Genomic DNA, 46988 nt, shown 5'->3' with positions numbered 1-46988 from the left:
CCAGATAAAACCAAAACCTAAAACAACCCTCTCTCAAAGGCCGTCAGAACGCCGCCAACATATCCCTTCCATTCCATATTCTGTTGTCAAAGAACCGGTCCGAAGCGGTAGTGCCGTTCGGTGAGGCGGGTTTTACGGAGATCGGGGGGGGGATGTCAACGCGCCGTAAAATCGCCAGCAAACACCCTGTTTTTCCCGGAAAACCGGCCCATCCAACCGGGAGCCCACACCCCTCTGTGGATAAGGAGTGGATAAGAAAATGAACTTTTTTCTGCTTTTCCATGTCAGGGCGGCGAAAAGGGCCGCAGATGGGGCAGCGCACCGCAATGCGCCGCCCCGGCAACCGTTCAGCCTTCGGCGATCGACCGGCCGTTGATGGTCAGACCCTTGTCGTCGGCCGACACCTTGATGCGCTCGCCGTCATGGATGGTGCCATCCAGCAGCAACCCGGCCAGGGGGTTCTGCAGCGTGCGCTGGATCACCCGCTTCAGCGGACGCGCACCGTAAACCGGATCATACCCTTCCTCGGCCAGCCAGAGATGCCCCGGCTCGTCCAGGTCCAGTTCGATATGCCGGTCGTCCAGCAGCTTGCGCAGGCGCCCGATCTGGATATCGACGATCCGCGTCATGTCCGCCCGCTGGAGGCGGGAGAACAGGATGATCTCGTCCAGGCGGTTGAGGAATTCCGGCCGGAAGTGATTGCGCACCACCTTCATGACCTCGGCCTGCACCATATCGGTGGATTCATTGTCCGGCAGATGCGCCAGAACGTCGGACCCCAGATTGCTGGTCAGGACGATGATGGTGTTGCGGAAATCGACCGTCCGCCCCTGCCCGTCCGTCAGGCGTCCGTCATCGAGCACCTGGAGCAGGACGTTGAAGACATCCTCGTGCGCCTTCTCCACCTCGTCGAACAGGATCACCTGATAGGGCCGGCGCCGCACAGCCTCGGTCAACACGCCGCCTTCCTCGTAACCGACATAGCCCGGAGGCGCGCCGATCAGGCGGGAGACCGCGTGCTTCTCCATGAACTCGCTCATGTCGACGCGCAGCAGAGCCTTCTCGTCGTCGAACAGGAAACGGGCCAACGCCTTGCACAGCTCGGTCTTGCCCACGCCCGTCGGGCCGAGGAAGAGGAACGAGCCGATCGGCCGATTGGGGTCCTGCAAGCCCGCACGGGCACGCCGCACCGCGTTGGCCACGGCCTTCAGCGCCGGTTCCTGACCCACCACGCTGCGCCGCAGTTCGTCCTCCATCCGCAGCAGCTTGGCCCGCTCGCCTTCCAGCATGCGGTCCACCGGCACGCCGGTCCAACGCGACACGACGGAGGCGATGCCCTGCTCGGTCACGGCCTCGCTGACCAGCCCGGCACCGGCGGCGGCACTCTCGTTGGCCTCCTGCGCACTGGCGATCTTCCCCTCCAGATTGGGGATGACGCCGTACATCAGCTCCGACGCCCGGCCCAGATCGCCGCGCCGCTGGGCGACCTCGACATCCGAACGCGCCTGATCGAGCTGTTCCTTCAGCTTCTGGATCGCGTTCACCCGATCCTTTTCGGCATGCCAGGCCGCCGACATGGCGTTCGATTTTTCCTCGATTTCCGCCAGTTCGGCTTCCAGCTTCACCAGACGCTCGCGGCTGGCGGAATCGTCTTCCTTGCGAATGGCCTCGCGCTCGATCTTGAGCTGGATCAGCCGGCGGTCGAGTTCGTCCAGTTCCTCCGGCTTGCTGTCGATCTGCATCCGCAGGCGACTGGCCGCCTCGTCCACCAGGTCGATCGCCTTGTCGGGCAGGAACCGGTCGGTGATGTAGCGGTTGGAGAGCGTCGCCGCAGCCACCAGCGCGTTGTCGGTGATCCGCACGCCGTGGTGAAGCTCATACTTCTCCTTGATGCCGCGCAGGATCGAGATCGTGTCGGGCACCGACGGCTCGCCGACATAGACCGGCTGGAAACGCCGGGCCAGCGCCGCGTCCTTCTCTATATACTTGCGATACTCATCCAGCGTGGTCGCGCCGATGCAATGCAGCGTGCCGCGTGCCAACTCCGGCTTGATCAGGTTGGAGGCATCCATCGCGCCATCGCTACGACCCGCACCGACCAGCGTATGCATCTCGTCGATGAACAGGATCACCTGCCCCTCGGCGCTCTCGACCTCCTTGAGCACCGCCTTCAGCCGTTCCTCGAACTCACCGCGGAATTTGGCACCCGCCACCAGCGCGCCGAGATCGAGCGAGAGCAGCCGCTTGTTCTTCAGCGCCTCCGGCACGTCGCCATTGACGATGCGCAGGGCCAGCCCTTCCACGATCGCCGTCTTGCCCACACCGGGCTCGCCGATCAGGACCGGATTGTTCTTGCTGCGCCGGGCCAGCACCTGGATTGCACGCCGAATTTCCTCGTCGCGCCCGATCACCGGGTCCAGCTTGCCCTGCTGGGCAATTTCGGTCACGTCGCGGGCGTATTTCTTCAGCGCGTCGAAGCTGGCTTCGGCGTTCTCGCTGGTCACGGTGCGCCCCTTGCGGATGGTGGCAACCGCCTTGTCCAGCGCCTGCGGCGTCGCACCGCCATCACGCAACGCGCGACCGGCGGGTGTTTCCGACGCGGCGATGGCCACCAGAAGGCGATCCTGCGCCACGAATTCATCACCAGCCTTCTGCGCCGCGCTCTGCGCCGCATCCAGCAGACGAACCAGATCCGGCGTAGCCTGAGGCTGACCGGCCCCGCCACCCTGCACACGGGGCAGTTTGGCCAGCGCGGCCTCGACCGCCGCCTGGATGGCAGGCGCCTGCCCGCCGGCAGCACGGATCAGCGCGGAGGCCGCCCCTTCGGGGTCGTCCAGCAGCGCCTTCAGCAGATGTTCGGGCGTGAGTTGCTGATTATACTCACGCACCGCAATGGTTTGCGCAGCCTGGAGGAACCCGCGCGACCGTTCCGTAAATTTCTCGATATTCATAATCCCATGTCCCTTTCACTCAGGCGACCTGAAGCTGGGGGGCGCCATCCCTGCAGGAGGCAACGGCGCACCACACCAAGGCCGAGATGGGGATAATGGGACGTTGTTACAAGGGCATGGTGACGCGATGGCACATGACTGCCACGCCCTTCACGCGGCCGTTTTCATGACACCGGTCATTGAAAACGGGGCGATACCTCCTTAACCGCCGCAACCGCGCAGGCCTCGTCCAGATCGCCGCCGGGCGCCCCGGAAACACCCAGTCCCCCCAGCACCGAACGATCCGCCCGGCGCAGCAGCACCCCGCCGGGCACAAACAGAACCTGCGGAATCGTGTTCAGCGCCCCGTTGGGCGGGCCTGTGACCTTGGCCGCGATCAGGGCGCTGGTCGTGTCCTTGTCGAAGGTCATGCCGTAGGCATAGGCCGTGTAGGCCTTGCGGTAGGATACCGACAGCGATTGCAGCGGCACCGTGTCGCCCTTGATGATCACCTGCTCATGGCCGGACGGATCGACCACGGCGGCGGTGACGGACCAGCCCCGCGCCGCGCAGATCCGCACCGCCGCCGCCGCGAGTTGGTCGGCAATCTCCCACGACAGTTTCTGGGTGGTGATGACAGCCGGGCCCACCGCCTGGGCCGGTGCCACGTTCATCAGGCCCGCGACCGTGCCGGCCGCGAGCATGCAGGCCGCAATGCGGCGATGGAATGCCATGGCGCCTCAGCCCTTGCTGATCGAAGGGCCGAGCAACAGCAGGTCCGCCGCCGACAGGCGATCCGATGCCGTGCGCGCCTGATGCCAATAAGGATAAAGCAGCGGCGGAGCACTGGCCGCATCCAGACGCGCCATCTCCTCGAGCGAGAGGGCCAGTTCGGTCGCCTTCAGATTGTCGGCAAGCTGGGCATCGGTCCGCGCCCCGATGACGACCGAAGTGATCGCCGGACGATGCGCGACCCAGGCCAGCGCGACCTGGGCGGCAGACACGCCCCGTTCCGCGCCGATCGCCACCAGAACCTCGACGACATCGTACAGCTTTTCGACATCGTAAACCGGCGGTTCGCCCCACTGGGCCAACTGGCGCGTGCCCTCGGGCTCGGGCTTGCCGCGCCGATGCTTGCCCGACAGCAGGCCACCCGCCAGCGGGCTCCACACCTGCACGCCGATGCCCTGATCCAGCGCCACCGGCAGCAATTCGTATTCCGCCTCGCGCGCCTGGAGCGAATAATAGATCTGCTGCGCCACCGGGGCGATCAGGCGATGACGCTCCGCCGTGCTCAACGCCTTCATCAGGTGCCAGCCCGAGAAATTGGACACCCCGGCATAGCGGATCTTGCCCGAGCGGGTCAGCGTGTCCAGCGCCTCCAGCGTTTCGTCCAGCGGGGTCTGGCCGTCCCATTCATGCAGGTAATACAGGTCGATATGGTCGCGACCCAGCCGGCGCAGGCTGGCCTCGGCCGCCGCGACGATGTGATAGCGCGACAGGCCGGCATCGTTCGCCCCCTCGCCCATGCGGAAGCGCGTCTTGGTGCTGACCAGGATGTCCGAAGACCGCCCTTTCAGGGCCGCTCCAAGAATCTCCTCCGACACGCCGGCGGAATAGATATCGGCGGTATCGAAGATATTGATCCCGGCCTCGATGCACATGTCGATCTGCCGCTGCGCGCCCGCGAGGTCGGTATTGCCGGTCTTGGCGAATGCGCCCTTGCCCCCGAACGTCATGGTCCCGAGCGTGAAAGCCGAGAGACGCAGGCCGGACCGGCCGAGCTGACGATACTGCATGGATTGCCTCCTGTAACGGATCGGTCAGCGGGACTATGGGCGCGCCGGGCCGGGAATGATAACCGTCAAAATCGGAAAACAGTTTCCGGAAAAGGCGAACGATGCGCGACATCGACGAAATGCGGGTGATGGTCGAAATCGTCCGCCATGGCGGCCTGTCGGCGGCGGCGCGCCATCTGGGCCTGGCCCCCTCGGTGGTCAGCGACCGGCTGGCGCGGCTGGAACACCGGCTGGGCACGCGCCTGCTGGTACGCACCACACGACGCCAGACCCTGACCGAGGCCGGGCGCGTCTATCTGGACGAAGCGACCGCGATCCTGACCGCCACGGAGAGGATGGAAGCACGGGTGCGCGAAACGGTCAGCGCCCCCGGCGGCATGCTGCGCGTCACCGCCCCCACCCCGTTCGGACGCTTGCGGCTGGCGCCGTTCATCGCCGGTTTCGTCCGCCGCCATCCGGGCATCCGCGTGCATCTGACATTGGAGGACCGGATGGCCGACATCGTCGGCGAAGGGTTCGACATCGCCATTCGCGGCGCGCCGGTGGTGGATACCACCCTGACCGGCCGGCGCCTGATGGAAAGCCGCCGCGTGCTGGTGGCCAGCCCGGACTATCTGGCCCGCCGGGGTACCCCGAGGTCGCCCGCCGATCTCGCCCACCATGACTGCCTGGTGGCCAACATGACCGGCCAGTGCCGGGCCACATGGCGCTTCGGCCGTGGGGATGCCGCGCGCCCCTGGCGGATCGACGGGCTGCTGGCCTCCAGCAATTCGGAACTGCCGGTGCAATGGGCGCTGGCCGGCATGGGCATGACCCAGAAATCCCTGTGGGAGGTCGAAGAGGCCGTTCGGACAGGACGGCTGGTCACGGTGATGGAAGGCTGGGAACCGGACCCGGTGACCTTCTATGCCATCCACCCCGTCAGCACCGCCCACTCGCAGAAGATCGCGCTGTTTATCGGCGACCTGCTGCAACCGGGCGGTATCACGTCCGATCAGGCGGACTCGTAGGTCACATCCAGCGTACCGGCCCCGACGCACCTTGCATGCAGCACATCCCCCGGCTGCACCGGGCCGACACCCGCCGGCGTACCGGTCATGATCAGGTCCCCCGGCGCCAGCGCGACGAAGGCACTGAGCTGCGAGATGATATCGGCGACCGGCCAGATCATGTCCGACACATCGCCCTGCTGGCGAATTTCGCCGTTCACCGACAGCGCGATCGGCCCGCGCTCCGGATGGCCGATGGTGGTCACGGGCGCCACCGGCCCGATCGGACAGGACTGGTCGAACCCCTTGGCCAGTGCCCAGGGCCGGCCGGCCTTCTTGGCCGCCGCCTGAAGATCGCGGCGCGTCATGTCCAGGCCCAGCGCATAGCCATAGACATGCGACAATGCCTGATCCGCCGGGATATCCCGCCCGCCGGTGCCGATCGCCACCACCAGTTCGACTTCATAATGCAGATTGGCGGTCTTGACCGGAAACGGCAGCGCCCCGCCGCCGGGAACGACGGCATCGCCCGGCTTGGCGAAGAAGAACGGCGGCGCACGATCCGGATCGCCCCCCATCTCGCGCGCATGCTCGGCATAATTCTGCCCGACGCACCAGATCCGGCGCACCGGGAAACGGGCCTCGGTCCCCGTGACCGCCAGACTGGGCTGCGGCGGCTGCGGGATGACGTACTCGGTCATGGTCGGTGTCCTTGCTGCTGAACCTGCCCGACCTTATGCCCACTCTCCCGCCGCACGAAAGCCGAACAGCCTGCGCATCCGCACCAGCGGCACCATAATGCCGTTCACATTCGCTTCGACCGTCTCGACGGGCTCATACCCGCTGGCGGCATAAAGCGGCTGACCGCTCAACGTCGCCATCAGCTCCACCGCGGAAAACCCCTCGGCGCGGGCAGCCTGTTCGCATCCGGCGAGAATCACCCGACCGATTCCCTGCCGTGCATAACGCGGGTGGGTATACATCGCCCGGATCTTCGCGGGATCACGCGCGGGGTCGAGAAGCCTGGGGTCACGCAGGCTGGTGCTGTGATCGCCGCCATACAGCGTCGCGCGCCGGCTCCAGCCGCCGCATCCCACGATTTCGCCGTCCCGTTCAGCCACCAGATAAGTGCCGTCCGCGACAAGCTGGGTATCCAGCCCCATGATCGCGCGGCTGGCCGCAACCTGTTCGGGCGAGAGAAACGCCGCCTGCAAGGTCCCGATCGCCAGCGCAATCAATGTTTCCAAAGCCGGAAGATCGGCCTCGCTCGCCCATCGCGTGCTGACAGTCTGCATTAGGCGGTTCCTTTCACACAGTCCCACGCGACGATCGACACCGGAAAATAAAACCGGAGCCCCGTCGCACCATGCCATGCCCCCACACCGAGGCGATCCCGCCCGCCTGCGATATCCGCCTCGAACAAGGCCGCCAGAGCCGGCATATCCCGTGACTCTGCCAGCGTATCGAGCTGCGCTTCCAGACGGTATCCATCGACCGTCATCTCCTCCAGCCCCGCCGCGCGCCCGATCCGTCGCAATTCATCCAGCGTCAGGGCACTGGTATGAGACGGGTCCCGCAGCCGCTCCATCTCGTCATAGGCATGCTGCGTCTCGGGTGACGGGGTCGCATCGATGACGATGATCCGTCCACCGGGACGGCACACGCGCGCCATCTCCGCCAGCACCCCAGCCGGGTCCGGCATATGATGGAAACTGTAGCGTGTCGTCACCCGGTCGAAACTGGCATCGGGAAACGGCAACGCGGTCGCATCGCCGATCCGCCACGCCACATTCGCCAGCCCGTACGCGGTTTGCCGCACCTGCGCCTGTGCGATCATGGCAGGCGTGATATCGATGCCGGTAACATGGCGCACCTGCCCCGCCATCGCGCATGCCAGAATGCCGGGGCCACAGGCGACATCGAGAACCGAGAGGTCCGGCTTCAGGGCACACGCGGCAAGGGTGCGCGCCATGGCATCGGCCTCGGCATGGATGGGCAATTCGGCAAACGGCTTCGCCCACCGGGTAAACTGGCTGACGATGCGCTGGTTATGCGTGATATCGGTCATCTCATCCTCATCGGTCGCCCAAGGAGATAGCCAGGAGACTGCCTGACCGGCTAACGCTCTTCGGTCATAAATGAACGAATGCCGGCCATGCGCATCCTCGACGACGAAGAAACCCACGCCATTCTCCGCAGCCATGGCCTCGACCGGCCGACCGGCATCGGGTTCGCCTTTCGCTATGCCGCCCGCAATGTCCTCTATGACTGGCACGCGCACCCGTACCATCAACTGATCTACGCGGCGGCCGGCCCCGCGCAGATCGAAACCGAACAGGGGCGCCATATTCTTCCGCAGGGACGCGCGGCATGGATACCGGCCGGCACGCGCCACCGCTCCCTGGTCAGCGACAATCACGGCGCTTCGCTGTATTTCTCGCCAGATTCCGTCACCGACACATCGTCCCATGTGCGCATCCTGGTCGCGAACCCGCTGATGCGCGAAATGATCCTGTATGCGACGCGCTGGGAACGCGGTGCCAGCGAGACCGATCCCCTCGCCGACAGCTTCCTGCACGTGCTCGCCCGGTTATGCGGCGAGTGGCTGGAGCAGGAACTGAAGCTGTTTCTGCCCAGCACTACCCATCCCTCCCTCCGTCGCGCCATGGATTACGCACTGGCCGATCTTGCCGGCGCGACCCAGTCGGGTGCCATCGACCATGCCGCCTTGTCCGAACGCAGTTTCCGCCGCCTGTTCATGCGCGAAACCGGCCTGACATGGCAGACGTGGCTGGGACAGGCGCGGATTCAGATGGCGATGGGGCTGCTGATCCAGGGCCGACGCGTCACCGACGTCGCGGCCGATGTCGGCTATGCTTCGCTCAGCGCCTTCGCGAAAGCCTTTGCCCAGACCGCCGGGGAAGGACCTGCGCGGTTCCGGAAACGGCATCTGGCGGCTCAGTCTCGGTAGATGCCAGGGCTTCTGTTCTTTTTTGAAAAAAAGAACCAAAAAACTTTGATTCGTTCAGGCGTCTTGCGCTGGGGCACACGATAGCCTCGAACAGACAGAAGTCTTTTTGCTTCTTTTTCTTCAGAAAAAGAAGACACACGGCCGGGCGGGCACAATCGCCCGCCCGGCCGGTCGCGTAATCAGTTGCGGGTCTTGTCGACCAGCGCGTTCTTGCCGATCCACGGCATCATCGCGCGCAGCTTCTCGCCGACCTGCTCGATCTGGTGGGCGTTGTTGCGGGCGCGGATGGCCTTGAAGCCGACATTGCCCGACTGGTTTTCCAGGATGAAGTTGCGCACGAACGTGCCGTCCTGGATGTCGGTCAGGACGCGCTTCATCTCGGCCTTGGTCTCGGACGTCACGATGCGCGGGCCGGTGACGTATTCGCCGTATTCCGCCGTGTTCGAGATCGAGTAGTTCATGTTCGCGATGCCGCCTTCATAGATCAGGTCGACGATCAGCTTGGTCTCGTGCAGGCACTCGAAATACGCCATCTCGGGGGCGTAGCCGGCTTCCACCAGCGTCTCGAACCCGGCGCGGATCAGCTCGACCAGGCCACCGCACAGCACGGCCTGCTCGCCGAACAGGTCGGTCTCGACCTCTTCCTTGAAGGTCGTCTCGATGATGCCCGCACGGCCGCCACCATTGGCCGAGGCATAGGACAGCGCGATTTCCAGCGCATTGCCCGACGCATTCTGCGCCACCGCGACCAGCGAGGGCACGCCGCCACCACGCTGATATTCCGAACGCACCGTGTGGCCGGGGCCCTTGGGCGCGATCAGGAACACGTCCAGGTCCGGGCGCGCCTCGATGATGCGGAAATGGATCGACAGGCCATGCGCGAAGGCCAGCGCCGCACCCTGCTTCAGGTTGGCTTCCAGATGCTCCTTGTACAGCGCACCCTGGCCCTCGTCGGGCGTCAGCACCATCACCACGTCGGCCCAGGCGGCGGCGGCGGAGGGGTCCATGACCTTGAAGCCCGCACCCTCGGCCTTGGCCACGGCGGACGAGCCCGGACGCAGGCCGATCACCATCTCGGTGACGCCACTGTCCTTCAGATTGTTGGCGTGGGCGTGGCCCTGGCTGCCATAGCCGATGATCGCGACCTTCTTGGACTTGATCAGGTTCACGTCGGCGTCGCGATCATAATACACGCGCATGATAAGACCTCCTGTTGAAACGAAAGAGAGAATGACCTGCGGTCAGATCGTCCGGGGGCCCCGGATGATCGCGGCCACGCCCGTGCGGGAGACTTCGGCCAGGCCGAGCGGACGCATCAGGTCGATGAACGAATCGAGCTTCTCGGTCGCACCGGTCAGCTCGAAGACGAAGGATGTGGCGGTGGTATCCACCGCGCGGGCGCGGAAGGCCTCGGCAATGCGCAGGGCCTCGGTCCGGGCCTCGCCGCTGGAGACGACCTTCACCAGCGCCATTTCACGCGCGACATGCGGCCCCACCTGCGTCAGGTTGGCCACGCGATAGACCGGCACCAGCCGGCCCACCTGGGCCTTGATCTGCTCGATCACCTGCGGCGTGCCCGACGTCACGATATTGATGCGCGACTGGTGGCGCGACTGCTCGACCGGTGCCACGGTCAGGCTTTCGATATTGTAGCCGCGCCCAGAAAACAGCCCGATCACGCGCGCCAGCACGCCGCTTTCGTTTTCCACCAGAATGGAGATGACCGCGGAGACAATCGTCTCGTCCTGCATGGTCATGATGAGAATTCCCGAACAGAATCCGGCACGGGGCGAACCCCGCTGCCGGTATATATAAAAGGAAGCGGCCGCATGGGCCGGGGGCGAGGATGCGTCGGATCAGACCAGCATGCGGCCCTCGGCGCTGACCTTGACTTCACCTTCCTGCTCCGGGCCCAGAAGCATCTGATTATGGGCCGCGCCGGACGGGATCATGGGGTAGCAGTTCTCGTCCTGTGCCACGCAGATATCGGCCACTACCGCACCGGGCTCGGCCAGCATGGCGCGGATCACGTCGTCCAGTTCGCCCACGCAGGTCGCGCGCATGCCCTTGGCATGGAAGCTCTCGGCCAGGCGGATGAAATCCGGCAGGGCAGCGCTGTAGCTTTCGGAATAGCGCGAGCCATGCAGCAGTTCCTGCCACTGGCGGACCATGCCCATATACTGGTTGTTCAGGATGAAAATCTTCACCGGCAGGCGATACTGCGCGATGGTGCCCAGTTCCTGGATGTTCATCAGGGTCGAGGCCTCGCCCGCGATGTCGATCACCAGCGCGTCGGGATGCGCGATCTGCGCGCCCACGGCCGCCGGCAGGCCGTAGCCCATGGTACCCAGCCCGCCCGAGGTCAGCCAGCGGTTGGGCCGGTCGAACTGGAAATGCTGCGCGGCCCACATCTGATGCTGGCCCACCTCGGTCGAGACGAACGTGTCGCGCCCTGTTTCCATCGCCAGTTCGTACAGCCGGCGGACGGCGTGCTGCGGCCGGATGATCGCCGACGGCGTCATGTCCTGGTCGAAATGCAGGCTGCGGATACCGCGCCATGCCTCGATCTGCTGCCACCACTGCGCCAGCGCCGCCGGATCGGATGCGCCGTCCTGCCGGTCCCATTCCTCCAGCATCATCTCGATCACACGGCCGGCGTCACCGACGATCGGCACATCGACCTGCACGATCTTGTTGATCTGCGAGGGCTCGATATCGGCATGGATCTTGAACGATCCCGGCGAGAACGCATCCAGCCGGCCGGTCACCCGGTCGTCGAAGCGCGCCCCCAGCGCGACCAGCACGTCGCAGCCATGGGTGGCCAGATTGGCCTCGTACGTCCCATGCATGCCCAGCATGCCCAGGAACTGCCGGTCGGTCGTCGGATAACAACCCAGCCCCATCAGGGTCGAGGTGCAGGGGAAGCCTGTCTTGCGCAGCAGCCGGCCCAGCGCCTCGCAGGCCTGCGGGCCGGCATTGATGACGCCTCCACCGGTATAGAACAGCGGCCGGCGCGCGCGCTTCATCGCCGCGACGGCACGCACCACCGCCTCGCGCTCCGGCTCGCTCTGCGGGCGATAGGACGGATGCGGCGCGCGCGATGCCGGGACATAGGGCGCCGGCCCCACCGAAATATTCTTGGGCAGGTCCACCACTACCGGGCCGGGGCGACCGCTGCGGGCGATGTGAAAGGCCTCGTGCGCCACGCGGGCCAGGTCGGCGGGGTTCTTCACCAGGTAATTATGCTTGGTGGCCTGACGGGTGATGCCCGTGGTGTCGGCCTCCTGGAACGCATCGGTACCGATCAGCGGCACGCCCACCTGCCCGGTGAAGCACACCACCGGAATGGAATCCATCAGCGCATCGACCAGCCCGGTCACGGCATTGGTCGCACCGGGGCCGCTGGTCACCAGCACCACGCCGACCTTGCCGGTCGAGCGCGCATAAGCCTCGGCCGCGTGCACCGCCGCCTGCTCGTGCCGCACCAGAATGTGGCGCACCGCATTCTGCCTGAACAGCGCGTCGTAAATGGGCAGCACCGCGCCGCCCGGATAGCCGAAAATGACATCGACCCCCTGATCGACGAGAACGCGAAGCAGGACCTCGGCACCGGAGAGGACGACATCCGCTCCATGGGCATGCGTGTTCGGCTTCAGGTCGTTCAGGTTGGGTGTCGCGTTCATGTCCCTGCTCCTCCATCCGGCGTGTTTGATGCGGGACCACAGGCCCCTCCGGACGGAATGTCGGCTGGGTTTAGGGAAACTGACGGCCGACGTCAATCCGATTTAGAATAAAAGAAATGACGTTGCGGCAATTCCTTTCCATTTGTTGCGCATCATTGCCGATCCGCGTGTCGATCACCCATGTATCCGCCGCCTCGGCGAGGCTATGATGCGCAAACCAGGTCGTCTGCCGCCGCGTATAACGCCCGGTCGCCAGCACCGCCCGGCTCGCGGCCTCCTCCAGCGACAGATCCCCGCGCAGATGGGCGGCCAGTTCCGGCACGCCATGCGCCCGCATCGCCGGCAGGGCCGGGGACAGATCCTGCGTCAGCAATGCCCGCACCTCCTCCAGCGCCCCTGCCTCCAGCATCGCATCAAAGCGCCGCGCGATGGCGGCACGCAGGGTATCGCGCGGCGGCTCCAGCCGCACGGCCACCCGGTGGCAGGCCAGCGGCGGCAGCGTCGCGGTGCGGCGCCAATGGATCATGCCATGCCCGGTGCCGGACCACACCTCCCACGCACGGGCCACGCGCTGGCTGTCGGAGGGGCGCAGGGCGGCCGCGCTTTCGGGATCGACCGCCGACAGCCGGGCATGCAGCGCCGCCGGCCCCTCTTCCTCCACCAGCCGCCGAGCCTCGGCCCGCGCTTCCGTCCCGGCATCGGGGATATCGGTCAGCCCGTCGGTCAGCGCGCGCATATACATGCCGGTGCCCCCGCACAGCACCGGCAGCCGCCCGTCTTCCCACGCCGCCTCGATCGCGGCCATCGCGCTGGCGCGCCACCACGCGACGCTACCGGTCTCATCGGCGGGCAGCACGCCGTAGAGCCGGTGCGGCACGGCCGCCTCCTCCTCCGGCGACGGCCGGGCGGTCAGAACCCGCAGGTCACGATAGACCTGCATCGAATCCGCATTGATGATCACGCCGTCCATCGCCCGCGCCACCGCCAACGCCAGCGCCGATTTGCCCGAGCAGGTCGGCCCCGCGATCACCACCACCGGCCGCCCGGACAGATCCACCGCTTGCGTCATGCCGCCTTCCCTGTCACACGCCTGTTCGTCATGTCGCTGTCCCATACAATCACGCTCGTCGCCCGCCGCGACGCCACGACCCTGACCGACGCCGATGCCCGCGCCGCGCGGGACATGGTGAAGGGCGGCGTCCCCGTCATCCTCTCGCCCGGCGAGGCCGTGGACATCCCCAGCCCGGCGCCCCATTCGGGCATGCCGACGCTGGATACGATGCGCGCCGTCTTCGGCCCACGCCAGATCGACGTCCTTCTGACCCGTTCGCGCGGACGACGCAAAGGGCTTCTCGTCGCGGACATGGACAGCACCATCGTCACCAACGAAACGCTGGACGACCTCGCCGCCCATGCCGGCATCGGCGAGCGCATCGCCGAGATCACCCGCCGCTCGATGAACGGCGAGATCGACTTCGCCGCCGCCCTGCGCGAGCGCGTCGCCCTGCTGGCCGGCCTGCCCGCCACCCTGCTGGAAAAGGCATGGAAGGACGTGAAGCTGAACGAAGGCGCGCGCGAACTGGTGGCGACGATGCGCGCCCATAACGCCCGCACCGCGCTGGTATCCGGCGGCTTCACCTTCTTCACCGGCCGCGTGGCGGCGTTGTGCGGCTTTGCCGAGCATCACGCCAACAGCCTGCAGATCAGCGGCGGCGCCCTGACCGGCACGGTCGGCGAGCCGATCCTGGGCCCCGACGCCAAGCTGGCCCACCTGCGCCGCCTCGCCGAAGAGGGCCGCCTGAAACCCGCCGCCACCATGGCCGTGGGGGATGGCGCGAACGACCTGGCCATGCTGAAGGAAGCCGGGGTGGGCATCGCCTTCCACGCCAAGCCGATCGTCCGCGCAGCCATCGGCAACCGCGTGGACCATGCCAGCCTGCGGGCGCTGCTGTTCGCGCAGGGCTATCCGGCGACGGCGTTCACAGGTACGGAGTAAGAACCTTCTTTTTCTGAAGAAAAAGAAGCAAAAAGACTTTTATCCGCTCAGGGTCATCGTGCGTCCCCAGCACAAAACGCCTGAACGAATCAAAGTTTTTTGGTTCTTTTTTTCAAAAAAGAATAGAACCTACTGCCGCCCCTTCGCCAACCGCGCCGAGGCATCCTGTGCCTCGATGAACACATGCGTCACTTCCGGCACGGCAGCCCGGATCTGTTCCTCGATCCGCGAAACCGTCTGCTCCACCTGCCCGGCGCTCAACCCGTTATCGAAATCCAGGCTCAACGCCACCAGCACGTCCGACGGGCCGAAATGCATCGAGCGCATTTCGTTCAGCCCCAGCACGCCGGGTTCACGCAGGGCCAATACCCGAACCTTGGCCTGGGATTCCACCGCCATGCCCTCGCCGGTCAGCAGGGACTGGGTCTCCCGCGCAAGAAAGGCGGCGGTCACGGTCAGGATCACGCCGATCAGGATCGAAGCCACACCATCGAGCATCGGCAGATCCAGCGTTTCCGCCAGGATATTGCCCAGCAGCGCCACACCAAGACCACACAGCGCCGCCGTATCCTCGAACAGCACGGTAAAGACGGTCGGGTCCTTGCTATGGCGCACGGCCTCCAGCCAGCCCCGCCGGCCCTTGCCGTTGCGGCGGAACGCCCGCAGCGCCGTCAGCCACACCGAGCCTTCGAACAGGATAGCCAGCGCCAGCACGATGTAATTGACGACGACATGATCCACCGGCTGAGGATGGCGGATACGGCTCACCCCCTCGATCACCGACACACCGGCCCCCAGGCCGAAGATCAGCAGCGCCACCACGAAGGTCCAGAAATACAGTTCCAGCCCGTAGCCGAACGGATGCAGGGCGGTGGCCGGCCGCGCGGCGCGGCGCAGCCCCACCAGCAGCAGCATCTGGTTGCCGGTATCGATCAGCGAATGAATCGCCTCGCTCAGCATCGCGGCACTGCCGGTCATGAAAGCGGCAACGAATTTGACGACCGCGACCAGCAGGTTTCCCCCCAGGGCCGCGTAGATGACGAAACGGGACGACGAGGGGGCCATTGATCACTCCGGGCAACGGCCTCCTATAGACCGGATTCCGCCCGCGTCGAAGAGACCGCACCGAAAACCAGCCCCCCGAAAGCGGGCGGCAGTTGCGGGCCGATCGGCCCGCACCTTATAAAGAGCCGCTGACGATCCCCCTCGCGGATCGAACCATGGATCGGCCAGCCGGCCGCATCCACCTTCGCACGGAGTGTCAGGTGCGCACCACTGTCGTCCAGATGGCCCCCGGCGCGTCCCTGCCGGACAATATCGCCCAGGCACGCGACCTGATCGCGACCGCCGTCGCCGCCGACCGGCCCGACCTGGTGGTGCTGCCGGAAATCTGGAGCTGCCTGGGCGGCACGGCAGAGGTGAAGTTCGCCAACGCGGAGGAACTGCCCAACCCCGGCGCCACGGCAGGCGCCGGCCCCCTCTACCGTTTCCTGTCCGAAACCGCGCGCACGCATGGCATCACGCTGCATGGCGGGTCGATCGGCCAACGCCATGGCGACAGGCTGCTGAACACCAGCCTGGTCTTCGGCCCCGATGGGGCGGAGAGGGCACGCTACAGCAAGATCCACCTGTTCGACATCACCACCCCCGGCGGCGAAGGCTACCGCGAGAGCGATACCTACGCGCCGGGCAGCGAAATCGTGACCCTCCCGGTCGGCGCGTTCACCGCCGGCCTGGCCATCTGCTACGACCTGCGCTTCGCCGAACTGTTCCTGGCCCTGCGCCGGCGTGGCGCGAACGTGATCGTACTGCCCGCAGCCTTCACCGCCGAAACCGGCGAGGCCCATTGGGCCACGCTCCTGCGCGCCCGCGCGATCGAAACCCAATGCTGGGTCGTGGCCTGCGGCACCACCGGCACCCATATCGATGCGGGCGGCCATGCCCGGCGCACCTATGGCCACTCCATGATCATCGACCCATGGGGCACGATCGTCGCCCAGGCATCGAACGGCACCGGCTGGGCCACGGCGGCCCTGACCCTCGATCAGGTCGAACATGTCCGCACCGGCATGCCCGTACTCGCCCATCGTCGCCTGAATACGTGACGGCGCCACACCCGGCCATGACCGCACGATGACCGAAGTCCATCCCCCCGTCTGGCCCCACAGTGGCGCCCCGCATCGCCTGAGCTTCATCTCGGCACCCAACGAGCAGGCGCGCCGGACGCACGACGAACTGGTCGCGCGCTACGGCCAGTACGCCCCGCATGACGCCGATGCCGTCATCTGCCTCGGCGGCGACGGCTTCATGCTGGAAACCCTGCACAGCATGCTTGGCGAACCGATCCCGGTCTACGGAATCAATTGCGGATCGGTCGGGTTCCTGATGAACCCGTCCCTGCCCGACGACCTGCCGGCGCATCTGGCCCAAACACAGGCGGCGACGCTGCACCCACTGCGCATGTGCTCGATCGACCGGGCCGGCGTTGAGACAAAAGCCCTGGCCCTGAACGACGTGTTCCTGTTCCGCCAGACACGACAGGCCGCGAAGATCGAGATCGCGGTCGATGGCCGGGTCCGCATGCCCGAACTGATCTGCGACGGCGTGCTGGTCTCCACGCCCGCAGGGTCCACCGCGTATAATCTGTCCGCCCACGGCCCGATCGTCCCGCTCTCGGCCAACCTCCTGCCCCTGACCCCGATCAGCGCCTTCCGCCCCCGGCGCTGGCGCGGCGCGCTACTGCCCTCCACCGCACGGGTAACGCTGACGATCCTGGAAAGCGAGAAACGCCCCGTCGCGGCCGTCGCCGACTTCACGGAAGTCCGCGACGTGGTGCGGGTCGAAATCGAGGAAGACCGCACGCTGCACGCCACCCTGCTGTTCGATGCAGGCCAGAGCCTGTCCGAACGGATTCTGGCAGAACAGTTCACGGTCTGATCCGAAGACCGAGGCGAGACCGCCCATTGGAACGCGCACACAGGCATACCCAATTCGCAATCCTGCCATAAACCAGACGCAGATAAGTTTTGTTTCATTAAATGTAGTTGAGATTAATTATCATATGCATGATAGTGCGCCCCCTGAAACGGAGAGCGCAATTGACTGCCGAACCTCGTCATTCCAGACCCATTTCCCTCGCTGTCGGATTGCTGCTGGCAACCACCCCGGCCCTGGCGGCAGAGAGCAGCCAGCCCGTACCGACCAGACAGACGCAAGACGGAAAAACGCAGTCATCTGGAACGAAAACAGCCAGTACGAAATCCAGCCCGACAGAGGCCGAACATATCGTCGTCCGCGCGCGCCGCGCCGCGACCGTGGCCGCCTCGGCCACCAAGAGCGACACCCCGCTGATCGATACCGCCCAATCCGTCACCGTCGTCTCGCGCGGCGAAATGGACGTACGCGGCGTGCTGAACCTCAACCAGGCCGTACGGTACGCGGCAGGCATCACCCCGGACCTGCGCGGCGGCGTGGGCACGCGCTACGATCAGTTCCTGCTGCGCGGGTTCATGGTCCCGACCTTCCTCGACGGGCTGAAACTGCAGGACAGCCCGACGGGTTACGCCGTCGCGCAGACCGACACCTCACGCCTCGACCGTCTTGAAATTCTCAAGGGCCCGTCCTCGGCTCTGTATGGTCAGTCCAGCCCGGGCGGACTGGTCGCGCTCTCCAGCAAGCTGCCCACCAACCTTCGTTCCTATGGCAGCGTGGCCGCGACAGGCGGCAGCTTCGACCTCTATCGCGTGGATGCCGATGTCGGCGGCTACGCGACGGATGACGGCTTTGTCCGCTACCGGCTCTACGGCACTGTCAACGGCCAGCACACACAACTCAGCAGGACGGGAAGCCGGCGTTTCTCGATCAGCCCGTCCTTCACCTTCGGCGGCGACGGGCCGACGACGCTGACATTGCTCGGCAATTATCAATACGATCCCGAGAACGGCACCTATGGCGGCGTCCCGCTGGTCGGCTCGCTCAAACGCGCATCGTTCGGCTATCTGCCGCGCGATTTCTATGACGGCGACACGTCGTACGAGAAATTCAACCGCCGCCAGGGTGCGATCACCTATATCTTCAACCACCAGTTCAACAAGGACTGGAGCTTCACGTCCCGCGGCCGCTACGACGATATCATGACCGAATATCGCAGCGTGTACGACATGGGATATTACGCCAACGAAGCCACAGGTCTCCTGAGCCGCTCCGCAATCGCCACGAAAGAGCACGCGCACAACCTGGCCTTCGACAGCCAGTTCAAGGGCCATGTCCGGACCGGCCCCCTGCAGCATACGATGATGTTCGGTTTCGACTACATGCAGCAGAGCGCCACGGAAGTCGGACAATATGGCTCTGCCCCCGACCTCAACGTCTTCCATCCCGACTACCGCATGGCCATTCCCACACCCGGCCCGTGGGTGAACTACCTGACGGATTCACACCAGATCGGTGCCTACGGTCAGGACGAAATCCACTGGGACCGCCTGATCCTGACCGGCAGCGTGCGCCACGACTGGTACCGTTCGCAGCAGACGGACAGGCAGTGGGGCAGCGGCACGACGCGGCAGAGCCCCGGCCAGATCACCTGGCGTGCCTCCGGCCTGTACCATTTCGATTTCGGCCTGGCGCCCTACATCAGCTATTCGACATCCTTCCAGCCGCAATCGGGGCTGGTGTCCGCCGATGGCGGGCAGACACTCCGTCAGGCCAGTCCGTCGGTCGGCAAACAGCTTGAAGGCGGCCTGAAATATCAGCTTCCCGGAACCTCGCTCCTGCTGACCGCCGCCGGTTTCCATATCGAACAGACGAACGTCCTCGTTTCCGTCGCCAACGCCGGCTATTCGGTCCAGAGCGGCCTGGTGCATTCCGACGGCTTCGAGTTCGAAGCCCACGCGGAAGCCTTCAAGAACCTGATGATCGACGCGGCCGTCAGCGTCCAGAAGGTCCATGACGACTCGACCGGCAAGCCGCTGATGCAGTCGGGCAAGGGCAATGCCTCGCTGTTCGCCTTCTACACGATGCCGTCTGGTCCCGTGAAAGGCCTCGGTTTCGGCGGCGGACTGCGCTATACGGCGAAATCCTATGGCGGCGAAGCCAATTACGGCAGCGTCTGGGTGCCGCAATATGCCGTTTTCGACGGATCGCTGCGCTACGATCTGTCGAATGCCTCGCGTTCGCTTCGTGGATGGACAGTGTCGGCCAGTGTCCGCAACCTCTTCGACAAGAAATTTGTCGCCAACTGTATGGCCTATGCATCCTATGGGCAGGAATTCTGCTACTACGGCGAACGCCGCAATGCCCAGGCCACCATTGGCTACACCTGGTAATTCCCGCCAGGCCGCCATGCGCATGAGCATGATCCTGCGCGTGGCGGTGGCCATCGTCGGCGGCTACGCCGTCGCGGCCCTGGCAGGGATCACCCTTTCCTGGTGCCTGCCATGGTCGCGCGCCGAAAACGTGACGGCCGGCATGCTGGCGGGGCTTCTGCTCTGGCCCGCCATGGTCATGATGGGCTTCGCGCTGCGCACGCTCCTGCATGTCTGCGCGGCCATCACCGGCATTGCCGCGTTGCTGGCCGCCCTGGCGCTGCTGGGCGGGTGGCGGCCATGAAGCCCACTTTCCGCGCCGCGATGACCTGGCTGCACGACTGGACCGGCATTCTCACCGGCTGGGTGCTGCTGGCGATCGTGCTGTCCGGCACGCTCAGCGTCTTCCGTCCCGAAATCACCGCCTGGATGCACCCCGAACTGGCCGGGCGCACCGCCGATCCGGTACAGGCCAGCGTCGCCGCCATTGACTGGCTGCACACCCATGCACCCCAATCGCCCGCCTGGTACCTGACGGCGGCGGGCCCGCGCGCGCCCTTCACCTGGGCGGTGTGGCAGCAGCAGGACGGACAGTTCGTCCAGCGCGCGCTGGACCCGTCATCAGGCGCTCCGGACACGATCCGCGACACATTGGGGGGCGAGTTTTTCTACCGCTTCCACTTCGAACTCCAGATTCCCTATCCGTTCGGCCGGCCGCTCGCCGCCATCGCCGCCCTGGCGCTGGTCCTGGCCCTGGTCACCGGTATCGTCGCCCACCGGCGCTTCTTCACCGATTTCTTCACGTTCCGCCCCCGCAAGGGGCAGAGAAGCTGGCTGGATGCCCATAACCTGCTGGGCGTGACGGTATTGCCGTTTCACCTGATCATCGCGTTTTCAGGCGCCGTCACCCTGGCCACCCTGCTGCTGCCCTGGGGCATCATCGCCGCCTATCCCGGCGCGCCGGCACAGTTCGAGGACGATCTCTCCCCGGCGATGTCCGCACGACCGGCCGCCGGCACCCCCGGCACGCTGGCGCCGATCGAGCCGATCCTGCGCGATGCAGCCCGGCATTTCGGCGCCGACGGAATCGCCCAGATCTATGTCTACAATCCCGCCGACGCCGCCGCGACCATCATCGCCATCGGCGGCAACGGCACGCATGTCGGCTTCAATACCCATGTGCTGCGCTTCGATGGCACGACCGGGCGCCTGCTGGCCGATTATCGCGAGCACAGGCCGCTGATCTCGGCTTCCGCCGCGCTCTACGGGCTGCATGTCGCCCGGTTCGCGCCGCTGCCCACGCGGTGGCTCTATTTCATCTGCGGCCTGCTGCTGGCGGCCGTCATCGCCAGCGGCCTGCGACTGCGCACGCTGCGCCGCCGCCGGCAGGGCAAATCCACCGAAGTCGTCGAGCGGCTGAACGCAGGCATGATCGCCGGCACCCCCATCGCCTTCGCAGGCTATTTCCTGGCCAACCGCCTGCTGCCCACCACCCTGCCCGACCGTGCCGGGCACGAGGTCCAGGCCGTCTTCATCGTCTGGGGCCTGATGCTGCTGCTGGCCATTGCCCTCCCGTCCGCGCGAAGCTGGCGCGTACTCTCCTGCATGGCCACCCTGGCACTCGCGAGCGTCGCCGCCTTCAGCGCCCCATGGCTGACCGGCGTGGCCCAGGGCACGGCCGCCGTCGCCATCCTGCTGGCGGCAGGCTTCGCCTACGCCGCCAGTCGCCGGCAAGCCCCCGCCAATCGGGCGCCCTGACATGCCCGTCCTTCCGATCCTGTGCGAACTGGCCGGGGCGCTGCTGCTGGCGGCCGGCAATGAACGGGGCAGCCGCGCATTGCTGCGGCGCCCTGTCCCCCTTGCCCCGCGCCGCCTGGCGCGGCTCACCGGCTTCGCCCTGCTGGCCATAGCCCTGTGGGGACTGATACGCGACGAAAGCAACCTGCTGTTCGCCCTGACCACATGGACCCTGTCCTGCGGATCGGCCCTCCTTGCCGCCGCCCTGGCCTGCACGCTGCGGGACAATCCCCCCGCCCGCACACATACGCACGGACGGACGCGCGCCCGTCAGAACGCGACCGACACCGTGCCGTAGAAGGTCCGTGGCGTGGTCGGATAAGCCGTATAGCTGGTCGCATCGCCCGGCGAGAGGCTCGACCAGGTGCGGGCATCGGTCAGGTTGTAGATATTGAACTGAAATGTCAGCGCATTGACGCGCGGGATATTGTGAAACGTGTATTTCGTATTGAACCCCATGGTGAACCGGGCAGGCGCATAAAGCTGGTTGGTATAGGTGCCATAGCGGATATCCATCCACTCGCCGTTCAGTTCGGCCTGGAACCCACCATATCTGTAGCGCAGCACGAACTTGTCCGACCATTCGGGAATCCCCGCGACCCTATCTCCCCGGATCCGATAAAGAGTCGTACCGCTTATAAAATTATCATTGTAAACACTTCGGATATACGAAACCGCATCATAGAGCCAGAAATGCTCACCAAGACGCACGGTCAACGCCACATCCACCCCGTCGGTCGTGACGCCGCCCAGATTGGCAACCGTGCTGCCCACCCCCGAGATCCCGGCATATGGCGGGGTAATCTTGCCGATCCGATTGGCGAAATCGACGTGATAATACGCGACCTGCCCTGAAATCGCCTTCAGGATTCCGGCATCGAGCGGCCGTGCCGTACGCAGACCCATTTCATAGGTCCACGACGTTTCCGGATGACCATGCCTGCGGAACGCCTCGAAATCCTGCTGGGACCCCACGCCCCATGGCGAAGCCCCACCATATCCGTCTTCGGCATAGGAATCCATGTTCCTCTGGATATTGAAGAATATTTCCTCATATCTGGTAAAATCCCACACCGCGCCGACCGCCGGCAGAAACGGCTTGAACGAGGACAGCGTACCACCGGCAACGGTATTCGTCTCCGAATCCAGCACCCCGGCCCCCGCAGTCGCGGAAGATTGCGCCTGCGGCAGCGACGCAACGGGCAGCGTGCCGTTCGTATTCACATGCTCCAGTTTCATGCCGGCCATAAGCCGCAGATTCGGCAGAACATGATACGTATCCTGCATGTGGTAGACGAACGTATCGGTATAGAAGACGTTGACGAACTGCGTGATCAGCGGATGTTTCGGCATGTCATAAGGCGAGAGCGTATCGGTCGCACCGAGCGGATACCAGAACCGCCCCTGCGCATTGTCATTGCGTTCGTACCAGATGCCGGCCTCGACATCGTGCCGGCCCGCCCGGTAATGGACGGTGCTGGTGATCCCACCGCGATTGTCGTTGTACTCGGTCGTGCGCACGGCAAAGCCGGTGCCGCCCGTCCTGTTCCAGACCACCGGATCAATGCCGTTCTTCGCGTAAGTAAACTGACCGTTCCTGATATATTGCGAAGCCGTCGGGTCCAGATACGCCCCCAGGATGGTCAGGATGGCAGCACTGCGGATAGACGTGGCGACAAGACCGGCACCCCGGTCGTGATGATAGTAAAGCGTATTGTCCCAACTGACCTGATCCGAAAATTTATGTGAAATATTCACATAAGCCAGATAATCCGTACGCTGCGCAGCCGAGAAGTAATATTGATTGTTCGGCGCCGAAGGGCTGGCTGCCGTTGACGACCGGGCAGGATAGTTCGCCATCGCGGCACCCAGATCCGGATAGAACGCGCCGCGCGTGTAGGATTTCGCCGGATTGTCCAGCCAGTCGTTCGTGTTGATACTGAGCCCCTGGGTATTCGGCTCCACCTTGTCCTGCCAGTCGAAATAGGCCGTCACCCTGGTCTTCTCGCCCTCATGGACGAATTTTCCGTTGACCTGGTATCCGCCCTGCCGGTTGGCCGACCCCAGGTTCCACGGCTGCGCATCCTGCCGCGCAAAGGCGAAATAGGCAGCATTGCCATTGCCGAAGCGGCCGGTATCCACCCGCGCGAAGGTGCGGAAGGTGGCAAAACTGCCGAATGTCTGCGTGAGGGTCGCACCGGCCCGCCTGGCGGGGGCGGATGTCTTGAAGGCGATAGTCCCGCCCAGATTGCTGGTGGACGCCGTGCCGAGCGCGCCTGCGCCGGACGACAGCGACACGCTGGCGATATCCTCGCTGATCGCCGCGCGCTGCGACGACAGGCCGTTGTAATTGCCATAGGCCCCCGCACCAAGCGGCACGCCATCAAGCGTATAGCCCAGTTGGGTCGTGGAAAACCCATGAACATACATGCTCGCATTCTGCTCGTTATTCCCCCACGGATCGACATCGGTGAAGATCACGCCGGGCAGGATGCTCAGGGCCTGCATGGGGTTCTGTCCCGGCATCAGGTCCTGGATCTGTTCGCCGCCGACACGCATCACCGCGCGCGTCATCCGCTGCCCGGTCGCCACGATATCTTCCCGCACCACCCTGGCGTGGCGCGCGGCCTCCGAGGGCGCGCGCGTGGCCTCGCCCCTTTCGATCATCAGGCCGCCGGCAGGCGTCGCACGAAGGGTCAGACCGCTACCGGCCAGCAGCCGGCGTGCTGCGTCCTGCACCGTGTATTCCCCCTTCAGCGAGGGTGCCTGACGCTGGCCGACCACATCGGGCGCGAACATGACGTTCTGCCCGGCCTCTCGGCCAAGTTCCGTCAAGGCCTGGGCCAGGGGCTGACGCGCCATATCCACACGCAGAAGGCCCGACGGCGCGGCCACCGCATCAGGCCCGCCCGCCAGAAGCGCAGACATCGTGACGAAAAGAAGAAAGAGGCGCGCGCGGATGACGCCGTCTGCCATTGTTCCGGTATGCCCCTCGTCGCCCGGCCACCAGCGCGGCCCCGCAGCACAGACAACCCCGATGCCGAAAACTTTCAATGCCGCGAAAGGCTCTTCATAAAATCTTAACGAAACATCACCCCGACCCGCTCACACCGGAACCAGCCGGTAGCCGGACGGATCGGCAATGACACCCAGCGGCAGCAGGCGTGACAGGATTTCAAGAAAATCCTGTTCCTTCCCGAAATTATAGATGCCGCTCAACCGCATGCCGGCCAGACGGGGCGTGGAGAGGACGATCTTGCGCGTCGTATATCGGTTGACCTCGGCCACGATGTCGGCAAGCCGCCCGTTGCGAAACACCAGGTTGCCCCGCCGCCAGGCCAGAAGGTCGTCCAGATCCGGCCGATCGTGCTCCACCCGTCCGCCGGCGAAAACCCGCAGGCGCTCGCCCTGCCCCAGCCATGTCACCCGCCCGGTCTGCGGCGCCTGCACCATGACCCTGCCGCTGACGGTGGTCACACCGGTCGACGCCACGTCTTTCCGCACATCGGCTTCGGCGTGGGAAAAGAACCGCAGCACCAGCGGCCCGGCGCGGAAGGCGAACGGATAGGCGGCCCGCCAGTCCATGAAAACCTGCCCCCCTTCCAGAAGGCCCAGCCGCCGTTCGGGAAACAGCGTGACGCGACTGTCGGTATCCAGCCGGCACGCCGCCCCCCGTCGATCGCGAAACTGCGCGTCTCGCCCACCCGCGTCCGCAGGATGCGCCGCGCGTTCGCCGCGGGCGCCAGCGGCACGACCAGTCCCGCCACGCCGCACACCGCGACCGCCATCGCATGGCGCCGCGACAGGGCCGGCATGGGCAGGCGCCGCGCCGCCACCGCGGGCGGAACCGGCAAGGTGACGCCCGCTCCCATATCCCACAGATCGGTCAGACATTCGAACGCCTGCGCATGGGCCGCATCGGCATGGAGCCAGTGCAGGAAACGCGCGCGATCGTCATCGGTGCAATCATCGGCATGGAGACGGGCAATCCAGAGCGCAGCATCGTCCCGAATGCGCCCGGCTTCAGAGCCGTCTTTCAATGCTCCATCCATGATTGCAGAAAAATCAAAGCCTTGGCCATTTCCTTCTCGACCGTGCTTTCGGAAACGCCCAGCACGGCCGCAATGCGCCTGTATGGCATCTTTTCCACGCGATTCAGCACGAAAACCTGCCGCATCCGTTCGGGCAACTGCGCACACCCTTCCTGGAAGCGGGCCATGCGCTCCCGCGCCGCGACAATCTGGTCCTGCAAGGGCGTGACATCGCCGGCCTGCCCGTCCAGGGCGGTCCAGTCCATCGACTCCACCGGCGCCCCCTGTTCCCGCCGCCGTTCGTTATGCGACAGGTTGACGGCACTGCGCACGATATACGCCTCGGGATGCTGAACGCTGCCTTCGGGCCGCTCGATATAATTCAGCAACGCGGTCTGGAGATGATCGTCCGCATCGTCGCGTCGCGTGGCCGCCCGCACCCGCCGGGAAAGGCTCTGCCATGTTTCCTGACACAAGGACCAGTATTCCGCCATCGGAGCCGCAATTCTCACCCTGGAAAATTCGGGCATAAGTAATCACGGGGCAGGATTCGCAATGTGAAGTTTTGATGAAACACCTCCCGCACCACCGCGCGCGGCGCTCATGCCATCCGGACGAGAGAACGCATCTCGATGGGCGTCGCACCGCAGGCCGCCATGAATTCCACGTCGTGCGACGAGAACAGGACCATCTTCTCCTCTCCCGCGCAGCGCAGCAGATGCGCCAGATAATCGCGCGCCTCCGGGTCCAGCCCGTTCGACGGTTCGTCCAGCAGCAGTACGGGCGGATTGCCGATCCAGGCGGCGCACAGCAGCATCTTCCTGCGCGTCCCCAGCGACATGGCATCGAAGCGCGTCCGCAGATGCCGTTCCAGACCGAACCCGTCGAGCATGGCACGGAGCCCGGTCTCCCCCTCCACCCGCCGGGCGGCGGCAACGAAACGCAGAAGGTCCTCCCCCGTCATAAACGGATAGACCGGGCTTTCATCCGGCACATACCCCAGCCGCCGTCTGGCCTCCTCCGGCGCCTGCGTCAGGTCGATCCCGTCGATCACGATGCGCCCCGCCTCAAGGCGCTGCACACCGGCCAGCAGGCGCAGCAGCGTCGATTTGCCGATCCCGTTCTCCCCCCGCAGGGCATGCACCCCCGGCCCGAGATCCAGCGCGATCCCGTCGAAGACCGTCCGCCCGCGCACGGAGGCCCGAAGCCCCGAGCAGGCCAGATGCCCCCCGCCCGTCATCGTGACACCGCCGCCATCGCGGCGCCCGACCAGCCGGCAGCCAGCAACAGGCTGAGGACCAGCCGATGGCGCCCGCCATGCAGCACCGGCCAACGCAGCAGCACCAGTAGTGCCTGCCCCGCCGCCACCAGCCCGGCCAGAACCGCCAGCAAACCCCCTCCCTGCTGCCCCCGCGGCCGAAGCAGGACCGCCAGCGGTACCAGGTTGACCAGCATCAGGAACCCGGTATCGCGCAGCGGCCAGTAACGCCGGGGCAGAGGCAAGCTTGCCAGATACCCCGCCGCTGCCCGATGCGCCTCGGACAGGGTGCGGTAGAGGCCCGCCAGCAACAGGCCGATCACCGCCACGGCCACGATCAGGGTCGGCACGGCGCGGCTGTCGAAGTCGAACAGCGCAACCAGTCGCGCCACGCCAAAGGCCAGCGCAACCGCCGCACCGATCCGAAAGACGGACAGGACCGGCCGATCCGCCAGAATCCCCCACTGCACCCGCAATGCCGGCGCCATGATTCCGGGACGATCGAGCGCCACCACCCGCCCGGCCCGCCGGCGTCGCCGGCGTCCACCAGCCTCCGCCAGACGCTCGCCGAAGCCTGCCACTGCCACGGCGCCGGCCAGCGCCGCTCCAGCCAGGCCCCAGCGCCCCGGCGCCGACGGGGCATCCAGCCCGGCGGCAAGAAGCAGGTCACCAACGCCAACCCCACCGAGCACGACCAGCCGCCGGCTGACGGCAGCATGCTGGGCCACTCCCGCCAGACCCAGCACCACCAGAAAACAGCATGCCGGATACACCCCCTCTGCCTGCGAGGCGATCCGCGCGGCGGCCAGCCCGGCCGCCAGCAGCAAAGGACCATTCGCCACCACCAGCATCGTGGCACCGACCCCGAGCCGGACATGGCGAGGCACCGGCAGGGTGGCCACATACTCCATGAACGCGCCGCCCAGCAGCGCCCGCCGCTGCGGCAGGACCCACAGCACGGCCATCAGGTCGATCACCACCGCCAGCACGGCATGTCCCGCCATTCCCGGACCGGGCGCGACCGCAATCCCCAGCAGTTCGGCAAATCTGAGAAACGGCGCGACGATCGGCGCCCCGGGTACCAGCAGCGTGGCCAGCAGCGCCCATTGCCAGTACCGGGCCAACAGGTCGCGTCCCACCCGCGCGTACCAGTGCAGACGCAATCGTGCCAGACGACCATACATTCCGCTCTCCCCCGATCCCCTCAGCCCGGCCCGCCGGCCGGCATGGCACAATTGACCCACAATACCCGGCTTTCGCCATCATGCGCGTTCATGAAACGATGCGGGCTCAGGCTGAGCAAAGCGAAAACTGTCGCCGGCTTCCAGCAGCATGTCCCGATCTTCGACGGTCAGCATGATCCGGCCCGCCAGCAACAGCCCGGCTTCGGTTCCCTCATGGGTGTACAGGTCGTCGCCCGTCGTGCTGTCGGGTGCCAGCGTCACCATGAACATTTTCAGTGGCGCCTCGTCCTGCGGCGTCAGCAGCCTTTTAGCGATGCCGTTCTTCAACGCCCCCTCCGCCCTGCGCGCAACGCACGCCGAAAGCGCCATTCCCCATCGCGCCATTCTCTGCGTGGCCGCCGCCGTCGCGACCTCGGCCATCCTGTCGCCGACAATGGTCTTCGCGTTTCTGGTCAGCGTCGGCGGCGTCTTCATCATCGCGGGCAACATGATGATCGTCCTCGCCCGGCTCCGTCTCGTGCGCGACGGGCGCCGTGCCGCGCTCTTCACCCTCACGGGACTCGCCGCCGTGCTCTCCGCCATGGCGGTCGATCCGCGGGCACGCCACGAACTTGGCCTCGGCATTATCGCCATCGGCGGCATCTTCGTGCTGGAACGCCTTAAAGCGCGGGCTCCGCCCGCCCCCGCAAGGGGCCAGTCGGCCCCTTGACCCCCATACAGATGGTTTCCAAAGGCACCGCCTTTGGCGGGGTGCGGGGCAGAGCCCCGCATTTACGTCACTTGTTCTCAGGCAGCGCGTAGACCACCAGCACATCGCTCACCGGCGTCATCATGAAATGATGCCCACCCGCCATGATGGCGACATACTGCCTGCCCTTTTGCTCATACGTCATCGGCGTCGCCTGCCCACCGCCCGGCAGCACGTCGTTCCACAGTTCCTTGCCGGTCTTGGCATCGAACGCATGCAGCATGTTGTCGGTCGTCGCGGCGACGAACACCACGCCGCCGGCCGTCACCACCGGCCCGCCATTGTTGGGCGTCCCGATCGTCAGCGGCAGGTAGGTCGGCATCCCCCACGGACCATTCGCCCGCGCACTGCCCAGCGGATGCTGCCACAGCACCTTGCGGGTATGCATGTCGATCGCCGTAATCATGCCGTAGGGCGGCTTGTTACACATCATGTGCGTGTACTGGTTCCAGAACGGCGACACCACGATGCCATAGGGCGTATCGGCCATGGCCCCGTTGCCTTCCGCCCCGCCGCCACCGGGCTTGAAGTTCGGATCGTCGAGCGGCATCAGCCCCAGTTCGTCGGCCTTCTTGCGGGTCACGAGTTGGTCGTACATCGGCGTCACGTTCCAGTTGGCGATCAGCACGCCCGTCCTGGGGTCGTACGCCATGCTGCCCCAGTCGCTTCCGCCGTTGTAACCGGGATATTCGATCCACGGCTTGCCCACGCTGGGGGCCGTGAATTCGCCCTCATATTTGGCCCGGCGGAATTTCAGACGGCAGAAAAGCTGGTCGATGGGCGACATGCCCCACATGTCGCTTTCCTTCAGGTCCGGCAGGCCCAGACGGGGCATACCCACCGACCAGGGCTGCGTGGGCGAACGCGGATCGCCTACCACGTCGGTGTCGGTCGGCGCCGGACGTTCCTCGACCGGCAGCAGCGGCTTGCCGTCACGGCGATCGAGCACGAAGGTCTGGCCGCGCTTCGTCGGCACCACCAGGGCCGGCACCGGCCCATCCTGGCCGGGGAAGTCGATCATGGTGGGCTGGGACCCCATGTCGTAATCCCACACGTCCTTATGGACGGTCTGGAACACCCAGCGCGGCGAACCGGTCTTCACATCCAGCGCCACGATCGCCGACGATACCTTGTTCTCCTCCGGCGACCGCATGGCGGAGTAATAATCGGCCGCCGAATTGCCGGTCGGCACATAGACCAGCCCGAGCGCGTTGTCCCCCGTCATGGTCGCCCAGGAATTGGGCGTCCCCCGGCTGTAATGCTGGCCCTCGGCCGGCTCGCCATGCGCATCCGGGCGGTTGACGTCCCACGCCCACAGAAACTTGCCCGTCTCGGCATCATAGCCACGGATCACGCCCGAGGGCGCCCAGCGGCGCTGCCCATCCAGCACTTCATGATTCACCACGATCGCACCATTCACGATCGGCGGCGGCGCGGTCATCGACACGAAGCCGGGCACCGACTCCCCCATGCCCTTCATCAGATTGACCTGGCCGTGATAGCCGAAGCCTTCGCACAGTTTGCCCGTATCGGCATCGACCTCGATCAGCCGCATGTCCAGCGTGCCTTCGAGGATCCGGTTATGGCACGGCTCTCCCTCCGGCACGGTCGAAGAGGTGTAGTACACCACCCCCTTGCACGCCGCCGTATAGGGAATGCTGGCATATTTCACCCCGGCCTCGTGCCGCCAGATCTCCTTGCCGGTCGCCGGGTCCAGCTTCATGATGTCATTCATGGCCGAACACATGTACAGCCCGTCACCCACCTTGATGGGCGTGGTCTCGGCGGCCCATTTGTTCGTCTGTCCCGCCGCCGGCTTGCTGCCGGTGTGGTAGACGAACGCGCGCGTCAACTGCCCCACATTCTCCGGCGTAATCTGCTCCAGCGGCGAAAAGCGCGTGGCATTGGTATCCCGCCCATAGGCCGGCCAGTCCCCATGCGCCGGATGACTGCTGATCTGCTCGACAGCCGGCGTCACCTCACCGGGCTCCGCGGGCGGTCCATCGGGAATATTCGCGGCATTCACCCCCGGCGCCTGCGGCGCGAAAGGCGACGGACCCGCGAATTTGTTACCGGTCTTCCCCGGTGCATCCGCCTCTCCCGGTCCGGGCGGTGCCGGCTGATAGGCGCTCTGGGCGCGTGCCGGCGCAATGCCCGCCAAGGAGGAAAAAAGCAGCAGGCCGCACAATGAAGTCGCGGCGGAAAGATCTGTCCTGGACATCACGCAATCCCCTTCCGCACCAACGATGTTTTCTGCACACGGCGCAGAACGGGAATGGTCAGCACCACGAGCACGGCAATCAGCGTCGGTCCCAGCAGGCGCGGCAGCAGCCCCCAGCCATCGAACCCGACTTCCCACAACGCCCACGGCCAGGTCAGCAGCCACGCCAGCAGATACAATAGCGCCCCGGAAACCGACCCCATCAGCATGAGAACGCCGCCGGCAATAATCGCGGCACCCGCCACGACATAGTAAAACGAGCCCCCGAGCAGGGCCAGTTCAGCCCCCATGATCAACAGAGGAAGCCCAAGAAGAACGAGCAGCACCGCAACAGCGCACGTCGCCCATTCAGCGGCCCTTCGGGGCCTGTACAAACCTGCCATTCGACAATGCTCCACACAAAACAGAACCCGAACGTTTCAGGAGCTGTCGGGTTCATTGACAAAAGAACCGAGCACAACTGGACAGTTCAAAATAAAGTGCGATCAGGAAAATGCCCTGCATATTACATGCGGTGCACAACCGTGACCGTCTTCGTTCTTTTTTAAAAAAAAGAACCAAAAAACTTTGATTCGTTCAGGAATTTTTTTCTGGGGATACACGATGACCCCGAACGATTAAAAGTCTTTTTGCTTCTTTTTCTTCAGAAAAAGAAGAGAGACCCCTGCCCGGCCGATCAGGTCCCCGGATAGGCCGAGAGTTCCGCCGCTTCCTTCATCGCTTGCTGCGTCAGCCTCTGCTCGTTCTTCCGGAGAAAGAGCCCCGATCCAACCAAGCCGATCAGCGTCACGATGCCAATGGCAATGCCCGTCGGCCCGGAAACCTGCGAAATCTTGCGCCCGAGCATGTAGGTGCCCAGCGCATAACCACCCGCCCAGCATGTGCCCCCCAGCGTATTGAAGAGCATGAAGCGGCGCCAGCGCATGTTGCAGGCCCCGGCCAGCAGCGCCACGAACACCCGCAGAAGCGAGACGAAACGCCCCAGAAAGACGATGGCGCTGCCATGACGGCTGAACAGATAGCGTCCGAGAATCAGCCGTTCGCGGGTCAGGCCGATGCGGGCACCATGTTTTTCGAGCAGCGGCATGCCGAAATGCCGCCCGATCATATAGCCGAAATTATCACCGATAATGGCCCCGGCAATCGCCGCCAGCGCCACTCCCTGGATGGCCAGATGATGCGTCTTGAGGCAGTAGAGCGACGCCGTGATGATGCAGGTCTCAGCCGGGATGGGAATGCCCATGCTCTCCAGCAGAACGGCCAGGGTCACGATGCCGTAACCATAATGATGCAGCAGGCTGTCCAGATGCTGAAGCAGGGGAGGCTTTCCTTGCGCTGATCGACCACCCTGCTTGATGGCGGCAAAACACCCCCGCAGGGAAGAGGGAATAGCGCATGACAGCCCTTCCCCCTCAGCCGACAGCGTCTGACACGCCAAAAAATGACGGAGACCCCACGACAACCGACGCACGGTCAAAAACGGACAAATCGGCCGAAAATGCGTTCCGGCGGCGGGCCGACAGGCGCCGCCGCCAGCCACATCACCCAGCGTCGCCGAAAATATCCTGAAGCGCACGTTTCATGACGGCCGCATCAACCGTTTTTCCCAGCCATAACTCAACGCAGATTACCCCCTGGTTGACGAGCATGCCAAGGCCATCCAGCGGAGTGCAGCCCCGCGCCTTCGCCTCGCGCAGAAGACGCGTCCTGGGCGGATTGGGAATCACGTCGGCAACCACCTGCCCTTTCTTCAGGCTATCCAGCGCGATCGCCGGCATGGCCTCCCCGTCGCCCAACCCCACAGGCGTGGCATTGATGACGATGTCGATGCCATCGGGAACCGTCACCGCACCGTCCCACGCCACGGCCGATGCGTCGCTCCCGGTATTGTCGCGCACCAGCGCCGCGATGGTGTCGGCCTGCGCGAGATTGCGATTGACGATCGTGATATGCGCAGCACCGGCCAGCCCCAGTTCCACAGCAATCGCGCGGGCGGCGCCCCCCGCTCCCAGCAGCAGGATCGTCTTGCCATGCGGGTCGGTCACCTCCTTCAGCGAGGCCAGGAAGCCCTTCCCATCCGTATTGTCGCCGGTCAGCCGGCCATCGCGGATCGTCACGCAATTGACCGCGCCGATAATCTTCGCGGCGTCCGACAGCGCATCCAGATGCTCGATCACCGCGACCTTGTGCGGCAACGAGCAATTGAACCCGACCCATTCCATCGCCTTCGCGCCGCGCACGGCATCGCCCAGATTGTCCGCCGTCACATCGCAATTGATGTAGCGGGCGTCGATGGCATGGTGCCGGTAGGCCGCCTCGATCATGGCCACCGTCGGATTGTCGGCACACGGCGTGGAGAAAGATCCCGTCAGAATACTCAGGAAGTTCTTGTCACTCATTCGGCGCTCCGAAAACTGAGAGGTGCAGTCAATCTGGTCGCCCAGCTATGCATAGCCAGGGCCCGAATGTCCAAGATTGAGACATGACACAAAATTTAAAGCTGCGGCCGTCCCCCGTTACGTGCGATCAATTGTGCGTCAATCACGTTTTACACCATCCCGATCCCCATGGTCGCGCGTAAGAACCGGTAATGCTACGGACAACGGGAAAACACGACATGCAGGCGGGAGCGAGGATGCGACAGAATGGCAAGGCAACGGGCGCGGCACTCGCCCTCTGCGCGGTCCTGGCGCTGGCACCATGGGGCGCCCGGGCGGCGGACAGCGTGGATCACGGCGCCGCCCCCTCGGGCAACGTGACCATCGCAGCACGCTTTGCCGACATGCAGCCCTCCGGCATCGTCGTCCTGCCCGATGGCAGCGTGATCCTCGGCTTTCCCCGCAGCGCGCAGGACCATCCCGGCCCCAGACTCGCACGCCTGACGCCCCACGCGGACGGCCGCCCCGACCTGGCCCCCTACCCCGATGCCGCCACCCAGGCCCGGCTGGTCTCCCCCCTGGGCATGACGCTGGACACGCGCGGACGGATCTGGATCGTCGACGAGGGCACCGTGGCCGGCACCTCCGGCCCCGCGAAACCGGCCCTCGTCATGGTCGACCCCGCGCCGGGCGGCGAGGGGGTCAGAATCCTGCCGCTGCGCGCCCCAGCACTCCGTCCGGACAGCCACGTCAACGACGTGCGGATCGACCTCACGCACGGCCGCGCGGGCCTCGCCTTCATCACCGATACCTCCACGGCCGACCATCCGGCGATCATCGTCGTCGATCTGGCGAGCGGGACCGCCCGCCGCATCCTCGATGCCGACATCTCCACCCGTGCGACACCGGGCTTCGCAATGGCGGTCGACGGCCAGATGCACCGCTTCGACCTGGCCCACCCCGCCATGGGCCAGGGCGGCGCCGACGGCATCGCAATCAGCCCCGACAGCAGCGTGCTCTACTGGCAGCCCCTCTCCAGCCGCCGGCTCTACAGCGCCCCCACCGCCCTTCTCGGCGACCCGCACGCCACCCCCGCGGCCCTGGCGGCCGCGGTACATGATGAAGGCGAAACCGGGGTGGTGGACGGCATGGCCACCGCACCGGACGGCAGCCTCTACCTGACGGACCTGGAACGCCACGCCATCCTGCACCGCGCGACCGACGGCACATTGTCGATGGTCGCACACGACCCACGCCTGATCTCCCCGGACGGCCTGGCACTGCACGGCGACACGCTATGGCTGACGATCGGCCAATGGTCCCGCCTGCCGGTCTTCCACAACGGTCAGGACCGGCAGGAACGCCCCTGGCTCCTCGCCCGCATCCGTCTCCCCTGAAAACCGCGGCCTAAAACGCCGCACCTTACCCGTGCAGCTTCAAAGGCGGTCCTGCGACATCCTCTCACCGCGAGACCGCTGGACCGCCGAACAGCCTCGCCGCACGGACCGCCACGCGCGTATCCCGCTCCCAGATTATCCAGTACCCGACGCCCAACATCAGCACGGCAACCGAGAAAGCCATCCTCTCGACCGGATGCACCGCGTTGAGATCGGAGATGATGAATTTGCGCGAAGGACACGCCACCAGAGCGCATTTTCGGTCAGGCTCTCACAGAAATCTTCCAGGGCAAGCCTGTATGCAGGCCGCACTGGAAAATCGCTCCGATGGGCCTGCGTTCCTCAAAAATGATAACCGATTGTACCATACGCAACACGTTTATCGCCGTAATAACAGAGGTCGGTAGAATTACACTGAACGTAGATTTTGTTAGCAACATTGTTCATGCTCAGTCTGATGTTCAGTCCTTTCATGGAAGAAAACACCTGCCCCGCGTCCCAGCTGAAACCCGTATCGAACAGCACATAAGAGGGATTACGAAAGGAGTTGGCCTGATCCGCCCAGCTCCGGCCCTGATAGCGAACACCAAAATTGATCGACAGACCCGGCGCGATCCCTTTGGGGAAACGATAGTCGATGAATCCGGAGGCCATGTTCGTCGGCTGCTGCGCATGTCGCTTGCCAAGCAGCGAAACCGTTTCGCCTCCGATCGTCTGCCCGGTCAGATTCGTGCGTGAATTATAAACCCGGTTCCACGTGTAGTTCAAAATCAGGTCCAGACCCTGCGCCAGATTGGCATGGGCCGAAAGTTCGACACCCTTGGACTTTACCTGACCGACTTCACTACTATATTGCGGAAAGTCCGGGTTGCTCACGAGCACATTGTTTTCGGACAGATCATAATAAGCAGCAGTCAAAAGGGACTGGGTATGCGGGATCTGGTATTTCAGTCCGCCTTCCCATTGATGTCCGCTCAACGGATCAGGCTGCACAATATTATCGTTTCTATAAACACTCCCGGTTTGGGGCATGAATGATTTCGCGTAATTGAAATACGGCGCAAGTCCGATGCTAGAAACATAGTTGATCCCCGCATTCCATGTAAACGGCCGGTTAAAAAGATCGCCATATCCGTTCCAATCCTGACGCCCAGCGAGCGTTACGTAGAAACGGCGCCATTTGATCTGATCCTGAAAATAGATACCGTCCTGCCAGTAGTTATATTTCGCCCATGTGGATTTTCCTTTCCGATAATTATTGTAATCGGCGAATGTATACTGACCATAAACGGGGTGAAGAATGCTTGCATCTGGGACTGTCGCAAAGTCGAACCCCCAGTAACCGTCCGACCATTGTGCGCGATAATCGACGCCAACGAGAAGAGAGTGCGAAATCGGTCCTGTTTTTAGCTTATAGCCAAGATTGGCCGTCATCTGAGATGAACGTCCCTTGATCGAGCTATCACAAAACGCAGACCGACTGATCGTCTCGGTGGTTGGGTCGACGCTATTAAGCCAGAGACCACACCCCCCGTTACTCTGCGCATCAAAACGTGCAGTCGAATTAAACTGAAGGTTTCGCGTAAACTCATGGTGAAAAATAGCTTCAACCATGTATTCTCGATTCCAGTTATAATTAAAAGACGGATCTCCGTAGTATCTCGATACCGGCAAACGACCAAAATTGGCTTTGATCAAGCTGCCATATGCGGGAACGCCAATCCATGGATCTAGTGACTCCGGATCATAGGAAAACTGTCCAATGATGGTGAGATCGGTCTTTTTATCAATCTTCCATTCGATATCACCTTGAGCAGCCAGTCGCTTGTAGTGATTGTAGTCAATCTGCGATCCTTGGGTAATACCCACTCCAATAAGGCGATAAAGCAATGTCCGGCTCTTATTCAGTGGGCCGCTGAAATCGACTTGCCCTTCGTAACGCCCGTAATTGCCAAAGCCTACATTCGCCTGCCCCTGAGCCTTTTCGGTCGGGCGTTTGAGCGTCATGTTGATGAGACCACCGGGATTGGCCTGCCCATACATGACTGATGACGGACCGCTTAAAGCTTCGATCCGGTCCAGAAAGAATGGATCGCTGACGGACGTTCCATTCAGCAATCCATCCACGAATGTATAGGACTCGAAGCCACGCTGATGCACCGGCTGAAACAGACTGGCTGAAGGCGTGCTGTCATTGGCGCTCAAGCTGACGATACCCGGCGTATAGCGCAACGCCGCGCCGATCGTGAGCGGTTGCAGATCATCCATCTGCTTGCGCGTCACGACATAGACTGTCTTCGGCATCTCGATCAGCGGTGTATCGGTCCGGGTGGCGGAGGCGCTACGGGTCGCGACAAAACCGACGCCAGGACCGTAAGCCGATTGCGCATCTCCTCCGGACGAACTTGCCGTGCCGCCGACGCGCACCGGACCGAGCACGATCGCAGAGGCCGCTTTACCGAGCGTCACGCTGTTCGGGCTCGTGAAACGGTATGTCAGGCCCGTGCCGGCCAACAGGCGGGACAGTCCCTCCTGAGGCGTAAAATCGCCCATCACGGCGACGCTGCGGACAGCCCCGGCATCAGAAGTCGGATAGGCCACCTGAACGCCGGATTGCCGAAAATACGCCTGCAAGGCACCTCGCAGAGGCTGGGCCGGGATCGAGAAATGCCGGATCGTCGCCAAGGGGGTCGTGGGGGCGATTTGCCCCTCGGCCGCGCGAGCGCCCGGCCCCGCAAGGCAAGGACCCATCAGCAGGGCAATGGCGTAAAGGCGCGAGAATGACCTGACTCCGCGATAGCACCTATGGACTGTCACCGAAACTTTCCCCGCTGCAAATGAAACGTATTCTTAAGAACTACAGACCTATGACGACGGAGCGGCGCCGCTCTCTACACCTGCTGCGCTCTTTTTTTGCTGTTCCCTCGGGAAACAAGCCCGATGGATTCGTATTCCGAACAGAACAACAGTCACACTCATGGATTTGCGAACCATTCTCACGAATGGTAGGAGGCGGAGAAGAGCATCGGACAGGCGGCACGTCATGCAGGACAACATCGCGGTTTTGACGGACCTGATTTCTGCGGAACGGCAGAAGCTGCTCAACGTCATCCAGCGGATCGTCGGCAATCCGGAAGCGGCCGAGGATGCGGTGCAGTCGCTGTTCGAAAAGATTCGGCGCATCGAGAATGCGGCGGAGATCGTCAACCCGCGCGCCTTCCTCTATCGCCTCGCCTCCAACCTCGCGATCGACCACGCCCGGCAGGCCAAGCGGCGCGAGGAAATCCAGAGCGACATCCATGACCTTCTCTGGATCGAGGATGACACGCCGTCGCCGGAACGCACGCTATTCGCCCGGCACGAACTGGAAGAAATCGAAAAGGCCGTCGCGGCCCTTCCGGAACCGATGAAAACCGTCTTCGTGCTCAACCGTTTCCATGGCGTACCGCAAAAGGAAATCGCCGCGCGCATGGGCCGGTCCATCGCCCTTGTCAGCCGATATATCTGCCGCGCGCTGGATATCATTTCGTCGTCCCGAACAGGCTGACCTTCCCGGAATCATGGTTCGTCTGTTAAATCGTACAATGGCCGTTCGTCTCAGGAAGAAGGGCGAAAACACGGCGAAGGGCACTACGTGACAGACCAACCGCACGATATCGCGGAAACGGCGCGCCGCTGGATTGTCCGCATGGCGTCCGGCGCCATGACGGCCGAAGAACTGAGCGCGTTCCGACGCTGGCGGGCGGCATCACCGGATAACAACGCAGTCTTCGAACGGGAACGGGCGTTGTGGCGCGCGCTTCACCTCACACCGGAACAGGACCGTACCACGCGCGGCACCTGGCAACGGCTGAGTCAGAGGCATCGCGTGCGCCGGAGCGTACGCCGGGGGCTGTTCCTCGGCAGCGCCGCGATGGTTGCGTCTGTTCTCGTGCTATATGCCCCGGTCGCCTCAACCTGGCTCAGAGCCGATCAGTGGTCGGGAACCACGGTGCAGACGCTGACCCTTGCCGATGGGTCGCGCGCCACTCTCGACGGCGATACCGCCATTGCCACGCGCTACACCGCGACGGAACGGACGATCACGCTGCTGAAAGGCAACGCGCTGTTCGAAGTGAAACATGATCCGCGCCGTCCCTTTCGGGTGGTGGCACGCAATGGAACAACGGAGGATGTGGGAACGGTGTTCGAGATCCGCCGGGAAGAGGCAAGTGTCCGTGTGACGGTCGCGCGGGGCATCGTGGATGTCCATGCGCCGCACCACGCTCCGGCCCCCGTCAGGCTGAAGGCCGGAGACCGCACCAGTTACACCGACGGCATGATCGCGTCGGTCGAACATGGTGTCGCGCCCGAAGAAATCGCCGCCTGGGCGCACGGCGAGCTCATTCTGGACAACGCACCAATCCATAAGGCCGTCGCGGCCATCGTACGATACCGGCGCGGCCGCGTCTATGTTCTGGCCGATGACACCGCAACACCGCCCATCAGCGGGGCATTTCGTATTGATCAGGCAGACGCGGCCATCACGGCCATTGCCGCAACAGCCGGGATGACAGTGACGCATCTGCCGGCGGGCATCTTGCTGCTGCGAAGACAGTAAGCATCCCATGCTGCGTCAATAGGTTGGTGGTGCGAACTGCGGGACTCGAACCCGCACGCCCTTGCGGGCGCAAGATTTTAAGTCTCGTGCGTCTACCATTCCGCCAAGCTCGCCCGGCACGCCCTCTAGCACACTCCCATGACGGGTAAAATCCGGCTGCGACGGTTTTTGGCAGGCTACGCGGCGCGCAACAAAGCAGGTCCATGCCTGCGCAGCCAGGTTTCCGCCATATGGCGATGCGGCGTCAGGGCAGCCACCAGCACCCAGAAATCCGGGCCATGGTTCATATGCCGCAGATGCGCCAGTTCATGCGCAATCACGTAATGCTGCACATCCACGGGCGCCATCACCAGCCGCCAGTTCAGCATCACCGTGCCGTTCGCACTGCAACTACCCCAACGGCTACTGGTATCCTTGATCACCAACCGCCGCGGCCGCAGGCCGGACAATCCCGTCAGCGCTGTCAGCCGCGCGCCCAGCCGATGCCCGGCTTCCTGCCGCAGGAACGTCATCAGGCGGCGGCGCAGGAACGGCGCTTCACCGCTCACCTTCACCACCCCCGACTCGATCCACACCCCCCGCCGCCCATCGGGACAATGGACGATGCCATGCGCGCACCCATCAAGCACCACCTGCCCCCCGTCATGCCACGGTGCCGCCGCAGGCAGGTGATCCAGCCGCGACAGCGCCCAGACAGCATGGTTGCGCAGCAACGCCATCCCGGCCTCGTGCTCCGCCCTCGGCGGCAGGGTAATGACGATTTCGGCCTCGCGCGCATCGATCCGCAACGACAACCGCCGCGCCCGGCTCGACCGGCGCCAGCGCACCGGCACATCCCGCCCTGCGAGCCGCACAATCTCGGCCTCCACCGGCCTCGGCCCGGAGAGGCTGGCCGTCATGCCCGATCGCACGCTCGTGGCCGGCGCGGACGGGGCGTCTTGCCGGGCCAGTCGACAATGTGATGCTCCAATTGCCCGGCCCGCCGCTCGCTGATTGCCCGGCCCCGCACCGAAACCCCGGCCTCATGCACGGTGTCGGGCGAACCCGAAACCAGCGGATGCCACCATGCCAGCGGCCGCCCCTCGGCCACCAGCCGATAGGCGCAGGAGGGCGGCAGCCAGTCGATTTCCGCCAGGGCCTCGGGGGTCAACTGCACGCAATCGGGCACCTTGCGCCGGCGGCACGCATAGTCCGAACACAGGCAGGTTTCCAGATCCAGCAACCGGCAGGCAACATCGGTAAACAGGATCTGCTCGGTCACGTCTTCGCGCAGCTTGTGCAAGCAACAGCGTCCGCAGCCGTCGCACAGCGATTCCCATTCCTCGGTCGTCATTTCGTCCAGCCGGCGGACCTGCCAGAACGGCTTCATATCGGTCATGGCGACCGTCTTACTGAATCCCGGCGGCAGAGAGAAGAAAAACGCCGCCTACCCGTCGAACACGCCAACCAGCACGGCCCCCGCTACCGCCAGCACCGCCGCCGCAAGCGCCGACGGGCCCAGCAGCGGCAACCAAAGGCCGCGCAACCGCACCAGCCGCCCCGCCCCCAACCCTGCCGCCGTCCGCGTCAGTCCAGGCGGCAACCGATCGAGCGCGCGCAGAAGCGGCAACAGAACCAGCGGAACAAGGCAAACAGCCTGCATCACGACAGGCCCGGCACCACCGTCGCGCCAGGGGCCCGACAGCATCACGGCCCCCATCCACCCCGGGATTGCCAGTGCCAGGGCCCCGATCCGGGCGCCCGACAGCACGCTCCGCCCCTTCGGCCCTGCCCGCAACAGCAGGCCGAGCCCGCATGCAGCCCCAGCCGCCACACTTTCCACCAGCAGACTGACAACCAGTGCCGGCACCGAGAAAGCCGGCAACCCGGTCATGGCGCAGCCAGCCAGTCGGCGAAGCGTTTGGAGAGGTCGGGCAGATGCTCGTGCCAGAAAGCGGCATCCATCAGCAGTGGCGTGACCGAGCCCGCATCGCCATGCGCATGATAAAGCGACGCGAACCGCGCCACCTGCTCGGGCTGCGCCATGAAATGCAGTAGGCTGCGCGCCCGGTCGCGCGCCGCCCGATCCAGATCGGGCGCAACACCCCACGACAGGCCATTATCCAGGCTCTGCTCCCATTGCAGTCCCACATCGCGCTGGCCGGTCCCGGCGGCCGTCACCTCGCCCCCCGCCGCGCTGGTCATCAGCACGCTGCCATTCTTGATGATGCGCGCGGATTCCGCCGGGCTGGTCCACCACTCGATATAAGGACGCAACTGGCTGAGCTTGCGGAATGCCCGCGCGACACCCTCGGGCGTGCCCAGCACGGCATAGACATCGGCCGGTGCAACGCCATCGGCCATCAGCGCGATCTCCAACGTCGAGCGTGGATCGCGGCGCAGCCCCCGCTTGCCGGGATAGCGCACGACATTCCAGAAATCGCTCCAGTGCGGGGCCACCGGAATGCGGCCGCGATCCCAGGCCAGGGCAATTCCCTCGCGCATAGCCGGCACGCCGCAGGCATCGGCACTGCCGGGGGCGCCGCCCAGTCGCAGCAGAAATCCCTGCATGCAGGCGGCACGGGCGGTGCTGTCTTCCATCAGCGCCACAGTCCAGGCACGGCCGGCATGCCCCGACCGGGGCCGCGGATCGCCATCCCACACATACCGCAGAATACCGACCCCCATCTGGGCCGCGAAGGGGCGGAAAAACGCCTTGTCCTGGGCCGCACTCAGGGCGCCGCCCAGACTGTTCACCACCAGCGCATGCGTGCGCCAGCCTGTCCGGGCATTCCCGCTAGTCGGCACGATCGCCAGCAGCAGCAACCCGATCAGAAGACGGCGAAGCGATCGGAGAATGCGGGGCGGGCGGGACAGAGGAATGAACTTTCGCAGGAGGCAGGATAAACAGGCGGGCACGCTAGCCCATTTCCCCCCGAAACGGAAAGGCCACCGCATGGGCCGGCTGCCACGCCAGCCGCGCGGTGCGTCCGGGCACGAGCCCCGTCAGGCTCTGCGCCGGCGGCCGGCGGACCAGAACCTCCTGTCCGTCCTCCAGCCGGAAACGCAGCCGGATATGGTCGCCCATATGATGCAGCCCCACCAGCACCGTCGGCAGCGTGTCCTCGCCATCGTCATCGGCGGCAGCCCGGCCGGTCGGAAACAGGGTGGCAATCCGGTCGGGCCGGATACACAGCGTGCACAGCATGTCGTCGGCCAGGCCCTGACCTGCCATGGCCTCGACCCGCGCGCCGCTGGCCAGATGGACCGACGCCAGATCGTCTTCCACCCACGCGACGCGCCCGGTCAGGGCATTGGCGTCGCCGAAGCCGGTGGCAACCCTGTCGCAGGCCGGCCGGTCGAACAGTTCGGCGGCATTGCCGATCTGCAACAGCGCGCGCCCCGACAGCACGCCGATCGCGTCGCCCAGCAGCAACGCGTCCTCGCGATCGCTGGTCGCCAGCAGCAGCGTCAGGCCCTGCGCCCGCGCCACCCGCGCCAGCAGGCGGCGCATCGCCAGCCGATCACCCCGCGCCAAACCGACGAACGGGTCGTCCAGCAGCAGGACGGACGGCGCGAAGACCAGCAACCGGCCAAGCCGCGCCCGCCATTCATCCTGCGGATCAAGGGCGCGCGGCCGGCGGGACGCGCATCCATCCAGCCCCAGCAGCGCCAGCACAGCATCCACCCGCGCCACGATCGCCGGACGAGCCATGCCGCGCGCCTCCAGCGGAAAGGCCAGGTTCCGCCGCACGGTCAGGTGCGCGAACAACGGATCGCGCGCACTGAACAATCCCAGCCCCCGATGGCCGGCCGGCAACTCCGCCACATCCCGCCCGTCGAGCAGGATCTCGCCGGCCACGCACGGCAGATGGCCCGCCAGCGTATCCAGCAGGCGGGAAAGATCGACCGCGCGATCCCCCAGCAACGCCAGACACCCGCCGGGCGCGATCGAAAATGACAGCGCGGGCGTGGAGGGCTCCACCGGCGCGCACACAAATCCGCGAACATCAAGACGTGGAGAGAGGGGAGCCATGCGAGAAGCGAAACCTGCCAGGACGGAGCGAAAGCCGGCAAGTGTAGACAACCCGCATGAAAGATACGACCGATCTCGCGGCGCGAGCCCGTAAAATCGTCGACCACACGCTGCGAACGACCGTTTTCGTCCCACCATCGGCCAGGGCGCGCGCCACTGGCCGGGCCGCGCACCGACGGCCCACGGGTCGTTGCCAAGCCACGCGAAGTGGCCGATCATCGGCCGGACATCCGAACCGCCGTGCGCCGAATGCGACCGGCGGCCATCGCCAGCCATGCCGCGATCAGCTATCTGGCCGGGCGGGCATTCCGGCGGAGCGCCCGCCAACGAAGCAGAGGGAAGAAGCAAGGACCATGAAGATAGCCGAACTTGGCAAAGCCACTGTCCAGGCGGAACTGACCGTACGCCGCGAGATGGCCATCCGCATCGGCAGGCAGGTGGCGTTCCTGGTCGTCGCCGCCGTGTTCGGCCTGCTGGCGATCCTGTCGGGACACGCATTGCTTTGGGCCTTCGCCTACCAGACGCTGGGGTTCAGCGTGCTCGGCGCGGCGATCCTGGTCTTCGCGATCGATGGCGCCATGGCACTGCTGTTCCTGTTGCTCGGCCGCCGCTCGATCATGACCGCGACCGAAATCCGCGCCCGCTTCGCCCGCGAGCACGCGCTGAACGAACTGCGCCAGGCCATGGCCCTGACCGCCGTGACGACCGCGATCGCCGGCCCGGTCGGCCGCCAGGCCCTGCGCGCGATCCTGCACCTCGTCCGCTCGGTCTTCGGCCGCAAGGGCATCTGACCCCTCCGATCAGCACCGTATTGCCTGAGAGACGCCAAAGCCGGTTGGGGACCATGCTGAAATTGCATTGGCCCCCGCCCGCCATTTCTGGAAACGTATTCCCTCGTCACAATTTCATGAGCACGCAGACCTGATGCGTCCTCATGGCAAGTCAGGGAAACCGGGTAGCTGTGGAGATGGCGGACTCCGAGCGTAGTGCACGGGCACGATCCTTTGGACGTCGTCTGACCCATAAGAGCGCGCCCCGACAGGGACGGCCCGGCCGTGATCCGTTGCGCTGCGGTCCGGCCGTCGCAGGCGCGGCAACCCGGACATGAGCATCCGTCTGGTCCCTCCGCACACGGCGCTGCATTTCCCGCGCTCGCTGGTCCGCTTCGGCGGCTTTGCCTTCCCCGACTGGAAAGCACTCTCGCCTACTATCGCCTACAGCATCCGCGCACTGCTGGCCGTGGGGCTGGCCCTGTTCCTGGCATTCTTCTTCCAGCTCCAGACACCGATGTCCTCGGTCACGACGGTTCTGATCGTGGCCAACCCGGTCGTCGGTGCGATGGTCTCCAAGAGCTTCTGGCGTATTTTCGGCACCGTGATCGGCGCAACAGCAGCGGTGTTGCTGATGGCGGCCTTCCCGCAGTCACCGATGCTCTATTTCATGGGTCTGTCGATCATCATCGGCATCGCCTGCTGCGTCTCAACATTGCTGCGGTTCTACAAGGCCTATGCCGCCGTGCTGGCGGGCTACACCATCGTGCTGGTTTCCATTTCCACCTTCGCCGACCCCGACCGCATCTTCATGGCTGCCATGTCGCGCCTGTCGGCGGTCACGGTCGGCATCGTCAGCACGGCCGTGGTGTTTCTGGTCACGTCGGTCAGCCGGCCGGAAAAGGTTCTGCGCCAGGTCGACCAGACGCTGCGCAACATCACCGGCCAGTTCTCGCACCCGGCGGACCTGGAGGACATGGTCCCCGGTCAGACCCCCATGCCGGACGATGGCGGCCAGCCGTTCTCGTTCCGCGCCATGACGCTGACCAGCTATGACGCCCGCGCACGCCTGCTCTCCCAGGCCAATGCGCTGGTCGAAGCGATCGAATATGCCGCCGCCGACAATTTCGCGATCGGCCGGCGGGCCGCCGGCCTGCGTGCCGGCGTGGCCCGGCTGCTGGGGCTGCTCAGCACCCATCACCCGATCTGGCGCGACGACCCGCCCGACAATCCGCAATCCGCAGCCGCCCGCGACCTGGTGCATGACGTGATGGCGCGCTTCGCCGTCATCCCCCCGGAAAACCTGCACCTCGACGATCCGGCCGGCATGCGTACCCACCTCGCCGCCGCCATCGACACCCTGGACGACCTGTCAGAAGAGACCAAAGACCTCCCCACCATCGCGTTCATCGACAACGAACGCGACATCCTGGTGCAATTGCGCAGCGCGCTGGACGATTTCGTGGGGCCGCAGGCACATGTCCGCCCGATCCGGCTACGACTGTTCTTCGACTGGCCGGCGGCGCTGCGCAACGGCACGCGCGGCGCGTTCGTCACCCTGCTGGGCTGTCTGACATGGTATGTCCTCCGCTGGTCGAACGGCGCCACCATGCTCGCCTATCTCATCCCGGCGTCCTGCCTGCTGGCCACCAGCCCGGTGGCATCCCGCGCCAGCGTCATGTTTGCCAGCGGCACCCTGGCCGCGATTCCCGCCGCCTTCATCTGCCAGACCTTCCTCCTGCCCCGTATCGACGGTTATCCGCTGTTGTGGCTGTCCCTGTCGGTTTGCCTGCTGCCGGGCATCTGGCTTCAATTCCATCCCCGCCACGCCATGCGCGGCTTCGGTTATGCGGTATTCTTCAATGCCATGGTGCAGATCCGCAATCCGATCTCCTATGACGACCTGTCCCTGATGAATGTCTGGCTGTCCTACCTGATCGCCCTGATCGGGCTGGCTCTGGTCTTCCGGGTCATCCTGCCGTCCGACCATCGGCTGGACACCGCCCGACTGGTCACGTCGATGAATCGCGCCACCCAGCAACTGGCCAGCCTGCCGCTGAACCGGCACGTCAGCTGGACGGTGTGGGAAAACCTGCAGATGCAGAAGATCCTGCGTATGATCCAACGCTTCTCGCTGGTCGCACCACCTGCCCGCGTCTACGAAACCACCGATGCGGCGTTCATCTGCGTCTCGGTGGGGCGCCTGATCGCGCGACTGCGGCATCTGGTGCAGAATCCGGCGGTGCACGAACAGGACCGCGCCTGCACGCTGGCGGCGCTGGCGTCGTTCCAGCATCTATGCACCCAGCCCACCCGCACCGCGCTGATCCTCCGCACCGCGGCACAGGAAGTGATGCGCGATGTCGAAGAGCGCCCCGCTGCATCCCACGTTCCCACCCGGCGCATTGCCGCCTGCCTCGAACAGGCATCGCTGCTGGTAGACTCGGCGCCCGGATTCTTTCACAAACAAGGTCCCCTGCAATTGCCTGGCGACATGCCGGGCGCCAATAACAGGCTGAATATGGCCATCCCACCCCAGACGCGTTCGTTCGGAATGAGAGCCGCGTGATGCTGACCGAGTTCAATTTCTTCGGCGCCTTCATGGCGCCGATCGTCGTCTACGCAATCGCCGCTCTGCCGGTGACCATGCTGATCCGCTTCGCGCTGTGGTGGACCGGCATCATGAAATGGTTCTGGCATCTCGCGCTATTCGAGGTCGCCCTCTACACTTGTGTTCTGTGCCTGATGATCCTGTTCGTCTGAGAAACGGTCGAACAACTGCCCCTGCAAGGTCCGAGATAGACAATGCCCCTTCTACGCACCCTGATCCGCGTGGTTCTGACCCTGAGCGTCGTTGTGCTGGCGATCGTTCTGGGGGTGACCCTGTGGGACACGTATATGATTGCCCCCTGGACGCG

45 protein-coding genes, 1 tRNA gene and 1 pseudogene are annotated in these 46988 nt (G+C 64.8%); 17 read left to right on the top strand and 30 right to left on the bottom strand.

All coding sequences use genetic code 11. From position 1 onward, the window contains the following. Nucleotides 1-347 precede the first annotated feature (347 nt). From clpB to C7453_RS17835, 3 genes are all read right to left on the bottom strand, one after another. Nucleotides 348-2951, bottom strand: a complete 2604-nt coding sequence (clpB, locus tag C7453_RS17845) for an ATP-dependent chaperone ClpB (protein ID WP_114729518.1) — start codon at nucleotides 2949-2951, stop codon at nucleotides 348-350. Nucleotides 2952-3127: 176 nt separating this feature from the next. After that, a complete protein-coding gene (locus tag C7453_RS17840) occupies nucleotides 3128-3664 on the bottom strand; it encodes a GlcG/HbpS family heme-binding protein (RefSeq protein WP_371858507.1) in 537 nt (178 codons plus the stop codon). Nucleotides 3665-3670: 6 nt separating this feature from the next. Next, complete coding sequence (locus tag C7453_RS17835) at nucleotides 3671-4729, bottom strand: aldo/keto reductase (protein WP_114729516.1); 1059 nt, start codon at nucleotides 4727-4729, stop codon at nucleotides 3671-3673. Between the two features lie 101 nt (nucleotides 4730-4830). Between C7453_RS17835 and C7453_RS17830 the strand changes: the two genes are divergently transcribed. Next, nucleotides 4831-5739 (top strand): LysR family transcriptional regulator, encoded by a 909-nt coding sequence (locus C7453_RS17830; protein ID WP_114729514.1) that lies wholly within the window; start codon nucleotides 4831-4833, stop codon nucleotides 5737-5739. Here the strand turns inward: C7453_RS17830 and C7453_RS17825 are convergent. From C7453_RS17825 to C7453_RS17815, 3 genes are read right to left on the bottom strand one after another with little or no spacing between them, the layout of a single operon-like run. After that, nucleotides 5724-6419 (bottom strand): fumarylacetoacetate hydrolase family protein, encoded by a 696-nt coding sequence (locus tag C7453_RS17825; RefSeq protein WP_114729512.1) that lies wholly within the window; start codon nucleotides 6417-6419, stop codon nucleotides 5724-5726. The genes C7453_RS17830 and C7453_RS17825 overlap by 16 nt on opposite strands. Nucleotides 6420-6452: 33 nt before the next feature. Beyond that, on the bottom strand, nucleotides 6453-7013 hold the full coding sequence (locus tag C7453_RS17820; protein WP_114729510.1) for a GNAT family N-acetyltransferase: 561 nt from the start codon (nucleotides 7011-7013) through the stop codon (nucleotides 6453-6455). Then, entirely contained in the window at nucleotides 7013-7786 is a 774-nt protein-coding gene (locus C7453_RS17815; protein WP_114729508.1) for a class I SAM-dependent methyltransferase, read from the bottom strand. Before C7453_RS17815 ends, C7453_RS17820 begins: the two co-directional genes overlap by 1 nt. Nucleotides 7787-7873: 87 nt before the next feature. On the opposite strand from C7453_RS17815, the gene C7453_RS17810 reads away from it, so the two are divergent. After that, complete coding sequence (locus C7453_RS17810) at nucleotides 7874-8689, top strand: AraC family transcriptional regulator (RefSeq protein ID WP_114729530.1); 816 nt, start codon at nucleotides 7874-7876, stop codon at nucleotides 8687-8689. 179 nt (nucleotides 8690-8868) lie between these two features. Here the strand turns inward: C7453_RS17810 and ilvC are convergent, their stop codons facing one another. From ilvC to miaA, 4 genes are all read right to left on the bottom strand, one after another. Beyond that, nucleotides 8869-9888, bottom strand: a complete 1020-nt coding sequence (gene ilvC, locus C7453_RS17805) for a ketol-acid reductoisomerase (RefSeq protein ID WP_114729506.1) — start codon at nucleotides 9886-9888, stop codon at nucleotides 8869-8871. 42 nt (nucleotides 9889-9930) lie between these two features. After that, nucleotides 9931-10440 carry an acetolactate synthase small subunit gene (ilvN, locus tag C7453_RS17800; protein ID WP_371858508.1) on the bottom strand — a complete coding sequence of 170 codons (510 nt, stop codon included), beginning with the start codon at nucleotides 10438-10440 and terminating at the stop codon, nucleotides 9931-9933. A 105-nt stretch (nucleotides 10441-10545) separates the two neighbouring features. Continuing rightward, nucleotides 10546-12372, bottom strand: coding sequence for a biosynthetic-type acetolactate synthase large subunit (ilvB, locus tag C7453_RS17795; RefSeq protein ID WP_114729502.1), 1827 nt, complete (start codon nucleotides 12370-12372; stop codon nucleotides 10546-10548). 70 nt (nucleotides 12373-12442) lie between these two features. Further along, the gene (miaA, locus tag C7453_RS17790) at nucleotides 12443-13441 is read right to left on the bottom strand and encodes a tRNA (adenosine(37)-N6)-dimethylallyltransferase MiaA (protein ID WP_114729500.1); all 999 of its coding nucleotides are present in this window, start codon (nucleotides 13439-13441) and stop codon (nucleotides 12443-12445) included. A gap of 30 nt (nucleotides 13442-13471) precedes the next feature. Between miaA and serB the strand changes: the two genes are divergently transcribed. Continuing rightward, nucleotides 13472-14368, top strand: a complete 897-nt coding sequence (serB, locus tag C7453_RS17785) for a phosphoserine phosphatase SerB (protein WP_114729528.1) — start codon at nucleotides 13472-13474, stop codon at nucleotides 14366-14368. Between the two features lie 129 nt (nucleotides 14369-14497). On the opposite strand, the gene C7453_RS17780 is transcribed toward serB, so the two are convergent. Beyond that, the gene (locus C7453_RS17780; RefSeq protein ID WP_114729498.1) at nucleotides 14498-15433 is read right to left on the bottom strand and encodes a cation diffusion facilitator family transporter; all 936 of its coding nucleotides are present in this window, start codon (nucleotides 15431-15433) and stop codon (nucleotides 14498-14500) included. Between the two features lie 200 nt (nucleotides 15434-15633). Here C7453_RS17780 and C7453_RS17775 point away from each other — a divergent pair, with 200 nt between their 5' ends. The 6 genes from C7453_RS17775 to C7453_RS17750 all read left to right on the top strand — a co-directional run bounded on the left by C7453_RS17775 (nucleotide 15634) and on the right by C7453_RS17750 (nucleotide 21766). Continuing rightward, entirely contained in the window at nucleotides 15634-16473 is an 840-nt protein-coding gene (locus tag C7453_RS17775; protein ID WP_114729526.1) for a carbon-nitrogen hydrolase family protein, read from the top strand. 28 nt (nucleotides 16474-16501) lie between these two features. After that, nucleotides 16502-17305 (top strand): NAD kinase, encoded by an 804-nt coding sequence (locus C7453_RS17770; protein ID WP_114729496.1) that lies wholly within the window; start codon nucleotides 16502-16504, stop codon nucleotides 17303-17305. Between the two features lie 161 nt (nucleotides 17306-17466). After that, the gene (locus C7453_RS17765) at nucleotides 17467-19692 is read left to right on the top strand and encodes a TonB-dependent siderophore receptor (protein WP_371858505.1); all 2226 of its coding nucleotides are present in this window, start codon (nucleotides 17467-17469) and stop codon (nucleotides 19690-19692) included. Between the two features lie 22 nt (nucleotides 19693-19714). Continuing rightward, nucleotides 19715-19975 (top strand): hypothetical protein, encoded by a 261-nt coding sequence (locus C7453_RS17760; RefSeq protein ID WP_114729494.1) that lies wholly within the window; start codon nucleotides 19715-19717, stop codon nucleotides 19973-19975. Beyond that, nucleotides 19972-21429, top strand: coding sequence for a PepSY-associated TM helix domain-containing protein (locus C7453_RS17755; protein ID WP_174788000.1), 1458 nt, complete (start codon nucleotides 19972-19974; stop codon nucleotides 21427-21429). The genes C7453_RS17760 and C7453_RS17755 overlap by 4 nt, the downstream gene beginning before the upstream one ends. 1 nt (nucleotide 21430) lies before the next feature. Then, on the top strand, nucleotides 21431-21766 hold the full coding sequence (locus tag C7453_RS17750) for a DUF3325 family protein (protein WP_114729490.1): 336 nt from the start codon (nucleotides 21431-21433) through the stop codon (nucleotides 21764-21766). Here C7453_RS17750 and C7453_RS17745 read toward each other — a convergent pair. The 7 genes from C7453_RS17745 to C7453_RS19030 form a co-directional block, all read right to left on the bottom strand. Then, on the bottom strand, nucleotides 21739-24522 hold the full coding sequence (locus tag C7453_RS17745; protein ID WP_245949145.1) for a TonB-dependent receptor: 2784 nt from the start codon (nucleotides 24520-24522) through the stop codon (nucleotides 21739-21741). The two genes, C7453_RS17750 and C7453_RS17745, sit on opposite strands and share 28 nt — an antisense overlap. Before the next feature lie 51 nt (nucleotides 24523-24573). Then, nucleotides 24574-24960 carry a FecR family protein gene (locus C7453_RS17740; RefSeq protein ID WP_114729486.1) on the bottom strand — a complete coding sequence of 129 codons (387 nt, stop codon included), beginning with the start codon at nucleotides 24958-24960 and terminating at the stop codon, nucleotides 24574-24576. After that, nucleotides 24942-25508, bottom strand: coding sequence for a DUF4880 domain-containing protein (locus C7453_RS17735; protein ID WP_170143281.1), 567 nt, complete (start codon nucleotides 25506-25508; stop codon nucleotides 24942-24944). Before C7453_RS17735 ends, C7453_RS17740 begins: the two co-directional genes overlap by 19 nt. Then, nucleotides 25505-25975 (bottom strand): RNA polymerase sigma factor, encoded by a 471-nt coding sequence (locus tag C7453_RS17730; RefSeq protein WP_245949144.1) that lies wholly within the window; start codon nucleotides 25973-25975, stop codon nucleotides 25505-25507. The genes C7453_RS17735 and C7453_RS17730 overlap by 4 nt, the downstream gene beginning before the upstream one ends. Nucleotides 25976-26100: 125 nt before the next feature. Continuing rightward, entirely contained in the window at nucleotides 26101-26739 is a 639-nt protein-coding gene (locus C7453_RS17725) for an ABC transporter ATP-binding protein (RefSeq protein ID WP_114729478.1), read from the bottom strand. Next, on the bottom strand, nucleotides 26736-27941 hold the full coding sequence (locus C7453_RS17720; RefSeq protein WP_114729476.1) for a hypothetical protein: 1206 nt from the start codon (nucleotides 27939-27941) through the stop codon (nucleotides 26736-26738). Before C7453_RS17720 ends, C7453_RS17725 begins: the two co-directional genes overlap by 4 nt. Before the next feature lie 78 nt (nucleotides 27942-28019). After that, entirely contained in the window at nucleotides 28020-28268 is a 249-nt protein-coding gene (locus C7453_RS19030) for a cupin domain-containing protein (RefSeq protein WP_170143280.1), read from the bottom strand. Here C7453_RS19030 and C7453_RS19025 point away from each other — a divergent pair. Continuing rightward, nucleotides 28255-28650, top strand: a complete 396-nt coding sequence (locus tag C7453_RS19025; RefSeq protein ID WP_170143279.1) for a hypothetical protein — start codon at nucleotides 28255-28257, stop codon at nucleotides 28648-28650. The two genes, C7453_RS19030 and C7453_RS19025, sit on opposite strands and share 14 nt — an antisense overlap. Before the next feature lie 67 nt (nucleotides 28651-28717). On the opposite strand, the gene C7453_RS17710 is transcribed toward C7453_RS19025, so the two are convergent. The 4 genes from C7453_RS17710 to aroE all read right to left on the bottom strand — a co-directional run bounded on the left by C7453_RS17710 (nucleotide 28718) and on the right by aroE (nucleotide 33309). Next, nucleotides 28718-30910 (bottom strand): pyrroloquinoline quinone-dependent dehydrogenase, encoded by a 2193-nt coding sequence (locus tag C7453_RS17710; RefSeq protein WP_114729472.1) that lies wholly within the window; start codon nucleotides 30908-30910, stop codon nucleotides 28718-28720. Beyond that, the gene (locus tag C7453_RS17705; RefSeq protein WP_371858504.1) at nucleotides 30910-31206 is read right to left on the bottom strand and encodes a glycerol dehydrogenase; all 297 of its coding nucleotides are present in this window, start codon (nucleotides 31204-31206) and stop codon (nucleotides 30910-30912) included. Before C7453_RS17705 ends, C7453_RS17710 begins: the two co-directional genes overlap by 1 nt. 380 nt (nucleotides 31207-31586) lie before the next feature. Next, nucleotides 31587-32348, bottom strand: coding sequence for a DedA family protein (locus C7453_RS17700; protein WP_245949143.1), 762 nt, complete (start codon nucleotides 32346-32348; stop codon nucleotides 31587-31589). Between the two features lie 103 nt (nucleotides 32349-32451). Further along, nucleotides 32452-33309, bottom strand: coding sequence for a shikimate dehydrogenase (aroE, locus tag C7453_RS17695; protein ID WP_114729468.1), 858 nt, complete (start codon nucleotides 33307-33309; stop codon nucleotides 32452-32454). Nucleotides 33310-33545: 236 nt separating this feature from the next. Here aroE and C7453_RS17690 point away from each other — a divergent pair, with 236 nt between their 5' ends. Beyond that, the gene (locus C7453_RS17690) at nucleotides 33546-34685 is read left to right on the top strand and encodes an SMP-30/gluconolactonase/LRE family protein (protein ID WP_170143278.1); all 1140 of its coding nucleotides are present in this window, start codon (nucleotides 33546-33548) and stop codon (nucleotides 34683-34685) included. Nucleotides 34686-34749: 64 nt separating this feature from the next. On the opposite strand, the gene C7453_RS19210 is transcribed toward C7453_RS17690, so the two are convergent. Continuing rightward, a complete protein-coding gene (locus tag C7453_RS19210; RefSeq protein ID WP_114729464.1) occupies nucleotides 34750-34932 on the bottom strand; it encodes a phosphate-starvation-inducible PsiE family protein in 183 nt (60 codons plus the stop codon). A gap of 95 nt (nucleotides 34933-35027) precedes the next feature. Next, nucleotides 35028-37502, bottom strand: coding sequence for a TonB-dependent siderophore receptor (locus tag C7453_RS17680; protein ID WP_245949142.1), 2475 nt, complete (start codon nucleotides 37500-37502; stop codon nucleotides 35028-35030). Between the two features lie 226 nt (nucleotides 37503-37728). Here C7453_RS17680 and C7453_RS17675 point away from each other — a divergent pair, with 226 nt between their 5' ends. Together C7453_RS17675 and C7453_RS17670 are read left to right on the top strand one after the other, a co-directional pair. After that, a complete protein-coding gene (locus tag C7453_RS17675; RefSeq protein WP_170143277.1) occupies nucleotides 37729-38232 on the top strand; it encodes an RNA polymerase sigma factor in 504 nt (167 codons plus the stop codon). Between the two features lie 87 nt (nucleotides 38233-38319). After that, a complete protein-coding gene (locus C7453_RS17670; RefSeq protein WP_114729459.1) occupies nucleotides 38320-39285 on the top strand; it encodes a FecR family protein in 966 nt (321 codons plus the stop codon). Between the two features lie 27 nt (nucleotides 39286-39312). On the opposite strand, the gene C7453_RS17665 is transcribed toward C7453_RS17670, so the two are convergent. The 6 genes from C7453_RS17665 to C7453_RS17640 form a co-directional block, all read right to left on the bottom strand. Beyond that, nucleotides 39313-39398 (bottom strand) — tRNA-Leu (locus C7453_RS17665). Between the two features lie 63 nt (nucleotides 39399-39461). Then, the gene (locus C7453_RS17660; RefSeq protein ID WP_114729457.1) at nucleotides 39462-40184 is read right to left on the bottom strand and encodes a M48 family metallopeptidase; all 723 of its coding nucleotides are present in this window, start codon (nucleotides 40182-40184) and stop codon (nucleotides 39462-39464) included. Then, nucleotides 40181-40663: a YcgN family cysteine cluster protein gene (locus C7453_RS17655; RefSeq protein WP_114729455.1), complete on the bottom strand. Its 483-nt coding sequence runs from the start codon at nucleotides 40661-40663 to the stop codon at nucleotides 40181-40183. Before C7453_RS17655 ends, C7453_RS17660 begins: the two co-directional genes overlap by 4 nt. Nucleotides 40664-40711: 48 nt before the next feature. Continuing rightward, the gene (locus tag C7453_RS17650) at nucleotides 40712-41158 is read right to left on the bottom strand and encodes an ABC transporter permease subunit (protein WP_114729453.1); all 447 of its coding nucleotides are present in this window, start codon (nucleotides 41156-41158) and stop codon (nucleotides 40712-40714) included. Further along, on the bottom strand, nucleotides 41155-42183 hold the full coding sequence (locus C7453_RS17645) for an extracellular solute-binding protein (protein WP_245949141.1): 1029 nt from the start codon (nucleotides 42181-42183) through the stop codon (nucleotides 41155-41157). Before C7453_RS17645 ends, C7453_RS17650 begins: the two co-directional genes overlap by 4 nt. Nucleotide 42184: 1 nt before the next feature. Continuing rightward, nucleotides 42185-43249 carry an ABC transporter ATP-binding protein gene (locus tag C7453_RS17640; RefSeq protein ID WP_245949140.1) on the bottom strand — a complete coding sequence of 355 codons (1065 nt, stop codon included), beginning with the start codon at nucleotides 43247-43249 and terminating at the stop codon, nucleotides 42185-42187. A gap of 404 nt (nucleotides 43250-43653) precedes the next feature. Between C7453_RS17640 and C7453_RS17635 the strand changes: the two genes are divergently transcribed. The 4 genes and pseudogenes from C7453_RS17635 to C7453_RS17620 all read left to right on the top strand — a co-directional run. Then, complete coding sequence (locus tag C7453_RS17635) at nucleotides 43654-44091, top strand: hypothetical protein (RefSeq protein WP_114729447.1); 438 nt, start codon at nucleotides 43654-43656, stop codon at nucleotides 44089-44091. Between the two features lie 313 nt (nucleotides 44092-44404). Continuing rightward, complete coding sequence (locus C7453_RS17630; RefSeq protein WP_220791297.1) at nucleotides 44405-46639, top strand: FUSC family protein; 2235 nt, start codon at nucleotides 44405-44407, stop codon at nucleotides 46637-46639. Then, the gene (locus C7453_RS17625) at nucleotides 46639-46833 is read left to right on the top strand and encodes a DUF1656 domain-containing protein (RefSeq protein WP_114729445.1); all 195 of its coding nucleotides are present in this window, start codon (nucleotides 46639-46641) and stop codon (nucleotides 46831-46833) included. The genes C7453_RS17630 and C7453_RS17625 overlap by 1 nt, the downstream gene beginning before the upstream one ends. 42 nt (nucleotides 46834-46875) lie before the next feature. Next, nucleotides 46876-46988: pseudogene (locus C7453_RS17620) on the top strand (efflux transporter periplasmic adaptor subunit); the annotation flags it as partial.

This window comes from Gluconacetobacter liquefaciens, from assembly GCF_003350405.1.
Lineage (GTDB): Bacteria > Pseudomonadota > Alphaproteobacteria > Acetobacterales > Acetobacteraceae > Gluconacetobacter > Gluconacetobacter liquefaciens.
The sequence above is the reverse complement of the archived record's forward strand: the minus strand, read 5'-3'. Positions and strand labels throughout refer to the sequence as shown.

Excerpts from the sequence above, each read along its gene's own strand:
- C7453_RS17815 (WP_114729508.1), bottom strand. The coding sequence starts at position 7,786 with ATGACCGATATCACGCATAACCAGCGCATCGTCAGCCAGTTTACCCGG.
- miaA (WP_114729500.1), bottom strand. The coding sequence starts at position 13,441 with ATGACGCAAGCGGTGGATCTGTCCGGGCGGCCGGTGGTGGTGATCGCG.
- C7453_RS17650 (WP_114729453.1), bottom strand. The coding sequence starts at position 41,158 with ATGACCGGGTTGCCGGCTTTCTCGGTGCCGGCACTGGTTGTCAGTCTG.
- C7453_RS17690 (WP_170143278.1), top strand. The coding sequence starts at position 33,546 with ATGCGACAGAATGGCAAGGCAACGGGCGCGGCACTCGCCCTCTGCGCG.
- C7453_RS17630 (WP_220791297.1), top strand. The coding sequence starts at position 44,405 with ATGAGCATCCGTCTGGTCCCTCCGCACACGGCGCTGCATTTCCCGCGC.
- C7453_RS17635 (WP_114729447.1), top strand. The coding sequence starts at position 43,654 with ATGAAGATAGCCGAACTTGGCAAAGCCACTGTCCAGGCGGAACTGACC.
- serB (WP_114729528.1), top strand. The coding sequence starts at position 13,472 with ATGTCGCTGTCCCATACAATCACGCTCGTCGCCCGCCGCGACGCCACG.
- clpB (WP_114729518.1), bottom strand. The coding sequence starts at position 2,951 with ATGAATATCGAGAAATTTACGGAACGGTCGCGCGGGTTCCTCCAGGCT.
- C7453_RS17770 (WP_114729496.1), top strand. The coding sequence starts at position 16,502 with ATGACCGAAGTCCATCCCCCCGTCTGGCCCCACAGTGGCGCCCCGCAT.
- C7453_RS17675 (WP_170143277.1), top strand. The coding sequence starts at position 37,729 with ATGCAGGACAACATCGCGGTTTTGACGGACCTGATTTCTGCGGAACGG.
- C7453_RS17625 (WP_114729445.1), top strand. The coding sequence starts at position 46,639 with ATGCTGACCGAGTTCAATTTCTTCGGCGCCTTCATGGCGCCGATCGTC.
- C7453_RS17830 (WP_114729514.1), top strand. The coding sequence starts at position 4,831 with ATGCGCGACATCGACGAAATGCGGGTGATGGTCGAAATCGTCCGCCAT.
- C7453_RS17840 (WP_371858507.1), bottom strand. The coding sequence starts at position 3,664 with ATGGCATTCCATCGCCGCATTGCGGCCTGCATGCTCGCGGCCGGCACG.
- C7453_RS17710 (WP_114729472.1), bottom strand. The coding sequence starts at position 30,910 with ATGTCCAGGACAGATCTTTCCGCCGCGACTTCATTGTGCGGCCTGCTG.
- ilvN (WP_371858508.1), bottom strand. The coding sequence starts at position 10,440 with ATGCAGGACGAGACGATTGTCTCCGCGGTCATCTCCATTCTGGTGGAA.
- C7453_RS17780 (WP_114729498.1), bottom strand. The coding sequence starts at position 15,433 with ATGGCCCCCTCGTCGTCCCGTTTCGTCATCTACGCGGCCCTGGGGGGA.
- C7453_RS17810 (WP_114729530.1), top strand. The coding sequence starts at position 7,874 with ATGCGCATCCTCGACGACGAAGAAACCCACGCCATTCTCCGCAGCCAT.
- C7453_RS17720 (WP_114729476.1), bottom strand. The coding sequence starts at position 27,941 with ATGTATGGTCGTCTGGCACGATTGCGTCTGCACTGGTACGCGCGGGTG.
- aroE (WP_114729468.1), bottom strand. The coding sequence starts at position 33,309 with ATGAGTGACAAGAACTTCCTGAGTATTCTGACGGGATCTTTCTCCACG.
- C7453_RS17760 (WP_114729494.1), top strand. The coding sequence starts at position 19,715 with ATGAGCATGATCCTGCGCGTGGCGGTGGCCATCGTCGGCGGCTACGCC.
- ilvC (WP_114729506.1), bottom strand. The coding sequence starts at position 9,888 with ATGCGCGTGTATTATGATCGCGACGCCGACGTGAACCTGATCAAGTCC.
- ilvB (WP_114729502.1), bottom strand. The coding sequence starts at position 12,372 with ATGAACGCGACACCCAACCTGAACGACCTGAAGCCGAACACGCATGCC.
- C7453_RS17750 (WP_114729490.1), top strand. The coding sequence starts at position 21,431 with ATGCCCGTCCTTCCGATCCTGTGCGAACTGGCCGGGGCGCTGCTGCTG.
- C7453_RS17755 (WP_174788000.1), top strand. The coding sequence starts at position 19,972 with ATGAAGCCCACTTTCCGCGCCGCGATGACCTGGCTGCACGACTGGACC.
- C7453_RS17725 (WP_114729478.1), bottom strand. The coding sequence starts at position 26,739 with ATGACGGGCGGGGGGCATCTGGCCTGCTCGGGGCTTCGGGCCTCCGTG.
- C7453_RS19025 (WP_170143279.1), top strand. The coding sequence starts at position 28,255 with ATGCCGTTCTTCAACGCCCCCTCCGCCCTGCGCGCAACGCACGCCGAA.
- C7453_RS17820 (WP_114729510.1), bottom strand. The coding sequence starts at position 7,013 with ATGCAGACTGTCAGCACGCGATGGGCGAGCGAGGCCGATCTTCCGGCT.
- C7453_RS17835 (WP_114729516.1), bottom strand. The coding sequence starts at position 4,729 with ATGCAGTATCGTCAGCTCGGCCGGTCCGGCCTGCGTCTCTCGGCTTTC.
- C7453_RS17655 (WP_114729455.1), bottom strand. The coding sequence starts at position 40,663 with ATGACCGATATGAAGCCGTTCTGGCAGGTCCGCCGGCTGGACGAAATG.
- C7453_RS17660 (WP_114729457.1), bottom strand. The coding sequence starts at position 40,184 with ATGACGGCCAGCCTCTCCGGGCCGAGGCCGGTGGAGGCCGAGATTGTG.
- C7453_RS17825 (WP_114729512.1), bottom strand. The coding sequence starts at position 6,419 with ATGACCGAGTACGTCATCCCGCAGCCGCCGCAGCCCAGTCTGGCGGTC.